Annotated in this window: 52 protein-coding genes (2 of these 52 running past the window's edge); 28 read left to right on the top strand and 24 right to left on the bottom strand. The window is 37.3% G+C overall.

Annotated features, from left to right (window positions below; all coding sequences use genetic code 11):
* Nucleotides 1-128, top strand: partial view of a hypothetical protein gene (locus tag B0G92_RS08965; protein ID WP_056070923.1) — the 3' portion only. Its footprint begins 283 nt before the window's first position; 128 of the gene's 411 nt are visible here — the last part of the coding sequence; its start codon lies beyond the left edge, outside the window; the stop codon is at nt 126-128.
* A 2-nt stretch (nt 129-130) separates the two neighbouring features.
* A complete protein-coding gene (locus B0G92_RS08960; RefSeq protein WP_245867744.1) occupies nt 131-562 on the top strand; it encodes a sensor of ECF-type sigma factor in 432 nt (143 codons plus the stop codon).
* A 4-nt stretch (nt 563-566) separates the two neighbouring features.
* Here the strand turns inward: B0G92_RS08960 and B0G92_RS08955 are convergent, their stop codons facing one another.
* On the bottom strand, nt 567-1,622 hold the full coding sequence (locus B0G92_RS08955; protein WP_101471855.1) for a WD40/YVTN/BNR-like repeat-containing protein: 1,056 nt from the start codon (nt 1,620-1,622) through the stop codon (nt 567-569).
* Between the two features lie 364 nt (nt 1,623-1,986).
* Here B0G92_RS08955 and B0G92_RS08950 point away from each other — a divergent pair, with 364 nt between their 5' ends.
* The 3 genes from B0G92_RS08950 to B0G92_RS08940 are packed head-to-tail and all read left to right on the top strand — an operon-like array spanning nt 1,987 to nt 6,684.
* Nucleotides 1,987-4,407 (top strand): TonB-dependent receptor, encoded by a 2,421-nt coding sequence (locus B0G92_RS08950; protein WP_101471854.1) that lies wholly within the window; start codon nt 1,987-1,989, stop codon nt 4,405-4,407.
* Nucleotides 4,408-5,508 (top strand): PepSY-associated TM helix domain-containing protein, encoded by a 1,101-nt coding sequence (locus B0G92_RS08945; protein WP_101471853.1) that lies wholly within the window; start codon nt 4,408-4,410, stop codon nt 5,506-5,508.
* Nucleotides 5,509-5,511: 3 nt separating this feature from the next.
* Complete coding sequence (locus B0G92_RS08940; RefSeq protein ID WP_101471852.1) at nt 5,512-6,684, top strand: PepSY-associated TM helix domain-containing protein; 1,173 nt, start codon at nt 5,512-5,514, stop codon at nt 6,682-6,684.
* Between the two features lie 224 nt (nt 6,685-6,908).
* Here B0G92_RS08940 and B0G92_RS08935 read toward each other — a convergent pair whose 3' ends face one another.
* Nucleotides 6,909-7,268 (bottom strand): DUF983 domain-containing protein, encoded by a 360-nt coding sequence (locus tag B0G92_RS08935; protein WP_101471851.1) that lies wholly within the window; start codon nt 7,266-7,268, stop codon nt 6,909-6,911.
* A gap of 118 nt (nt 7,269-7,386) precedes the next feature.
* Here B0G92_RS08935 and B0G92_RS08930 point away from each other — a divergent pair, with 118 nt between their 5' ends.
* The 8 genes from B0G92_RS08930 (at nt 7,387) to B0G92_RS08895 (ending at nt 15,845) form a co-directional block, all read left to right on the top strand.
* Nucleotides 7,387-8,259 (top strand): helix-turn-helix domain-containing protein, encoded by an 873-nt coding sequence (locus tag B0G92_RS08930; RefSeq protein ID WP_101471850.1) that lies wholly within the window; start codon nt 7,387-7,389, stop codon nt 8,257-8,259.
* Between the two features lie 88 nt (nt 8,260-8,347).
* Complete coding sequence (locus B0G92_RS08925; protein ID WP_101471849.1) at nt 8,348-9,571, top strand: hypothetical protein; 1,224 nt, start codon at nt 8,348-8,350, stop codon at nt 9,569-9,571.
* 115 nt (nt 9,572-9,686) lie between these two features.
* A complete protein-coding gene (locus B0G92_RS08920) occupies nt 9,687-10,910 on the top strand; it encodes an RsmB/NOP family class I SAM-dependent RNA methyltransferase (RefSeq protein ID WP_056070901.1) in 1,224 nt (407 codons plus the stop codon).
* A gap of 4 nt (nt 10,911-10,914) precedes the next feature.
* Nucleotides 10,915-12,003 carry an endonuclease gene (locus tag B0G92_RS08915; protein WP_101472058.1) on the top strand — a complete coding sequence of 363 codons (1,089 nt, stop codon included), beginning with the start codon at nt 10,915-10,917 and terminating at the stop codon, nt 12,001-12,003.
* 136 nt (nt 12,004-12,139) lie between these two features.
* Entirely contained in the window at nt 12,140-13,231 is a 1,092-nt protein-coding gene (locus B0G92_RS08910) for an endonuclease (RefSeq protein WP_056070898.1), read from the top strand.
* Nucleotides 13,232-13,433: 202 nt separating this feature from the next.
* On the top strand, nt 13,434-14,021 hold the full coding sequence (locus B0G92_RS08905) for a Crp/Fnr family transcriptional regulator (protein WP_101471848.1): 588 nt from the start codon (nt 13,434-13,436) through the stop codon (nt 14,019-14,021).
* A gap of 82 nt (nt 14,022-14,103) precedes the next feature.
* The gene (locus tag B0G92_RS08900; protein ID WP_101471847.1) at nt 14,104-14,874 is read left to right on the top strand and encodes an alpha/beta hydrolase; all 771 of its coding nucleotides are present in this window, start codon (nt 14,104-14,106) and stop codon (nt 14,872-14,874) included.
* A gap of 176 nt (nt 14,875-15,050) precedes the next feature.
* Nucleotides 15,051-15,845, top strand: coding sequence for a class I SAM-dependent methyltransferase (locus B0G92_RS08895; RefSeq protein WP_101471846.1), 795 nt, complete (start codon nt 15,051-15,053; stop codon nt 15,843-15,845).
* 59 nt (nt 15,846-15,904) lie between these two features.
* On the opposite strand, the gene rho is transcribed toward B0G92_RS08895, so the two are convergent.
* The gene (rho, locus tag B0G92_RS08890; RefSeq protein ID WP_101471845.1) at nt 15,905-17,731 is read right to left on the bottom strand and encodes a transcription termination factor Rho; all 1,827 of its coding nucleotides are present in this window, start codon (nt 17,729-17,731) and stop codon (nt 15,905-15,907) included.
* A 186-nt stretch (nt 17,732-17,917) separates the two neighbouring features.
* On the opposite strand from rho, the gene B0G92_RS08885 reads away from it, so the two are divergent.
* From B0G92_RS08885 to B0G92_RS08865, 5 genes are all read left to right on the top strand, one after another.
* The gene (locus B0G92_RS08885; protein ID WP_101471844.1) at nt 17,918-18,328 is read left to right on the top strand and encodes a DUF4293 domain-containing protein; all 411 of its coding nucleotides are present in this window, start codon (nt 17,918-17,920) and stop codon (nt 18,326-18,328) included.
* Between the two features lie 291 nt (nt 18,329-18,619).
* Nucleotides 18,620-18,931: a hypothetical protein gene (locus B0G92_RS08880; protein ID WP_101471843.1), complete on the top strand. Its 312-nt coding sequence runs from the start codon at nt 18,620-18,622 to the stop codon at nt 18,929-18,931.
* Nucleotides 18,932-19,272: 341 nt separating this feature from the next.
* The gene (locus B0G92_RS08875; protein WP_101471842.1) at nt 19,273-19,932 is read left to right on the top strand and encodes a response regulator; all 660 of its coding nucleotides are present in this window, start codon (nt 19,273-19,275) and stop codon (nt 19,930-19,932) included.
* 17 nt (nt 19,933-19,949) lie between these two features.
* Nucleotides 19,950-20,264, top strand: a complete 315-nt coding sequence (locus B0G92_RS08870; protein WP_056070883.1) for a hypothetical protein — start codon at nt 19,950-19,952, stop codon at nt 20,262-20,264.
* Complete coding sequence (locus B0G92_RS08865; protein ID WP_101471841.1) at nt 20,245-22,023, top strand: tetratricopeptide repeat-containing sensor histidine kinase; 1,779 nt, start codon at nt 20,245-20,247, stop codon at nt 22,021-22,023. The genes B0G92_RS08870 and B0G92_RS08865 overlap by 20 nt, the downstream gene beginning before the upstream one ends.
* A 5-nt stretch (nt 22,024-22,028) precedes the next feature.
* On the opposite strand, the gene B0G92_RS08860 is transcribed toward B0G92_RS08865, so the two are convergent.
* Nucleotides 22,029-22,526 carry a metallophosphoesterase family protein gene (locus B0G92_RS08860; protein ID WP_101471840.1) on the bottom strand — a complete coding sequence of 166 codons (498 nt, stop codon included), beginning with the start codon at nt 22,524-22,526 and terminating at the stop codon, nt 22,029-22,031.
* Nucleotides 22,527-22,694: 168 nt separating this feature from the next.
* Here B0G92_RS08860 and truA point away from each other — a divergent pair, with 168 nt between their 5' ends.
* The 4 genes from truA (at nt 22,695) to lpdA (ending at nt 27,005) form a co-directional block, all read left to right on the top strand.
* A complete protein-coding gene (truA, locus tag B0G92_RS08855) occupies nt 22,695-23,456 on the top strand; it encodes a tRNA pseudouridine(38-40) synthase TruA (RefSeq protein ID WP_056070875.1) in 762 nt (253 codons plus the stop codon).
* Between the two features lie 14 nt (nt 23,457-23,470).
* Complete coding sequence (locus B0G92_RS08850; RefSeq protein ID WP_101471839.1) at nt 23,471-25,219, top strand: ABC transporter ATP-binding protein; 1,749 nt, start codon at nt 23,471-23,473, stop codon at nt 25,217-25,219.
* A 10-nt stretch (nt 25,220-25,229) separates the two neighbouring features.
* A complete protein-coding gene (locus B0G92_RS08845) occupies nt 25,230-25,514 on the top strand; it encodes a hypothetical protein (protein WP_101471838.1) in 285 nt (94 codons plus the stop codon).
* A gap of 102 nt (nt 25,515-25,616) precedes the next feature.
* Nucleotides 25,617-27,005: a dihydrolipoyl dehydrogenase gene (lpdA, locus tag B0G92_RS08840; protein ID WP_101471837.1), complete on the top strand. Its 1,389-nt coding sequence runs from the start codon at nt 25,617-25,619 to the stop codon at nt 27,003-27,005.
* A gap of 126 nt (nt 27,006-27,131) precedes the next feature.
* Here lpdA and B0G92_RS08835 read toward each other — a convergent pair whose 3' ends face one another.
* The 12 genes from B0G92_RS08835 to B0G92_RS08780 all read right to left on the bottom strand — a co-directional run bounded on the left by B0G92_RS08835 (nt 27,132) and on the right by B0G92_RS08780 (nt 47,960).
* Nucleotides 27,132-27,767 carry a porin family protein gene (locus B0G92_RS08835; protein WP_101471836.1) on the bottom strand — a complete coding sequence of 212 codons (636 nt, stop codon included), beginning with the start codon at nt 27,765-27,767 and terminating at the stop codon, nt 27,132-27,134.
* A gap of 170 nt (nt 27,768-27,937) precedes the next feature.
* Nucleotides 27,938-29,062: a cysteine desulfurase family protein gene (locus B0G92_RS08830; protein ID WP_101471835.1), complete on the bottom strand. Its 1,125-nt coding sequence runs from the start codon at nt 29,060-29,062 to the stop codon at nt 27,938-27,940.
* 27 nt (nt 29,063-29,089) lie between these two features.
* Complete coding sequence (locus B0G92_RS08825) at nt 29,090-30,001, bottom strand: EamA family transporter (protein ID WP_101471834.1); 912 nt, start codon at nt 29,999-30,001, stop codon at nt 29,090-29,092.
* 77 nt (nt 30,002-30,078) lie between these two features.
* Entirely contained in the window at nt 30,079-31,914 is a 1,836-nt protein-coding gene (locus tag B0G92_RS08820; RefSeq protein ID WP_101471833.1) for an MFS transporter, read from the bottom strand.
* Nucleotides 31,915-32,107: 193 nt separating this feature from the next.
* A complete protein-coding gene (locus B0G92_RS08815) occupies nt 32,108-33,898 on the bottom strand; it encodes a discoidin domain-containing protein (protein ID WP_101471832.1) in 1,791 nt (596 codons plus the stop codon).
* A gap of 9 nt (nt 33,899-33,907) precedes the next feature.
* Entirely contained in the window at nt 33,908-35,995 is a 2,088-nt protein-coding gene (locus tag B0G92_RS08810) for a glycoside hydrolase family 97 protein (protein ID WP_101471831.1), read from the bottom strand.
* 91 nt (nt 35,996-36,086) lie between these two features.
* Complete coding sequence (gene bglX, locus B0G92_RS08805) at nt 36,087-38,330, bottom strand: beta-glucosidase BglX (RefSeq protein ID WP_056070843.1); 2,244 nt, start codon at nt 38,328-38,330, stop codon at nt 36,087-36,089.
* A 26-nt stretch (nt 38,331-38,356) separates the two neighbouring features.
* Nucleotides 38,357-39,055 (bottom strand): carboxylesterase family protein, encoded by a 699-nt coding sequence (locus B0G92_RS08800; protein ID WP_101471830.1) that lies wholly within the window; start codon nt 39,053-39,055, stop codon nt 38,357-38,359.
* A 1-nt stretch (nt 39,056) separates the two neighbouring features.
* Entirely contained in the window at nt 39,057-40,427 is a 1,371-nt protein-coding gene (locus B0G92_RS08795; protein ID WP_101471829.1) for a glucoamylase family protein, read from the bottom strand.
* Between the two features lie 12 nt (nt 40,428-40,439).
* Nucleotides 40,440-41,864 carry a RagB/SusD family nutrient uptake outer membrane protein gene (locus tag B0G92_RS08790; RefSeq protein ID WP_101471828.1) on the bottom strand — a complete coding sequence of 475 codons (1,425 nt, stop codon included), beginning with the start codon at nt 41,862-41,864 and terminating at the stop codon, nt 40,440-40,442.
* Between the two features lie 11 nt (nt 41,865-41,875).
* Nucleotides 41,876-44,953 carry a SusC/RagA family TonB-linked outer membrane protein gene (locus tag B0G92_RS08785; protein ID WP_101471827.1) on the bottom strand — a complete coding sequence of 1,026 codons (3,078 nt, stop codon included), beginning with the start codon at nt 44,951-44,953 and terminating at the stop codon, nt 41,876-41,878.
* A gap of 253 nt (nt 44,954-45,206) precedes the next feature.
* On the bottom strand, nt 45,207-47,960 hold the full coding sequence (locus tag B0G92_RS08780; RefSeq protein WP_101471826.1) for a LuxR C-terminal-related transcriptional regulator: 2,754 nt from the start codon (nt 47,958-47,960) through the stop codon (nt 45,207-45,209).
* Nucleotides 47,961-48,088: 128 nt separating this feature from the next.
* Between B0G92_RS08780 and B0G92_RS08775 the strand changes: the two genes are divergently transcribed.
* Nucleotides 48,089-49,078, top strand: coding sequence for a hypothetical protein (locus B0G92_RS08775; RefSeq protein ID WP_143395010.1), 990 nt, complete (start codon nt 48,089-48,091; stop codon nt 49,076-49,078).
* Nucleotides 49,079-49,132: 54 nt separating this feature from the next.
* Here B0G92_RS08775 and B0G92_RS08770 read toward each other — a convergent pair whose 3' ends face one another.
* Nucleotides 49,133-49,687 carry a Smr/MutS family protein gene (locus B0G92_RS08770; protein WP_101471824.1) on the bottom strand — a complete coding sequence of 185 codons (555 nt, stop codon included), beginning with the start codon at nt 49,685-49,687 and terminating at the stop codon, nt 49,133-49,135.
* Nucleotides 49,677-49,862 (bottom strand): hypothetical protein, encoded by a 186-nt coding sequence (locus B0G92_RS08765; RefSeq protein ID WP_101471823.1) that lies wholly within the window; start codon nt 49,860-49,862, stop codon nt 49,677-49,679. Before B0G92_RS08765 ends, B0G92_RS08770 begins: the two co-directional genes overlap by 11 nt.
* A gap of 111 nt (nt 49,863-49,973) precedes the next feature.
* Between B0G92_RS08765 and B0G92_RS08760 the strand changes: the two genes are divergently transcribed.
* Nucleotides 49,974-50,249, top strand: coding sequence for a DUF2752 domain-containing protein (locus B0G92_RS08760; RefSeq protein ID WP_101471822.1), 276 nt, complete (start codon nt 49,974-49,976; stop codon nt 50,247-50,249).
* 20 nt (nt 50,250-50,269) lie between these two features.
* A complete protein-coding gene (locus B0G92_RS08755; protein WP_056070811.1) occupies nt 50,270-50,602 on the top strand; it encodes a CCC motif membrane protein in 333 nt (110 codons plus the stop codon).
* 50 nt (nt 50,603-50,652) lie between these two features.
* Here the strand turns inward: B0G92_RS08755 and rocD are convergent, their stop codons facing one another.
* The 3 genes from rocD to B0G92_RS08740 all read right to left on the bottom strand — a co-directional run bounded on the left by rocD (nt 50,653) and on the right by B0G92_RS08740 (nt 53,147).
* A complete protein-coding gene (rocD, locus tag B0G92_RS08750; RefSeq protein ID WP_101471821.1) occupies nt 50,653-51,897 on the bottom strand; it encodes an ornithine--oxo-acid transaminase in 1,245 nt (414 codons plus the stop codon).
* Nucleotides 51,898-52,090: 193 nt separating this feature from the next.
* Nucleotides 52,091-52,507: an OsmC family protein gene (locus B0G92_RS08745; protein ID WP_056070805.1), complete on the bottom strand. Its 417-nt coding sequence runs from the start codon at nt 52,505-52,507 to the stop codon at nt 52,091-52,093.
* Between the two features lie 82 nt (nt 52,508-52,589).
* Nucleotides 52,590-53,147, bottom strand: a complete 558-nt coding sequence (locus B0G92_RS08740; protein WP_101471820.1) for a DUF1697 domain-containing protein — start codon at nt 53,145-53,147, stop codon at nt 52,590-52,592.
* A 158-nt stretch (nt 53,148-53,305) separates the two neighbouring features.
* Between B0G92_RS08740 and rlmD the strand changes: the two genes are divergently transcribed.
* The 3 genes from rlmD to B0G92_RS08725 are packed head-to-tail and all read left to right on the top strand — an operon-like array spanning nt 53,306 to nt 55,980.
* Nucleotides 53,306-54,718, top strand: a complete 1,413-nt coding sequence (rlmD, locus tag B0G92_RS08735) for a 23S rRNA (uracil(1939)-C(5))-methyltransferase RlmD (RefSeq protein WP_101471819.1) — start codon at nt 53,306-53,308, stop codon at nt 54,716-54,718.
* Nucleotides 54,719-54,722: 4 nt separating this feature from the next.
* Nucleotides 54,723-55,268 (top strand): DUF6452 family protein, encoded by a 546-nt coding sequence (locus tag B0G92_RS08730; RefSeq protein WP_056070797.1) that lies wholly within the window; start codon nt 54,723-54,725, stop codon nt 55,266-55,268.
* On the top strand, nt 55,240-55,980 hold the full coding sequence (locus B0G92_RS08725) for a DUF6048 family protein (RefSeq protein WP_101471818.1): 741 nt from the start codon (nt 55,240-55,242) through the stop codon (nt 55,978-55,980). Before B0G92_RS08730 ends, B0G92_RS08725 begins: the two co-directional genes overlap by 29 nt.
* 1 nt (nt 55,981) lies before the next feature.
* On the opposite strand, the gene B0G92_RS08720 is transcribed toward B0G92_RS08725, so the two are convergent.
* The 3 genes from B0G92_RS08720 to B0G92_RS08710 all read right to left on the bottom strand — a co-directional run.
* Nucleotides 55,982-56,215: a hypothetical protein gene (locus B0G92_RS08720; RefSeq protein WP_056070790.1), complete on the bottom strand. Its 234-nt coding sequence runs from the start codon at nt 56,213-56,215 to the stop codon at nt 55,982-55,984.
* Nucleotides 56,216-56,264: 49 nt separating this feature from the next.
* Nucleotides 56,265-57,527, bottom strand: coding sequence for a TraB/GumN family protein (locus B0G92_RS08715; RefSeq protein ID WP_101471817.1), 1,263 nt, complete (start codon nt 57,525-57,527; stop codon nt 56,265-56,267).
* A gap of 64 nt (nt 57,528-57,591) precedes the next feature.
* A protein-coding gene (locus B0G92_RS08710) for a helix-turn-helix domain-containing protein (protein WP_101471816.1) crosses the window boundary here: on the bottom strand, nt 57,592-57,671 show its end. It continues 757 nt past the right edge of the window; the window shows 80 of its 837 coding nt (coding positions 758-837); the start codon falls outside the window, past its right edge; its stop codon occupies nt 57,592-57,594.

The raw sequence follows: 57,671 nt of genomic DNA, 5'->3' as shown, positions 1-57,671 counted from the left end.
ACGACCTGATTAATCTTCTGGACAAGGAAGATATCGAAGCATTGGAATCTGACCTCAAAATTGATGATGCCGTTGTAGAAAGTGCCCTGTCTGACAATACTAATTTAGAGAACTACTTAACAGAATAATTATGAAAAATCTATTTCTTATTTTGCTCGTTTTTGGACTAACCGCTTCTGCCCAGGACGATAAAAGAGAACAAATCAAGTCCTTAAAAACGGCTTTTATTACTACTGAACTTTCGCTAACTTCTGATGAAGCTGCAAAATTCTGGCCTGTCTATAATGCATTTGATGAGAAACAATTCGAATTAAAACATCAGAAAATGCGTGCCTTAGGAAAAAAACTGGATGCGATGGATGCGATGACAGACAAGGAAGCTTTGGCTCTTATCAACCAGATGGAAGATTATGAAAACGAATTGTTTCAAAACAGAAGAAAATTGGTTAGCAGCCTGAAAACAATACTCTCGCCTGTAAAAATCTTAAAACTGAAAAAGGCGGAAGATGATTTCAACCGAAAATTATTACGTCAGTACAAAGAAAAAGGTCCTAGAAAATAGGACCTTATTTTTTGAATTTTATCCTGACAATCTTATTCTTTCCGGCAGCGATTGCCATGTTATTGTCTATAAAACGAATCGTATATAAATCTTTATCTTTAGAAAATTGCTTCCAGGTAGCACCATTATCTGAAGAATATTGCAATCCGGAAAAACCAACCGTCACCAACTGCTTCCCTCCCGACTCGGGAACAAACTGCACACAGGAAGCATAACCAAACCCTGTATTATCTCCTATCAATGTCCAGGTTTTACCTCCATTTATGGTCAACGCTTTATTTTTTGAGTTCAGTTCGGGCTTTTCATAATTCCCACCCACAATAAATCCGATATTTTCATCATAGAAATCGGCTGAAAAAATGCCTGTCATTGCTTCACCCTGAACAATCGGGGTAGTTGAAACTTCCCATGAATTTCCTTTATCTGAAGTATAAAAAATTCTGGCTCGCTTTCCTCCTGAAACAATCCATGCCGCATTATTCCTCACAATAAGGTTTGTATTGCTGGCTGCGAAAGCAGCTTCCCCTTCGGCTATTTTCGGTAGTTTCTCACAAGGTATTTTCTGCCATGTATTTCCGGAATCTCTAGTAATAATCACAGAAAAGCAGTCACCAATAGGGTCGCCCACGGCTATACCTTCTTTATCATTCCAAAATTGCATCGAATCATAAAAGGCTTTTTCGTTGTCGTCTTTATAAACCAGCTTCGTTTCGGAGCCATCTTTCGCTATTTTGTAAAGCAATCCGGGAGTGCCAACGCTCATCACAAAAATAGCACTGCTGTTTTTTGCAATACTTCTAAACTCAGGATTGACCGTATCTTTTGAAATCGTTTTTTGAAATTTCTCTTTAGAAGTTAAATCATAGTAGCCATATTTTCCCTTATCGGCAGCATACCATAGCTTATCATTTTCTATCAGAATTGCCCTGATATTAAAATTATCCTGCCAAAGCGTATCAATAATAACATCTGAAAAATAATGGTTTTTTTCAGGTTTTATTTCATGCTTGCATTGGGTAAATGCAACGGATAGTAAAAAAATACACAGTACTTTTTTCATGGTTGTTTTTGGTTATAGGCTGCAAAGAAACGAAAGAACTCATAACAAACTCAAAATCATCACTTACAATCAGCAAAAAGCAAAAAAATTCGTTGAAATGCATTTATAACACAAAACGAAAGAATGCTATAAAATTTTAGAATAAAAAACAGTAAAAATCAATTATTCACGAAAGAAAAACAATTGTTGAAAAAATCGCATCATATAAAGAATAAAAAAAATAGTAACACAATTATACTCTTTATATTTTAGATAAACTATAAAACTTCAAATTTATTTTTAATTGTTCTAAATAAATCTTGTTTGCTTGTTTTTTGAGAATTACTTTTGTACCAAATTTTAAACTTAAACAAATCTCACTACAATGAATAAGCTTATAATAACGCTCACCATTGTTTTATTTAGCGCCATAACCTTTGCGCAAAACGGAACATTAAATGGACGGGTTGTTTCTACAGACAATACCCCACTTGAATCTGTAACAGTTACTGTAAATGGCACAAGATTCGGAACCCAGACCGGTACTGATGGTAAGTTCGAAATACAGAACATAAAGCCAGGCGATTACACCTTAAAAATTGCCTTTGTTGGATATACCTCTAAAGAAGTAGCTTTCACTATCACAGAAAATGCAATTACAACTTTAGAAAACATTTCACTGAACAGCAAGAATGAAACATTGGCAGAAGTGGTAATTACCGGCAACATTAACAGATATACCAAAGCAGAAAGCAATTATGTCTCCAAAATGCCAATCAAAAACCTGGAAAACGCACAGGTGTATAGTGTGGTTACCAAAGAGCTGATGAAAGACCAGCTGGTGGTTAATCAGGATGAAGCTTTAAAAAATATTCCGGGATTATACCAATTATGGGCTTCAACCGGCCGTGTTGGCGATGGAGGTTCTTACTTTTCATCCCGCGGATTCATTACCCAAAGTTTATTAAGAAATGGTATTGCCGGAAAAATCACAAATAACGTCGATGCTTCAAACCTGGAAAGATTAGAAAGTATCAAGGGGCCGTCTGCCACTCTTTTTGGTAGTTTACTTACTTCTTACGGAGGTTTGATTAACCGTGTCACTAAAAAACCTTATGACAACTTTGGCGGTGAGATTTCATACCAGGCAGGAAGTTTTGGATTAAACCGAATCACTGCTGATATTAATACTCCTATCAATGATGACAATACTGCTTTGCTAAGAGTAAATGCGGCTTATAATAATGCCAATACTTTTCAGGATTATGGCCATACAAGAAGCTACTTTTTTGCGCCATCATTCTCTTATCAGGTCAATGAAAAACTTTCCATCTCTATTGATGCAGAATTATCGAATGTTGATGCTTCATCAATGCCTTTAATTTACATTCCATTTGACAAAACTCCAAACAGTTTAGGTCTTCACAGTGCCACTGATATTAAAATGAACTGGAAACGTTCATTTGTAGGCGATGAATTTATGATGAATACCAAAACAGCCAATATTTTTGCTGAGGCTAACTACCAAATGTCTGACAACTGGAAATCACAGTCTGTATTCAGCACCAGCTCCAATCAGTCTGTAGGACCACAAACCTGGTTCTACCTGTTGGGTAATAATGAAATGTCAAGAAACGTATGGAATATTGATGGTAGAGACAACATCATCGAATTCCAGCAAAACTTCAACGGAGAATTTGACCTTTTTGGAATGAAACACAGATTCCTGCTTGGTGGCGACATCTACCGTATGGAAAGCAAAGTAGGTTATGGATACCTTCCTACCTTCTTTTACTTTGACACGGTAAATTATGCAGGACCTAACGACAATTATTACAACTTCACACCACAAGCCACAGAAGCTTTGTTTGCGCAGGGAACGCATTACAAGACCCATAACTCACTAACAACATACAGTGCCTATATTTCTGATGTAATTAATGTTACCGACAGATTGATTCTTTCAGCAGCCTTACGTTTTGACCATTATAACAACGATGGAAATTTTGACCCGGCTGCCAATACAACATCCGGTGCTTTCTCCCAAAATGCACTGTCTCCAAAATTTGGTGCCGTATATCAAATCGTAAAAGATCAGGTTTCTGTTTTCGGAAATTACCAGAACAGTTTTAAAAACATTGGTTACCAATTGGCTGATGTAAACGGAACTCCGCAACTAAAAGCTTTTGACCCGGAACAGGCCAACCAGTTTGAAGCCGGAGTAAAAATCAATACGTTCCAAAATAAGCTAAGTGCTTCTTTCAGCTATTATAATATTGAAGTTAAAGACATTCTTAGAGCCGGACAATTAGCCAATACCAGCGTTCAGGACGGTAACCAGACCAGCAAAGGTTTTGAAGCAGAAATTACTGCCAACCCAATTCCGGGATTGAACTTTATCATTGGTTATGCGTTCAACAACAGCAAAATCAACAATGCTGCTCCTAATGTAAACGGCCTTAGACCAGAAACAGCAGGTCCGGAAAACATGATTAACTATTGGATTAGCTACAGTTTGCAGACAACCAAAATGAAAGGTCTGGGCTTTGGTTTTGGAGGTAATTATGCGGATAAGATGTTTATTTATAACAGAAATCCTACGGGTTCAGGAAATAGTGCCGACGTACAGACATTCTCTTTGCCATCCTACGCGGTTATTAATGCGGCATTGTATTATGACCAGCCAAAATACAGGCTTTCCCTAAAAATAAACAACCTGACAGATGAATTGTATTTTAACGGTTATACTACAATTAACGTACAGGCTCCAAGAACCTTCATGGGAAGCGTTTCGTATAAATTCTAAATGGGTTTTAAAAAAAATATAAGATTCTTACACAAATGGCTCGGACTCACCTCCGGGCTTATTGTGTTTATAGTGAGTATCACTGGTTCTATTTTCTGTTTTCACGATGAAATCAAAGATCTGACAAGAGATTACAGAAAAGTAAACATCGAGGACAAATCTTATATTTTAGCTTCAGAATTACAGTCGAAAGCCAAAACAATGTTTCCGGAAGCCACTGCCGACATGGTTGTTTTTTACGGAAAAGACAGACCCGCCATTGTTTATTCATCTATTGGCAACAAACCTTATAATTTATATTTTAATCCTTATTCCGGTGCTTTTTTAAAACAGGAAAGCATAGAAGATGATTTTTTTGCCATTATAGAAGACCTCCATATGCATCTCTGGCTACCACCGGAAATTGGAAAGCATGTTGTTGGAATAGCAACAATTGTTTTTATCATCATGCTTATTTCAGGAATTATTTTATGGTGGCCCAAAAAACGTAAGGACTTAAAAAACAGAATCCGGATTAAATGGAAAGCCAAATGGCGACGCGTGAATTATGACTGGCATAATGTAACCGGATTCTACATCTCGCTATTCGTATTGGTAATTGCGCTGACAGGACTGACATTTTCTTATGAGTGGATGCATAAAACGATGTACTTTGTTGGAAACCTTGGACAGGAATATCCAAATGATGACTTTTCACCGGCAATCGATTCTACATTGGTACCAAATACAAAAGCCAATCCAATGGATATTGCCCTTTCACAAGCTTATAAAGCCAAACCAAACGACGAAATGTTTTTTGTATGGTATCAGGGTGAAAAATCAGCAATCATAACAGGCTCTTATCCGGATGCTCTGGATTTTGACCATCAGTCCAATCTGTATTTTCATCCAAAAACCGGAGAACTCCTGAATACGGATTTATACGAAAATAAAAGTCCCGGAACACAGTTACAGGAAATGAATTACGGATTGCATACCGGACAATACTTTGGCCTGACCGGAAAAATAATTGCTTTTATACTCAGCTTGCTTGCGGCTGCCCTGCCAGTTACTGGATTTATAATTTTCTGGGGAAGAAGAAACAAAAAGGCAAAAAAATAATCTGTGGCAAAGAAGAAAAACAAATACAGCTTTAAGCATTGGATTGGGAAAATACATCTTTGGCTTGGAATGGCTTCAGGCTCGGTTGTACTGTTGCTTTCCGTTACCGGCTGTATTTATGTTTTTAGCGTCGAGATTACGGAAGCACTACGCAAAGACGTTATGTATGTTTCCAAAACGGAATCCGCGCCCATTCCCATTTCAAAGCTTTGGGACGATACACAGAAAAAAATCGGAAACAATCTTAAAATTTCCAGAGTAAAGGTTTCTAACAATCCTGAAAAAACATGGGTTTTTGGCTGCTATAAGAAAAATGAAAATGCAATTACCTATTTTGGAGCAATTGACTATTATAAGTCGGTTTATGTAAATCCCTATTCCGGAGAAATTCTGGCGGTTTACGATGAAGAAATGGACTTTTTCAATATTGTGAAATTTATCCATTGGAGTCTTTTGCTGGAGGTAGGTCTTGGACAACAGATTGTGGGCTGGTCCACATTCATTTTTGTCATCATGCTCATTACCGGAATTATTTTATGGTGGCCCAAAAACAAAGCCGCACGCAAGCAGCGTTTTAAATTCCAATGGAAAGAAACCACAAATTGGAGAAGAAAAAATTATGACATCCACAATATTTTCGGTTTCTATATCGCTACAATCGCATTAATTATAGCCTTTACCGGAATGGTATGGGCATTTTCATGGTTCCAGGCTGCCGTTTATGTAGCCGGTTCCGGCACAACTGAACGGCCGGAAGTCGTAACAAAAGAAGCGGATAAAAATCTTCCGAAAATTTCCAATGCAATGGAGGCCGTTCTCGAAAAAGCAAAACTGGCTTATCCCGATGCCGATGCTTTCAGCTTAAGAAAACCTGCCGATTCTTTAGCAACTATGGATGTTTATGTCCAGCAAAACGAAAACACTTATTATGTTTCACATGAAATGCGTTTTGACCAAAAATCCGGAGAGATTCTATTGAACAGAAACCATTCCCAAAAAAATTTCGGAGAAAAATTAATTACGGCTAACTATGACCTGCATGTTGGGGCAATTCTTGGAATTCCCGGAAAAATAATCGCTTTCATTGCAAGCTTTATCTGCGGCATGTTACCTGTAACAGGATTTTTAATCTGGTATGGCAGAAAATTCAAGAAAAAAACCAAGAGGGCTAATTAGTGTGATTTCTAAAATCTGTTGGTATTCAATGCCACAGATTACACAGATTAGGATGATTCTAAAAATTATGAGAAACTTTGCATCAAAAAGATTCTAGTAAACCATAGTGTTTTGCGACTTTGCGGCTTTGCGAGCAACTATTCTCTCGCAAAGCCGCTAATCCAATCTGTGAAAATTATTTTAATCTGTGGCGAAAACCCCTTACAAATTACTGCTATCCTACACTAATTGACCTTAGCCTTGCTGTCAAACATATAAATCCATAACAGCCTTGAATATCTGAAATTAATCGTGCATAACAGAAATGCTGTCGCAACGATAAACAAAAGGCTGTGTACTAAACTTGTAACAAACAATCTGGAAATAAAAAAAGTAGCTACCATTTCTCCAACAGCCAGCGCATAGCTCACATACATTGCCCCAAAGAAAAAACCGGGTTCTTTTACAAACTTATGTCCGCATTCTGAACATTCCGGGTGCATTTCGGGCATCTGGAATAAAAATGGATTGCCGTTTGTTTTAAATACTTTTCCTTTTCCACAGTGAGGACACTTATTCTGAATTACATTTTTTAAGAATGACATAACTCTATTGTTTTATTAGGACAAAGTTCCGAAACAAAACACCCTCCAACAATAGGCTAATTACGCTAAAATTTGTATTATTAGGACATTTTAAAATTTTTTCTCCTACCTTTATGCTATGGAAATGATTAGCGTTTTAGACATCAGTCAGTTAAAATTAGGCGAAGGCCAAAAGGATTTTTATGTCAACAGGATTCCTCCACATATAGCGGAGAATCACAGCAAAATAACCCGTCCTCACAAACACAATTCCTATCTGACAATTCTATTTACGAAAGGTTCCGGAAGGCATGAAATTGATTTTAATTCTTATGAAATCAAACCCGGAAGCCTATTTGTTCTTGCTCCCGGAAAAACGCACCACTGGGAACTTTCTGAAGATATTGACGGTTATATTTTTTCACACACGGCTAATTTTTACGATTTGCATTATTCCCACAACAGACTGCATCAGTTTCCTTTTTTCTATTCCATCCAGAATACGCCTTTTCTGGCTTTAGACAGTGAAAACAGCAAAAAAACAGAACACTTATTCCGGAAACTTTTGGATGAATACGAAAGTGCCAAAAATTTTCAGCAACAGCTTATTATAAGCTATATCGACATTATTTATATTGAACTGTCGCGGTTATATCTGATAGAAAATGCTCCAAAAATCATAAAATCTGGTGCCTATTCTGAGAAATTCCAGCAATTTGAAGACCTGATTGAAAAAAATTACATCACAGAAAAATCACCTTCACAATATGCAGACTGGATGAACATCAGTCCCAAACACCTAAATCGGATTACAAAAACTATAATTGGAAAAACAGCATCTGAAGTTATCACGGACAGGATTATACTGGAAGCAAAAAGACGATTTTTACATACCAAAAATAATTTTTCGGCTATAGCCGAATCTTTAGGTTATGATGACTATGCTTACTTTTCGAAATTATTTAAGAAGAGTTCAGGCCTCACTCCTACTGGGTTTCTTAAACTCTACTAAGCGTAGTGTAAAATCTTGGCACGGATATTGGATAATAGCTTGTAAAGAAAAAATTATCAGTCAAGAACACTTAAAATAAGTAGAAATCATGAAAGCAAAATTTATAACATCTGCCCTATTCGCATTTTTATTTGCGACACAAATCCAGGCACAAGACAGGACGACCGTCACAGCCAACAGCAGTGATATCAGTGACAACCTCGACCTTAGAGCCGTAGCTTCCATCTTTGGAGACTCACAGGATTTGGCAGACTTTGAAAGAAGGTTAAACGACCCTAAAACGCAGATTTCGAATCTTGACCTGAATGGTGATAATAAAGTAGACTATCTACGGGTTATCGAAACTGTAGAAAACAATACCCACCTGATTATCATCCAATCTGTTTTGGAACGTGATATCTATCAGGACGTTGCAACAATTGAAGTGGAGCGAGACAGCAATAACAACGTGCAGGTTCAGGTAGTAGGTGATGTTTATATGTATGGTACCAACTACATCTATGAACCCGTATATGTAACAAGACCTGTAATATTCAATGTTTTCTGGACTAACTATTACAGACCTTATTACTCTCCATGGTACTGGAGTTACTATCCATCTTACTACTATACCTGGAATCCGTATCCTATTTACAGATACCACAGACATGTCCACAATCATATCAATGTGCATAACAACTACTATTATGTAAATACGAGAAGAAGCTCAAGAGCTGTGGCAATGTATAACACAAGACGTTCAAACGGATACGAAAGACAACATCCTGACAGGTCATTTGCACAAAGAAACAACAACGTCAGCAATCGATATGAATTGGTTCAAACAAGAGGCGGTTCAACAAGAAATCAATCTGCTACAACAGGTTCCAGAAATTCAAATGTAACCCGAAGCACAACTACAGGAACACGAAATTCAGTAACGGCAAATAGAAGTTCTGACCCTACAATAACTGAAACCAGAACAACCGGAACCAGAACTCCTGACCGTGGCTTTACTTCTTCCACAAGAAACACAACACGTTCTGAAGGAACAACGGTTAGGGCAAATTCTACAAGAACTACAAGCAGCCGTATTGAGACTCCTACCAGAGTAGAAAATACACGAAATACGCCAACAAGAAGTTATGAAACACCTAACAGAGCCAGTACTCCAAGAGTTGAATCATCTACAAGAAGCAGTGCTCCTTCCAACGCAAACATCAGCAGAGGGAATTCCGCTCCAAGACAAAGTGCTCCACAACAGTCAAGAGGTAATGACGGTGGCGGTTCAAGAGGCAATTCAGGCTCAAGAGGCGGCGGTTCCAGAGGCTAAAACAAAATATAATTTTTAAGAAAGGCGGTCATTTTCAGACCGCCTTTTTCATTGTAGTCATGTCTGTTGGCAAACAAGCAAAAAATATGATACCTTTGCCCCTCAATTACATAAAATGAGATTACACAGAAATTTAGTTTATACGACCATTGATTCGCTCCATGCTATTTTTAATGAAGGAGAATATGCCGATAAGGTTGTAGCAAGAGCTTTAAAGAAAGATAAGCGTTGGGGAAGCAATGACAGAAAATTTGTAGCAGAAACTATTTACGACATTGTTCGTTGGAAAAGACTCTACATGGAAATTGCAGAAGTAAGAGAACCTTTTGACAGAGATAATCTTTGGAGAATTTTTGCTGTTTGGGCTGTTTTAAGAGGCTACCCTATTCCGGACTGGAGACAATTGGAAGGAACGCCAGAAAGAAAAATAAAAGGCCGTTTTGCCGAGCTTTCAAAAATCAGAAAATATAAGGAATCCATACCGGATTGGATGGACGAATTAGGTATAGAAGAATTGGGTGAGGAACTTTGGTCAAAAGAAATCATTGCCCAAAACCAACCGGCTAAAGTTATTTTAAGAGTCAATACCCTGAAGATTACCAAAGAAAAACTTCGTGCCATTTTGATGGACCAGGATATCGAAACCGAATTTTTAAAAGACCAACCGGATGCTTTGGTGCTTAAAGAAAGAGCCAACGTATTTTTAACGGACGCTTTTAAAGAAGGTTTTTTCGAAGTTCAGGACGCCAGTTCACAATTAGTCGCTCCGTTCCTGGATGTAAAACCTGGAATGAGAGTGGTTGATACCTGTGCCGGTGCCGGTGGAAAAACACTTCATCTGGCATCTTTGATGGAAAACAAAGGACAGCTGATTGCAATGGATTTGTATGAAAGCAAATTAAAGCAATTAAAGCTGAGAGCCAAGAGAAATGGCGCTTTCAATATCGAATACCGAATTATCGATACCACTAAAGTTATTAAAAAATTACATGAAAAGGCTGACAGGGTATTAATTGATGCCCCATGTAGTGGTTTGGGTGTACTCAAAAGAAATCCAGATGCCAAATGGAAGCTGCAACCAGAATTCATCGACAATATCCGAAAAGTACAGGCTGAAGTTTTGGAGAACTATTCCAAAATAGTAAAGCCGGGAGGAAAATTGGTATATGCTACCTGCTCTATCTTACCCTCTGAAAATCAGGAGCAAGTTAAACGTTTCTTAACAACAGAGACTGGAAAAAACTTTACCTTTGTAAAAGATGTTAAAATCCTGGCTTCAGAATCAGGATTTGATGGATTTTATATGGCGTTATTTGAACGAAAAGACAAAAAAGAATAATCAAATGAAAAAAAACTACTCTTTCCTATTATTGCTTATTGCGACAATAGGATATGCCCAGGCCCCTGCGGGTTATTATAATTCTGCTACTGGTACGGGATATACTTTAAAAACCCAGCTTTATAATATTATCAGAAATCATAATGACCGAAGTTATGCAGGTCTTTATACTACTTACCAGACATCTGATAAAAAAGCCAATGGAAAAGTTTGGGATATGTACTCCAATTGCGATTTTACTTTTGGTACAGTGGCAGAAGGTGGTAATCAGGATAACGGAACCAATGCAGCAACAGAATGTGTTTTCTTTAACCGTGAACACACTGTTCCGCAAAGTTATTTTGGCAACGGAGCCACACCAATGTATTCTGATGCGCACTTCGTATTGCCTACAGACAAAGTAGTTAATGCCAGAAGAGACGATTATCCTTTTGGCGTGGTGCAAAATGCTACATGGACTTCGCAAAACGGTTCTAAATTAGGAAACAATCTTAACTCAGGATATTCTGCAGGATACTCTTCTACTGTTTTTGAACCTATCGATGAATATAAAGGTGACTTTGCAAGGCTTCTTTTTTACTTTGCTACACGTTATGAAAATCTGCTTGCCGGTTTTTACACTTCGTCTTCATCGACTTCTAAAGCTATGTTTGATGGTTCGAGCGACAGAGCGTTCTCTCCTACTTTCTTAAACATTCTGCTTACCTGGAACCAACAAGACCCTGTAAGTGCCAAAGAAATAGCACGAAACAATGCTATTTATGCCCGTCAAAATAACAGAAACCCATACATTGACAATAATGCTTATGTAACTATGGTTTGGGGTACACCGCTTGCTATTCCGGTATATGAATCGCTTGCCGCTGTTAATGTATATCCAAACCCATCCACCAACCACAAAATCAATATCGATACAGAGTTGCAGTTGGATGAAATACAGCTGATTAACATCAACGGGCAAATCATGCAACAAATCAAGAATCCGGCATCACAAGGCAAGACTTATACTCTGGAAAATCTACCATCCGGTTTCTATTTCTTAAAACTGACTTCTGACAGCCAGTCAGCCACCAAAAAAGTAATAGTGAATTAACGTTACATTTACATATAATTCTTACAAAAAATGCCTGATTTTTAAAAATCAGGCATTTTTTCATCATTTAATACGTTAAATTTTAAAATCCTATTGGTAAAACCAATTACATTTGCCATCCCTTAATTATAATTTAATGAAGAAATTTTACACTCTGGCAATGGTGTTTAGTGCATCTTTTGCCTTTGCTCAAGCTGGTGCGCCCGCTCCTTATTACAACGGATTTGACTTCAGCCAAACAGGAATGGCTTTAAAAACAGCCCTTGCGCAAAAAATTACATCAACGCATACCCGAAATTTAAGTTATGATGGTGCAGAAGAAGCCATCAAAATTATCGATCTTGACCCGGCTGATGCTACAAACACGAATGTCCTGCTTTTGTATGGCTTCAGCAATTCAATCTGTCCGTCATCTCAGGCAGACGATAACGACCACAGACGCAGAAACAAAAACAGCGATGGTGGAGGTGCTACCTGCCAATGGAACAGAGAACATACCTATGCAAAATCTTTGGGAACTCCAGACTTAGGAACTTCAGGACCTGGTGCTGATGCTCATCACTTAAGAGCTGCCGATGTTCAGCGAAATGGTGACAGAGGAAGTGAAAAATTTACTGCCGGTTCCGGAAATTCACGTGACATTACTTCATCAACCTGGTATCCTGGTGATGAGTGGAAAGGCGATGTTGCCCGAATGATGATGTATATGTACCTTAGATATGGTAACAGATGCCTTCCAAAAAATGTTGGGGTTGGTACAGCAGTAGCGTCAGATACTAACATGATTGATTTATTCCTTCAGTGGAATGCTGAAGATCCGGTGTCACAATATGAAGATAACAGAAACACCTATTTAGGTAATGCAAACAATGCTTACGGGCAAGGAAACAGAAATCCTTTTATTGACAACCCATACCTGGCCACTTTGATTTGGGGAGGTCCGGCTGCCGAAAACCGTTGGCCGTCGCTTTCAACACAAGAATTCAATCCGCTTTCTGCTGTTTCAGTATATCCGAACCCGGCAAGCAATGGTAAAATCAATATTGCGTCTGATATCGTTTTGGATGAAATCCAATTGATTAATATCAACGGACAAATCGTTCAGGAAATTAAAAATCCTGCTTCACAAAACAATACTTATACTTTGGAGAATCTTCCTTCAGGATTTTATTTCCTGAAATTGGGTTCACAAAACCAAACGGCTACTAAAAAAGTAATCGTGAACTAATTTTATTGATAAAAGTCAGCGAAAGCCTTTCTGAAATCAGAAAGGCTTTTTTGTATTTATCGCTTTCTAACAAACTGGTAATCTTAGAAGTAGAATTTTAAAAAAGTATAGGCGGCACTATAAAATCATCTCTTTTAAATAGTAAAGCTTTCTGTAAATTATCTATATTTACTTTGAAAAATCGGAACTTTTAAGATAAATCATGGATAAACTCAAACACCTATCGTTTGCATTAAAAGAATTTGCCGGATTAACAGACAAAGATTTTGAGCTGTCAGAACCATTATGGCAGGAAATGAGCTATAAAAAATGGGATTTTTTTAATGAATACAAAAATGTTTGCAAGTATCTCGGCTTTGTAACGGAAGGCGTTTTCAGGTCGTATATCGTTGATTCTAAAACAGGCGATGAAAAAAATGTATTCTTGTATTCCGGCAACCAGTTTGTAGTTTCTTTTAAAAGCTTTATCAATCAGAGTCCTTGTGATTACCACACCCAATCCATGACCGATTCGCAGGTTTTATGCATCCATATCAATGATTTGCAAGGATTGTACCGACAGTCACACGCCTGGGAACGGTTTGGCAGATTACTGGCTCAGGAAGCTTTCAATATAACCATTGCCCGTACTGAAAGTTTTCTTTTCCAAACTCCGGAGGAACGTTATTTGGACTTAATCAAACACCATCCCGATATTTTTAATACCGTTCCATTGTACCAGATTTCTTCTTATCTCGGCATTCAGGGACCTTCTCTCAGCCGTATCCGAAAAAGAATTTCTGGCAAATAATTACGATTTTAACCCGGGTTAAAGTTTTTGGCATAGCAATGATGGAACTTTGCTTCATCATTAACAACTAAATAATCAAATTATGAATAAGTCAAAAACAATCGTGCTCATACACGGAAATTTCGTAAACAACCAGACCTGGACAGCCTGGAAAAACTATTATGAACAAAAAGGTTACACAGTCCATACTCCTGTTAATCCTGGACATGAAGGCAATCCTGCTGAATTGAGAAAAACGGAACACCCTGATTTGGTAAAAACCAATTTCAAGGCAGTGGTAGATAATATTGTCAAACTGATTGATTCATTACCTGAAAAACCGTTGGTAATTGGACATTCTATGGCAGGAATGGCTGTACTAAAATTAACGGACCTAAATAAAGTAGCGGCAGCCGTTAGCATTGATGGTGCTCCTCCTAAAAACGTATTTCCTCCATTCCAAACATTAAAAACCGCTTTGCCTGCTTTTGGATTTTTTTCAGGAAAGAAAAATTTTATGGGCTCCCGCAAATGGTATGATTATGCCTTTTTCAATACTTTGCCAGAGAAAGAAAAAGAAAAAATGTTTGACCTATATGCTGTTCCTGAAAGTTATGCAGTAAGCAGACAGTTGGTTTTGGACTCCTATTCTAATATCAATTTCAAAAAAGCCCATACGCCACTTTTATTTATTGGTGGCGGAAACGACCATATTTTTCCCGCCTCTTTGACCACAACCATTGCCGGAAAATACAAAGACAAAAACAGTAGAGTCGATTTGAAAATCTATGATGGTAAAAGTCATTTTATAGCCGGCGAACCGGGCTGGGAAAAAGTGGCAGACGATATTTTGGATTGGTATGAAAAATTATAATCCGTAAAAAATCAGTAGCAGTAGTGTTTGTTCCATAAACATATAGCAATTCAATCTCAGTATACCAATTTCATAATTGTATGATTTTTATCTGTAGTTTTACACAACGTTGCAAAATGAGAGGAATATAATCCATACGGGTAACGTCACTAAATTTATTGCTAACATATAAAACAATGGAAGATAATTACTTAGAAATAAACCGGGAAACCTGGAACAAAAAGACGGAAGTCCATGTAGATTCTGAATTTTATGACCAGAAAGGTTTTTTGGAAGGAAACAATACGCTAAAACCAATTGAATTGGATTTGCTTGGTGACATCAGTGGCAAAAAAATACTTCACCTGCAATGTCATTTCGGGCAGGATACGATGTCGTTGTCCCGACTGGGGGCAAAAACTACCGGAGTCGACCTGTCTGATAAAGCAATCGATAAGGCACGTGAAACGGCACAGCAATTAAACCTTGATACCCATTTTATTAATTGTGATGTATATAGCCTGCCGGAACATCTTAACGAAGAATTTGATATTGTATTTACCAGTTACGGAACAATTGGCTGGTTGCCTGATTTGGATAAATGGGCAAAGGTTATCCAACGATTTTTAAAACCCGGCGGTAAATTTATCATGGCAGATTTTCATCCGGTTGTCTGGATGTTCGATGATAACTTTGAAGGAATCGGTTATAATTATTTCAAGGATGCTCCTATTATTGAGACCGGAAACGGCACCTACGCAGATAAAGAGGCACCCGTTTCTTTAAAAACAGTAAGCTGGAATCACGCTACCAGCGAAATCCTTAACAGCCTTATCATAAATGGTCTGGAATTGAATTCTTTTAATGAATATGACTATTCGCCCTATGATTGCTTTAATAAAACCGAAGAATTCGAACCTGGGAAGTACCGTATAATGCATCTGGGTAATAAAATTCCGATGGTCTATTCTATTGTTGCAACAAAAAAATAAGGCATAAAAAAACTCCAATTTCAGTAATAGTAATTGGAGTTTTTTTTATTTCTGTTTGATTAGTCGTTCATAGAAATCAGGAATTCCTCATTATTTCTGGTCTTCTTGAAACGGTCATTAATAAAGTCCATGGCTTCAACCGGATTCATATCAGACAGGTATTTTCTCATAATCCACATTCTTTGTATCGTTCCTTCGTCTAAAAGTAAGTCGTCTCTTCGGGTACTTGATGAAGTAAGGTCGATAGCCGGGAAAATACGCTTGTTGGCAATCTTTCTGTCCAACTGCAATTCCATGTTTCCGGTTCCTTTAAATTCTTCAAAAATAACCTCATCCATTTTAGAACCTGTTTCTGTCAGGGCAGTTGCGATAATACTCAAAGAACCGCCATTTTCAATATTTCTTGCCGCTCCAAAGAAACGTTTTGGTTTTTGCAAGGCATTCGCATCCACACCACCACTCAATACTTTTCCTGATGCGGGCTGAACTGTATTGTAAGCTCTTGCCAAACGGGTAATTGAATCCAGAAGGATAACCACGTCGTGACCGCATTCTACCAATCTTTTTGCTTTTTCCAAAACAATGTTGGCTACTTTTACGTGTCTGTCTGCAGGTTCATCAAAAGTTGAGGCAATTACTTCTCCCCTAACGCTTCGCTGCATGTCTGTTACCTCTTCAGGTCTTTCATCAATAAGCAAAACAATAAGATATACTTCCGGATGGTTTGCTGCTATGGTATTGGCGATATCTTTTAAAAGCATCGTTTTACCTGTTTTTGGCTGTGCCACAATCATTCCTCTTTGTCCTTTTCCTATTGGAGAGAACAAGTCGATAATTCTTGTAGAAATAGAGCTTTGTTTTCCGGCCAGATTAAATTTTTCATCTGGAAAAAGTGGCGTCAGGTGTTCAAAAGAAACACGGTCTCTCACAACCTGCGGGTCATGTCCGTTAATTTTTAATACTCTTACCAAAGGAAAATATTTCTCCCCTTCTTTTGGCGGACGTACAACTCCTTTTACAGTGTCACCGGTCTTTAATCCGAATAGTCGTATTTGAGATGTAGAAAGATAAATATCGTCAGGAGATGCTAAATAGTTATAATCAGAAGAACGCAAGAATCCATAACCGTCAGGCATCATTTCTAAAACACCCTCACTTTCAATTATACCGTCAAATTCAAAATCAGCATCTCTGAAATTGGCCTTTTTATTGTTCTTGAAATTCGGGGTTGCGTTGGGATTATTGTTTTGGTTTTGGTTTTGATTCGGATTTTGGTTTCCGTTACCGTTTTGATTTTGATTCTGTTTTTGGTTTGGGTTCTGCTTCTGATTTTGCTGTGGCTGCTGTTGTTTAGCCGTTTTTTCTAACCCTTTTTGAGAAGAAACCGATTCTACTTCAACCGGTTGTGGAGCCACTACCTCATTTGTATTTTTTTCTGCTGTTTCTTCTTTGGCAGCCTGAGGTTTCTCGAAATTATTTTTATTGAATCGTTGCTTTTTATCTTTTTGTGTTGGTGCTGCAACTGCATCCGGGCTTTTGGTTTCTGCCGTTTTAGCAGGATTTACGGGTTGTTTTGCAGCGGGTTTCTTTTTTTCCTGGATTGGCTGTTCGCTTACAGCTGTTGGTTCCGGTTCAGAAAAAAGGGTATTTGTATTTTCTACAGCAACTTTAGGTTTTTTCTCCGGGATTATCCTTGCCCTTTTAGGTTTGGCTTCAGTTTCAGCGGCCGGAGCAGGAATAACTTCAGGATTTGCTGCCTGATAATCCAAAATTTGATAAATCAGGGCTTCTTTTTTTACTCCGTTAATCTTTATTTTTTTAGTTGCTTTAGCAATATCCTGAAGCTCAGACAGCTTCATTTCTTTTAATACAGAAATATCAAACATGAATGTTTTTGAATTAATTGTTGGAATCTTTGAAAGAGTAGATGTGATTCTATTTTTTTTGAAAATGGATAATCCGCTAAATGAAGTGCTTACGGATTTCTTATGCAATAATACGAATAAATTTTAATCATGCAATAGTATTTATGAAAAAGAAAATATATTTTTGTGGGACAAATCAACAAATAAATGATTCAGAGAATCCAGACCATCTATCTACTGATTGCCTTTATTATTATGGGTATACTACCTTTTGTTTTTCCGTTGGAAACTTCTTCAACCGGTATAAAAACTTTTGCGGCAGACCATCTTGTGGATATGATTTTGTTTGGATTAAGTGCTGCTCTTTCACTGATTGCCATTTTTTTGTTTAAGAATAGACAATTGCAATTTGTCCTTGGCAGATTGAATATCATATTAAATTTAATTTTATTAGGATTATTTGTATATCATTCACTAAGCGTATCCGGAGAGGTGGCGACCTCTGAGAAGGGTATTGGGATGTTTCTACCTATTTTTTCTATCGTTTTTCTAGTGCTTGCAAACAAAGCCATAAAAAAGGATGAAGATCTCGTAAAATCTGTGGACCGATTGAGATAAACCTATAAACTTAGTTTTATTTAGTGCGTGAGAAAGCCCGAACTTTGTTCGGGCTTTTTTTGTAGTTCATCGATTTTTATCGCATTTCGCAAGGTTAAATTAATTTGTTGTGGTATTACTTCAAAAAATTTAAATTTGATAGACCTATTTTGCCATAAAATGGATACAGAAGAACTAATATATTCACGATTATGAAATTTTCATTAACAAAAAAACTGAATATCAATCTAAAAAGATCAGGTAATATTTTCCTTTAAACATACTTAATTAATAACCTATAAATCAGAAATTATGTCTCTATTTTTAAAAAATTATGGTATTAAAGAAGAAACCACGAATTTCAAAGTAACTTTTAAAATTCCAGACAATTGCGAGTATAGTACTTTTGTAGATCCTTATGAAACTAATGTCATTAATATCCAGCTAAAACCCTATGAAAAAGACCCGTCTTCTAATTTTGTAGAATATGTAGAATATTTCAGTACAATTAATGATTTCATCACAGTTGATTTTGAAATACCTGATCTGGAAGCTAAAAATTCTGGTCCAGTCCCAAAATGGCGTAGGAAGCCAAGACTTAGAATAGATGACATTAAATATTAAAGTATTCTAAAAAAATTAAGTTCTATCCAAAAAGATAATATTATGTCAGTCTTTTTGAGGCTGACATATATTTTATACGTAGATAAAAACCAAAATTATTTAAAGTTATTCAAACTTATTCTTAACTAACAATTAAGATATTATATCCCAAAAAATAACCTGATCTAAAATTACGGCCTCCCTAAAAAGCCAATAACGTCTGGAACTTTGCATACGTTGAACAATTTGAATTATTTTTTTGTAGTTCATCGATTTTTATCGCATTTCGCAAGGTTAAATTAATTTGTTGTGTTATTACTTCAAAAAAAAAGTTAAATTTGGTTAAGCCAATTACCCCATAAATGGACACAAAAATTAGAATATATCTCGCTGACGATCACCAGGTTCTCATTGACGGCATGCTTTCAATGCTGAAGACCAACCCTAAGTTTGAAGTCGCCGGATACTCGCTAAACGGCGAAAATCTGGTCGAAGATGTCGAAAAAAGTAAATCCGATGTCCTTGTCATGGATATTAATATGCCCATAAAAGACGGTATTGAGGTGCTTCGTGAATTCGCCACAAAAGGTTTTAGTTGTAAGGTTATCATACTTTCCAGCTATGATGATGTAAAAATCATAAAAGAAGTACTAAAACTAGGTGCTAACGGATATCTTAGCAAGCAAAGCGCCGGTGAAAATATTATTGAGGCCATCAATGTAGTCGCAAATGGAGAAGAATATTTTTCACAATCCATACGCGACCGGATTTTTGAATCATTTTCCAAAATACCACAACAGAGTTACATTAATGAAGCCATGCCGCTTTCCTCAATTACGGAAAGAGAACTGGAAGTACTCAAACTCATCACAATGGAATACAGCGGAACGCAAATTAGCGAAGAGCTGAATATCAGTACCAATACTGTAGAAACCCACCGCAAGAACCTAATCAAAAAACTTAATGTAAAAACAACCATCGGATTGGTCAAATACGCCTTAAAACATAACTTAATTAATTAATCTATAAATCAGAAACTATGTCATTATTCTTAAAAAACTACAGTATCGGAAAAGAAGATGATACTTTTAGAGTAGCTTTTCAAATCCCCATCAATTGCGAGTACACCACCTTTGTAGACCCTTATGACGTTAATATTATTGCCGTTACTTTAAAACCGTACGAGAAAGACCCATCGACTGAGTTTGTAGAATACTACGAATACTTTTCTTGTATAGAGAATGTTATCAATGTAGATTTTGAACTTCCTGATGGAAATAGTGGTGGAATTGGTGATGGAGACCCTGTAACAAAAAAACCAAGATTGAGAATAGATGACCTTAAAATGGACTAATTTCAAATTGCCATTTTGGACAATACTATTACTATTCATTTTATTTTCCCGATTTGCTACGGCTCAAAATAAAACTACAGACTCTTTATCCTATTATATTGAGAATAAAGACTACCTGAACGGTTTGAAATATTCAAGACAAAAGTCAAAGCTCTATCTGGAAAACAAAGATTATAAAAGGTATTGTGATGTCAGCCTCAAAAAGGCTGACATCTATTTTATGCTTAATGATAATCAAAAATCCTTCGAAACCTTATTCAAGGCCCTTAAAATTGCAGAAGACCATAATATTGTAGAGTCCCGAATAAAAATAATGGAAGATATAGGCCATCGTTATGCTTCTATTAGGGACTATAAAAAAGCAAAAAAATATTATGAAATATCTTTAAATTTAAGAAAAAGAAATAATCTTTTGAGTGATGATTTATTCGTCTATCAAAGACTTTATAAAGCTCTTTTTTATTTAGATTCAGATAGTGTTACATTTTACATGAATAAAATAATGAGAAGCGCGAAAAAGTCGGGAGATTTTTCAAGACTTTCATCAAGTTATAATAATTATTACACTTACTATTCCAATAAACAAAATTATGTGTTGGCAAAAAAGTATCTTGATAGTTGTGCTTTTTATGCCGAAAAAAGCAAAAGTACAGAACGTATTGTAACGAGCTTAAGTAATCTTGGCTACCATTCTCTTACTGTTGAAAAAAATTATAAAAAAGGTATCGAACAATATTTGAAAATATTGGAAATCAACCCTAGCGATACTATTTCACAAAATGTTAGTGATACATATCTAAACCTGTCATATGGTTATGAAATGATGGGCGACTATAAAAATGCTATCGACTACATGAATAAATATTTTCATGTTAACGAAACAATTTATGAAGATAATATCAAACGAGCCATTTCGGATGTAGAGACAAAATACAAGATTGAAAAAATCGAAAACGAGAATAAAGAAAAGCAACGACTGCTGGAAGAAAAGCAAAAAAACAACCAAAAAATAATCCTGATTTTTATCGCGCTTTTTGCTTTCAGTACTATCCTGTTCTATTTCTTCTACCAGAACTTAAAGTTGAAACAAAAAAACAGATTTATAGAACTGGACAGGCAGATTAAGCAAAATATCATCAATGCAACCATCGACGGACAGGAAATTGAACGAAAAAATATTGCCACCATACTTCACGATAGTATTAGTGCATTATTGTCTTCTGCCGGACTCCATCTTTCAGCCTATGCTGCTAAAAATCCCACAGAAAATTCTGAAGAAATCCAAAAGACCCGGGCTATTCTTAAGGAAGCACACGATAATGTCAGGGATTTATCGCATGAACTGATTCCGCCATTATTGGCCAAATTTGGACTGTTTCATGCTTTGCAGGACCTTTGTGAAAAAAACTCAAACTCCATACTTCAATTTGAATATTCGAGTTATGTTCCACAAGGAAGACGTTACAACGAAGAGTTTGAAATGCGGGTGTATTTTATTACTGCAGAACTTTTCAACAATATCATAAAGCACAGTAAAGCTTCTAAAGCCTATATTACGCTGGAAGAGAATAACAAACAGCTTCTGCTTACTATTGAAGACGATGGTAAAGGCTTTGACACCAGCAAGGAATTATTGAGTGACGGTTTTGGGCTTACACAAATCAAATCCAGAATCAAGCACTTAAAAGGCACTATTTCCATCAATTCAAAAATTAATGCCGGAACCTTGATTTACATCAAACTCCAAATTCCGAAATAAATCCTCTATGGCCTCTTCCCTATTTCAATTACTTCCAAATCTTTAATTTTATCTCCATCAATAACAAAACGAAGCATAGTTCTCACCTGATGGAAACCGGAAATACCACAGGCTCCAGGATTCATATGGAGCAGGTTTAATTTTTTATCAAACATTACTTTTAGAATGTGCGAGTGTCCTGTGATGAAAAGTTTTGGTGGATTTAAAGCAATTTCACTTTTAACAGCCGGACTATATTTTCCGGGATAGCCACCAATATGCGTAATCCAGACATCTACCTCTTCACACATGAACCGGTTGTTCAACGGGAATTCCATTCTTGCCTTATCACCGTCAATATTTCCAAAAACTGCACGTAGCGGTTTGTGTTTTTTTAAAGTATCTGTTACAATCAGGTCGCCAATATCTCCCGCATGCCACACTTCATCTGCCTGGTCGACATATTTTAAAATCGTGTCATCTATATGCCCATGAGTATCGGAAAGTAAAAGAATTTTTTTCATATGTCTTAAAAATTAGGCCGGATAAAATTACAAAGTTTCCGGAGTCCTGAATCTAAAAAACAAAACTCTTTTAGTTCATAACTTTAAGAAAAATTTGAAACCCTGCATTCTTACTCCTATAAAACTTATGACTATCTTTGTTTTTCAAAACTTTGGATTTACTTCACCTTGAGATATTTCATCGAATTTGCCTATAACGGCAAAAATTACCACGGCTGGCAACAACAACCTAACGCTCCTTCTGTGCAGGAAACGCTGGGCAAGGCTATTGCTGTCCTGCTTCGGAGCGATATTGAAATTACTGGTGCGGGAAGAACAGATACCGGCGTTCATGCCAAACAAATGTTTGCCCATTTTGATACGGAAATTTCTTTTGAGGCAACAATTTTAAAGAACAGGCTCAATTCATATCTACCCAAAGATATTGCCATTCTTAAAATCCATACTGTTGCGGATGATGCCCATGCCCGGTTTGATGCGGTGAAAAGAACTTACGAATATCATGTTACAACCGTAAAGGATGTCTTTGAAGAACCTTTAAGCTGGTACTGCCATCAGGCTCTTGATATGGAAAAAATGAACCAGGCCGCAAAAATTCTTTTCGAATTCAGCGATTTTCAGTGTTTTTCAAAAGTGAATACCGATGTAAAAACTTTCCAATGCAAAATCATGGAAGCCTATTGGAAGCAAGACGGGCATAAACTGGTCTTTACAATTGCTGCCGACCGTTTCCTACGAAATATGGTACGTGCCATTGTAGGAACATTAGTAGCTGTTGGCATGGGCAAGACAAGCCTGGAAGATTTCAGAAAAATAATCGAAAGTAAAAACCGAAATGAAGCCGGAGCTTCTGCCCCAGCCCAGGGTCTGTTTCTAACCAAAGTGGAATATCCTTATATTTGTGGCACTCAGCCGATTGACAAAAATTAGCCTCGAAAAAAGAAATGAAAGCATCTGATACCAAAATATTTAAACGAATAATGGAGTATACCAAACCGTACAAAACCCGGTATTACTGGGTTATTTTCTTTGCGGTTACTTTGTCGGTTTTTGCCGCGCTCCGTCCTTTTTTATTAAAACGTACCGTTGACAGTTACATACAACCGGAAGACGCTACCGGACTATTATACTTTATCTTATTAATGGCAGGGGCCTTGATTATTGAGGTCGTTTCGCAATTTTATTTCGTTTTCCTTGCCAATTGGCTCGGACAAGATATCATCAGAGATATCCGTGTAAAACTCTTCGGCCATATGATGAGTTTCAAAATGAAATATTTTGACAATGAGCCGGTCGGGAAACTGGTAACGCGTTCCGTTTTTGATATTGAATCCATTTCAAAAATCTTTAGTCAGGGGTTGTTTATGATTATAAGTGACCTGCTGAAAATGGTAGTCGTATTGCTTTTTATGTTCTACATGAACTGGAAACTTACTATTATTGTGATGTGCGCCATGCCGGTACTGGTTTATGCTACACGCGTTTTCCAGAAAAAAATGCAGGTGGCTTTTGAAGAAGTGAGAACGCAGATTGCTAACCTCAACACTTTTGTACAGGAACGTGTTACCGGAATGAAAATCGTACAGCTATTTTCGAGAGAAGATATCGAATATGAAAAATTCAAAGTAATCAACGACAAGCATAAAAAAGCCTGGATTAAAAACGTTTGGTACAACTCTATATTTTTCCCGATTGCAGATATTGTTTCGTCTATTTCTCTTGGCCTGGTTGTTTGGTATGGTGGAATGAACATCGTAGCAGCAAACGGAACGACGACCTTTGGAGATTTATTCTCTTATACTATGTTTATCGGGATGCTTTACAATCCTTTACGCCAGATTGCGGATAAATTCAATGAAATGCAGATGGGTATGATTGCTGCGAACCGTGTTTTTGAAGTTTTGGATATGGAAGGACATATTCAGGATAAAGGAAAAGTTACGGCTCCTACTTTTAAAGGCAATATCGATTTTAAAAATGTACATTTCAGCTATACCGGTAAAGAAGAAGTTCTGAAAGGCATCAATATTCATGTCAAAGAAGGAGAAACTATTGCTATCGTTGGAGCTACCGGAGCAGGAAAATCGACAATTATAAACCTGCTGAACCGTTTTTATGAAATTAACGGAGGTGAAATACTGATTGACGGTACCAATATAAAAGATTTTACTTTAAAAAGCCTTAGAAACCAGATTGCCGTGGTGCTTCAGGATGTATTTCTTTTTGCCGATACGATTCACAACAATATTACCCTTGAGCATCCGGATATTTCAAGAGAAGATGTCATCCGTGCTGCAAAAGAAATTGGCGTGCATGATTTTATAATGACATTGCCGCATGGTTATGATTATAATGTAAAAGAACGTGGTGTAATGCTTTCTTCCGGACAGCGACAGCTTATTGCTTTCTTAAGGGCTTTTGTAAGCAATCCGAGTATACTGATTCTTGATGAGGCTACTTCGTCTATTGATTCCTATTCTGAAGAATTGATTCAAAAGGCTACGGAAACCATTACGAAAGGCAGAACTTCAATTGTGATTGCCCACCGATTGGCAACTATTGTGAATGCCGATAAGATTATTGTCATGGAAAAAGGAAAAGTAGTAGAACAGGGAACACATTACGAGCTGATTAACAAGGCAGAAGGTTATTACAAAAACCTATACTACTCACAGTTTGCAGTAGAGAGCTAATACCCAACTCATGAAATTATTCTTCAAACTTCTTTTTATTGTCATTATTCTTGAAATAGTTATTGGTATTTCCTGTACTTATATCATTCAGGAGTCTTCAAGCAGGTTCTTAGTCAATCTCTCCAATCTGATTATTATTTTTCTCAGTTTTCCGATTTATCTGATTGACAAAACCTATCCGTTTTATGCTGTTGGCTCCGAGGGTTTCGGGTTTATGCTCGTGTTCATAAATGTTACGCTACAAACTCTGGCTTTGTATGCTTTTATAAGAATTGTGACAAAAAAGAAAAATTGATACTAACAGCAGTTGTGGAAACTTTGCAAGAGCGAAACTTTTCCATAACCAAATAATTAATTATTTTCGTACTCTTAAATAACAAGAAAAAATTATACTCTAATGAAATACGATATCATTGTTTTAGGAAGCGGTCCCGGAGGTTATGTAACAGCCATCAGAGCAGCGCAATTAGGCTTTAAAGTCGCCATTATCGAAAAAGAAAACCTTGGCGGTATCTGCTTGAACTGGGGATGTATTCCAACTAAGGCATTATTAAAATCAGCACAGGTTTTTGATTACCTAAAACATGCTTCTGACTACGGTTTGACTGTTGAAAAATTTGACAAGGATTTTAATGCTGTCATTTCACGTTCGCGTGGTGTTGCTGACGGAATGAGCAAAGGCATCCAGTTCCTGATGAAGAAAAACAAGATTGATGTTATTGAAGGTACCGGAAAAGTAAAACCTGGAAAAAAGATTGATGTTGTTGGAAAAGACGGAAAAACGACAGAATATTCTGCAGACCATATTATCATTGCTACCGGAGCACGTTCCCGCGAATTGCCAAACCTTCCTCAAGATGGTAAAAAAGTAATTGGCTACCGTCAGGCTATGTCATTGTCTGAGCAACCAAAATCAATGATTGTTGTTGGTTCAGGAGCTATTGGAGTTGAGTTTGCACATTTCTACAATGCTATGGGAACTGAAGTTACCATTGTTGAGTTTATGCCAAACATTGTTCCGGTTGAGGACGAAGATATCTCAAAACAATTTGAGCGTTCTTTGAAAAAAGCCGGTATCAAGATTATGACAAATGCTTCTGTTGAAAAAGTAGATACTTCCGGAAATGGCGTAAAAGCTACCGTAAAAACTTCAAAAGGAGAAGAAATCCTTGAGGCTGATATTGTGCTTTCTGCTGTTGGAATTAAATCAAACATTGAAAACATAGGACTTGAAGAAGTTGGAATCGCAACAGACAGAGATAAAATTGTAGTGAACCCTTACTACCAAACCAACATTCCTGGCTATTATGCTATTGGTGATGTAGTTCCTGGTCAGGCATTGGCACACGTAGCTTCAGCTGAAGGAATTCTTTGTGTTGAAAAAATTGCCGGCCTTCACGTAGAGCCAATCGATTATGGAAATGTTCCTGGTTGTACGTATGCTACACCTGAAATCGCTTCTGTTGGTTTAACAGAAAAACAGGCACGTGAAAAAGGTTACGAATTGAAAATTGGTAAGTTTCCTTTCTCTGCTTCAGGTAAGGCAAAAGCTGCCGGAACTCCTGATGGTTTCGTAAAAGTTATTTTTGATGCTAAATATGGAGAATGGTTAGGATGCCACATGATTGGTTCCGGTGTAACTGATATGATTGCTGAAGCAGTTGTTGCCAGAAAATTAGAAACTACAGGCCATGAAATCATCAAGTCTATCCACCCTCACCCAACTATGAGCGAGGCAATTATGGAAGCTGCAGCTGATGCTTATGGTGAAGTGATACATTTGTAGGATTTTTGATTTGAGATTTTAGATTTAGATAATAAAAAAACCGTTTTGGATTTCAAAACGGTTTTTTTTATGAATTTGTTTTCTGATTTCTGAGTACTGCCTACTGCTTACTGCCTACTGCTTCACTTAATAAAGCAAAAAGTTTATACCCACATTAAGGGAGCTTCTGGCGTTCATAATAGTATCATCATAATCATTATATTTAAATAGCTCTGCCATACCACCCTGTCCTTCATATTCGATAAAAACTTTAAACTTGTCTGATACCGGAATTTTTACACCAAGTCCAAAGGCAAGTCCGCCATCTACCTTATTAAAACTTTCCTTGATGTCAGAATCAAACCTTGTTTCTTTGGCATTCATTAAAAAGCCTATGTAAGGGCCAAAGTTCAGGTACCAGTTCTTTCTGTTACCAAAATGCCAGCTGGCCATTAAAGGAACCGTAAGATAATCTAAATTAATATCTGTACTCGCATAACGAACTACAGGGTCAAATTGGTCAGAAACCTGAATAAGGTCATTATCCCATCCTTTTCTGTCGTATATTAATTTTGCTTTAAGACTCCAGCTATTAGAAAAGTAATAATCGGCTGAAGCTCCAAAATTAAAACCTATGCTTGGGTCAGCAGAATCATATCCTGTACTCGCATTAGATGAATTTAAGCCAGCGTTAAGCCCGATTTCTATTTTTCCTTTATTTTGTGCGGAGGAAGTAACGATAAAGCCCAAAATGGCCATCGAAGTAATTATTACTCGTTTCATAAAGTTTGTTTTTACACAAACTTAGAGAAATAATTAGAATCTGGTGTTAAAGATTTGAGATTTTGGATTTTAGATTTCAGATTGAAGATTTTGGACTTCGTAAATAAAAAATTTTATAATCCTGTAATCTGTGGTAAAAAATAAGATTTCAGATTTGGTTTTTAACAATATTAAACTGTTTTTAAGGCTTCAATCAGCAAGTCTATGTCTTCCTGCGTATTAAAATGACTAAATGAAATTCTTAGGCTAGGTTTTTTCAAATCTTCTTCAGAAAGCATTTCTTTTAATACATGTGATGGTTTGATACTTCCCGATTGACAGGCACTACCTCTGGAAACAGCTATCCCTTTCATATCAAGATTAAAAAGAATCATAGCGGTCTTTTCATCAGAAAATGGCAATAAAACATTGATGATGTTATAGAAACCTTCCGGGTTTCCATTTATTTTAAAATCCGGAAAATTAGTTTGCAGCTTCTCTACAAAATAATCTTTTAGGTCTTGGATTTGCCTTCTTTCTGCCTCTAAATTTACATAGGAAATCTCCAGTGCTTTTGCCATACCGGCAATATTATGTACGCCTTCTGTTCCGGCGCGAAGTCCTTTTTCCTGTTCGCCTCCAAAAATCATTGGGTTTATGCCCGGATTTTTTCTTATAAAAGCAAAACCTATACCTTTTGGCCCATGAAATTTATGGGCGCTGGCAACAATAAAATCAACTTCTGCTTTTTGAAGGTCAATTTCTGTCTTGCCAACAGACTGTACCGTATCTGAATGAAAAAGTGCATTGTATTGCTTACACAACCGGGCTACTTTTTCTATATCTAAAACAGTTCCTGTTTCATTGTTTACATGCATCAAGGTAACCAACGTGGGCTTATCCTGAGAAAGCAATTCTACCAAATTATTGATGTCTGCCTCTCCTTTTGAATTCAGATTGACAAAGTCTACTTCAACGCCATATTCTGTCTGTAAGGCCAAAACCGTATTAAGTACTGCATGATGCTCAATCTTGCTCGTGATAATTCTTTTTACTTTTAAATCTTTTATTGCCGAACGGAGAATCCAGTTATTTGCTTCTGTACCTCCGGAAGTAAAAATTATTTCCTGTGCTGATGCGTTCAATTGCTTTGCAATCAATTTTCTTGACGATTCCAATATGTTTTTAGCCGACCTGCCAAAACTGTGTGTTGAAGACGGATTTCCATATTCTTCCTGCAGGACATGCGTTATTTCCTGAATAACTTCAGGTCGTAGCGCTGTTGTAGAAGCATTATCAAGATAAACTTTTTTCATGATGCAAAAATCGGGATATAAAATGAATTATACATCTTTAGGCTGTAGTTCTTTTGTTTTCGGTTTAAAGATGTGCTTGCTGTTAAAAATAATAATCGACAGTAGTATTAAGGAATAGGCAATAATCTGGAACGTCGTAATTTCTTCCTTGTAATAAAAAATGGCAAGGAAAAAATTAATCAGCGGATTGATATAAAGCAATATTCCGACTGTTGACGAATTGACTCCTTTCAGTGCGTATAAATTCAGGAATAGCGGAATAATAGTAAACAAAACCACTATGATAACCAGATAAAAGTAAAAATTAAAGGCCGTTGGTACTTCTGAACTATAAAACGGATAGAAAGGCAATAGGATAATTGCTGTGGTTGTCAGTTGTAATGTAAGCAGTAAAAATTTGTCAATTGCTGTATTTTTTCTTTGTGAAACCAGATACAAAGCATAGGTAGCAGCTACTATCAGGCTGTAAAAAATATCCATAAAATGATTAAACGACAACAGAACACAGCTAAAAATACTCAAGCCTACCGCTGTCCATTGCCATTTGTTTAGTTTTTCCTTCAGTATAAAATAGGCAAAAACGGTGGTGAGTATCGGACAAACCAGATAGGCAAAAGATGCAGCCTTGACACTCACGTGGTTCATGACATAGATAAAGAAAAACCAGTTGGCAGACAACAGCAAAGAACCTCCCAAAGTCAGGAGTACGACATTTCTCTTTTGGGTTGCCGACATCAGCCTGAAATTTTCCTTTGTTTCCTTTAAAGTCTTTTTTCTAAAAAGGAGATTGATTCCCATCATGAGAACGACACATAGGAATACCCTGTAAAATAGAATGTCCAGTGATGGATATAGGTGTAACGGCTTTAAAGCCAAACTAAAGAATCCCCAGATTACAAAAGCTGTAATGGCTGCCAGATAATATTTTGAAAGTCTCATGAGAAGTAAAAATCCGAAGCAAATGTAGGAAATACAATCTGCTTCGGATTCGTTATTATGAATTCATTAAGAATAAATTAATGGGCTCCTTCGGCTTCAATGGCGTCGACGTCAATATTCTGCCTCTTCAGTATTCCTTTTACGGCTATCGCAAAGAATGTAAGGTAGGAGAAACAGATTACCGGTATTACATACGAAGCGTGTATTCCGATAATATCTGATAATTTTCCTTGAATTGGCGGGATAATTCCTCCTCCTAAAATCATCATTACCAGGAAAGCCGACCCTTGAGCTGTGTATTTTCCAAGACCCGTAATTGATAATGTAAAGATAGACGGCCACATAATACTACAAGCCAAACCTCCTGCAAGGAAAGCGTAGATTGCAACGGTTCCCGTAGAGAACAATCCAATCAGCATGGCAGTAACACCCATTAGTCCAAATAAGATTAATGTTCTGGCCGGTTTGTTCTTGCTTAGGAAGAAAACCAAAACCTGCAATAACACACAGATTACATAATAGTATAGTGAGGTCATATCTTGCTGCGCCAATGTATTTACGCCAATAATAACCGAAAAGGCTATCAATGGAACAATAATAAGGGCTAGTTTTCTTTTGCTTGCAGACAGGTTAAAAACACTGATAGCTCCTGCCCAACGGCCAATCATCAAACTTCCCCAGTACATTGAGATATAAGGTGCGATTTCCGATGATTGGAAACTTCCAAATTCAGGCAGTTTCAATAGTTCTCCCAGGTTACTTCCTACAGCAACCTCAACTCCTACATAGGTGAAAATAGCCAGCATTCCTAAAACCAACTGCGGGTATTTCATGGCACCCCAGCCTTCGTTTTTCTTTTGTGCGCTTCGGTTTGCGAATAAAAGCCCGCCCACGATTACCAATAAAGCGCCAGACAGCCAATACATTCTGTATTTTTCAAGCGGGTGTCTGATTTCCTGAATTTCTTTATGCTGTGGTTCAACACTCAATTCCAATACTTTGATTTCGCTTTTGATTGATTCGGAAGCTGTATTTTTTTCTTCTTCAGTAAGCACTTTATCTTTTTTAATCTTTACCAGATTATCGCTTAATTTTTTGATGTCTTTCGTTATAGGTTCGATTGACTTTTCAATTTCAACTATCTTTTTTGCTTCCGGTGAATTATAGCTGTTGAAAACGGGCGCAAACATTATGGCCAAAAGACCCGTCATGACAATTAAAGTAGTCATCGCTTTATTTGCTTTTTCCATTGGCTCGTCCGAAATTCCGGATGGAAGTTTTTTCGAGAAGAAGAAAACGCTTGCTGCTATCAAGAATAAGATTCCCACTCCTACATATAACAGGATTACTTTATCCAAACCTAATCCTTTAATCTGTTCATCACTTACTGCTGCTGCCGTTCCAAACAAAGCAAAACCAACAACAATTGGCCCGATTGTCGTTCCGAAAGAGTTAATACCACCTGCAAGGTTTTGACGGCTGGTACCCGTTTTCGGGTCACCCAATAAAACAGCAAATGGGTTTGCTGCTGTTTGCTGCAATGAGAATCCTAAGGCAACTATAAACAAACCTACCAACATTCCTGCATATACATTCGCTTCTACCGCAACAATCATGGCTCCGGCTCCTAAGGCAGAAAATAGCAATCCGTAAACAATACTTCTTTTATATCCCCATTTGCCAACCAGGTCTTTTCCGTTCACGGCTCCGAAAATAAAAAGCAGCAACGCTCCCAGATAATATGCAGTATAGAAAGCAAAATCAATCAGCTGTGATTGAAACTGGTCTAACGAAAAATAGTTTTTACAGAAAGGAATAAAAATGCTGTTTCCGGCAGCAATAAATCCCCAGAAGAAAAATACTGTAATCAGCGTATACAGCGCAGGATAATTTGTTTTAGTTTCTGAACTCATTTATTAAGATAGTTTAGTTAAAGCAATAAAAAATAGGATTCTATTTAATAAAAACAATTAATTTTTGATAAATATACATTTATATGAAAACACCTTGCAACAGATTACGATTTAGTTATTAACGAAAACGATTTCTTAAGTCGTTTTTTAATCAAAATACAACGTTTGCGTAATCTTTTTCACAAAGTTTTTTTTATTCTGATTTTTTTATTTCGGATTTAGGACCTATCCCGTTACTGTTGAAAGCTTCAATCTGAAAATAATAGGCATCAGAACGGTCTAATCCGCTGAAATAGTATTCATTTTTGCCATATACCATTATTGAACCGTACAGTTTTTCAGGCGATTTTCCGAAATAAATGACATATCCATCTGCATTAGGCTCCTGTTGCCATTTGAACCAGACACTTCTTCGCTCTCCTTTTTTTCTGGCTTCGGCACGTAACGGAGCAAAGTTTTGTACTGCATCTGGCTTCTGCCCTGCTCCTTTTCCAAATATCCTGAAACCGCTGATGGCAAATTTCCCTGTTGGCATTTGGATGTTTTCTACTTTTAAATACCGTGCAGTAATTGGCTTTTCCAATTCCATATAATCATGGGGCACGTCTTTAGTATTTTTGCTTTTATCGACAGCTATTTTCCAGTTTTTACCATCATTTGAAGAATAGATAATGTACTTATGCCCTGTTGTAGTTTCCGGTTTGCCCATCAGTTCCACATCCTGGTCTGCAAAGTTGATTTGTATGGCATGAATTGTCGATTTTTCTCCCAAATCAGAAATCAGGTATTCGCCTTTAGCACCCGTTTTAGCAGACCAATACGTCTTGATGTCTTCGTCATTACTAAAATTAGGCTGAAAACCTCCCAGGGTAGAAGAAACCTGAACCGGTTTATTGTAATTTAAAAGCATCCATCCTGAAAAGCTTTCCTGTAAATGGTTCTTTTTCTGTGAAGGAAGAAAAGTCGGATAATCGCCATAAGCCGTATTGGAATATAATATTCCATCTTCATCAAAACCGGCGGGCCAGATTCCTATTCGTCTTTCAAAATTATTCTTTGTTGAAATTACAATTGTAGATACGTGCCAATAGTCATTATTGATGTCCTGATAGGTAGCTCCGTGCCCTGCTCCTCTTGCAAATCCTCCGGGTTTATAGGAAAACGGATTATGGGATTGGTATTCAAAAGGTCCTAACGGATTTGACCCTACATAAACGCCATCTGCATAACCGCTAAATTCGGTTCCGGGTGCTCCGTATTGCAGATAGTACCTGTTTTTGTATTTGGTCATAAAAGCACCTTCAGTAAAAGGCTGTAAGAAAGTATTGTCGTTGTGTTCGCCAAACCGTTCCCAGCCATGTTCGTCGTCATTGAGTGCCAAAACCGGAATACGTTCGCCTTCGGGTTGAAAGGTTTTACGGTTTAACTTCACACCATACAGCGGATACAGATTACTGGAACCGTAATACATATAGACTTCATCTTTTTCTTTGTCCCAGAAGATTTGCGGGTCCCATGCAGCTGCTTCCGATTTATGAACGAGTTCTTTCCAATCGTCTGTTTTTGGATTTTTGCTCATCCATAGCGGAAAATCCTTAGTATGCGTCGAACCGATTACTAATAGCGTATCATTTACAAATGATAGCGATGGCGCACAGAGTTCGTCATAAACCTTATGTTCCGGGCGGAGGAATTTTCTGGATATGAATTTCCAGTTGAGCATATCGGAACTATGCCAATAGCCCCATTGATTGGTCGAAAACAGATAATATTCGCCTTTAAAGTTGGTGATTACCGGGTCTGCTGTTGCGCGATGTTTTCCTTGTGTTACAAAATTTGGAATCGGGCAATATCCGTAATCAATATTAATTGGATTGCAATAGGTTTTTTGTTGCGAGAAACCTTGCCCCGAAAGGAGCAAGATTCCTGCAAGACTTACTATTTTTGTTACTTTCTTTAAATTTTGTCTTTTAAAAAAAATCATTGTTATTGTTTACTTTACCGGAAAAATACTGATAGCTATTCCGCCACCAGCAGCCAGATTTAGCTTTAACTTACTTTTTGAAGTCACTTCAATTGTCTTGATTTCATAATTGATTGGGTTTTTCTCCCAGTGTGCTGTCTTTCCGTCCTGATAAATAATGGCTTTATATTTTTTTCCCGGAGTTAAAAAATCGAGTGGAATTGTGGTATTTCTAGGGTTTTCGTCTGTAATTGCACCCACAAACCAGTTTTCACTTCCTTTGGCTTTTCTGGCAACCGTTAAATAATCGCCCGGTTCTGCTTCCAGATATTTGCTTTCATCCCAATCTGCTGCAACATCCTTGATGAATTGGAAAGCGTCAGCATATCTTTCATAATTCTCAGGCAGGTCACAAGCCATTTGCAATGGAGAATACATCGTAACATAGAGGGCCAGTTGTTTGGCAAGTGTAGTATGTACCTGTTCTGTCTTACTTGCATCGTAATGGCTCATCTTGATTTCGAAAACACCCGGCGTATAATCCATCGGTCCTCCTAAAAGTCGTGTAAAAGGAAGAATGGTTTCATGTGTTGGCGGATTTCCGTTACTCCATCCGTTGAATTCGTTTCCTCTTGCCGCTTCGGCAGCAATATAGTTTGGCCATGTTCTGCTTACACCTGTTGGACGTGATGATTCGTGAGAATTGACCATAATTTTATATTCTGCCGCTCTTTGCGGAACATAATTGAAATGGTTGACCATACTCTGACCGTCGTGAAATTCTCCTCTTGGAATAATTTTCCCGACATAACCTGTTTTAACTGCCGGATAACCGTATTTTTTCATTACGTTCAATGCTCTGTCCAAACGTCTTTCATAATTGGCAACAGAACCTGAAGTTTCGTGATGCATAATCATCTTTACATTTTTCGACTTTGCATAGTCACTGATTTGCTGTATGTCGAAATCCGGATAGGGGGTCACAAAGTCAAAAACTTCTTCTTTCCAGTTTCCAAACCAGTCTTCCCAACCTACATTCCAGCCTTCAACCAATACGCCATCAAAACCGTGTTTTGCAGCAAAATCAATATAGCGTTTTGTGTTTTCTGTGGTTGCTCCGTGCGGCTTTTTGCCTACGCTTTTTTGAGATGCATCTTGTGTACCGCTCAAATCCCAGGTTGAAACACCAACGTGCATTTCCCACCAAACCCCTACATATTTCATAGGTTTAATCCATGAGGTGTCTTCTATTCTGGATGGTTCGTTCAGGTTTAGAATCATTTTAGAGCCTACAATATCTCTGGCATCATCGCTTACTATAATCGTGCGCCATGGAGAAACAGCCGGAGCCTGGAGATATGCTTTATCACCTATTGCGTTAGGTACTAAATGTGATTTTATTTTAAAGTTTGAAGTATTGACATCCAGGTGCATTACCGGATAATTCACTACAGCAGCTTCAAAAATATTAAGATAAAGACCCTCTGCCGATTTCATCATCAATGGCGACTGTACGACATAACGGCCACCAATAGATTTTACGGCAATACCATTGTTCAGGTTTAATTTGTCGTTATCAATTTCTGATAATTTTGTCTCATTGTATACGTATTCCTGGCTGTCATAATCGCCCGGAATCCAGAATGTCTTATGGTTTCCTGCCAGATTAAATTCTGTTTTTTCATCAGAAATGATAAAATAATTCAGCTTGTCCTGTTTTGGAAATTCATACCTGAAAGCAACACCTTCGTCGTATACTTTGAAAACGATATCCAGCTTTCTTCCCGTAGCTTTCTGTACGAGTGAAAAAACAGCCTGATTGTATATATTGCGGATAACAGATTGTTCTCCTAATACCGGTTTCCAACTTTCATCAACGCTTTTGTTTTGTGTATTTGTTATTTCAAATCCTGTTTCCAATGCTTCTGTCTCTTTTAAAGCAATCCCTAACAAACTTTCTTTTATGACAGGTTTGTTTTTATAGTTTACGGAATAGGACGGGCGACCTTCGGCAGTTAGTTTAAAGGTTACTGCAATTTCTTTGGATGGAGACTGGACTGTCTGAGCGTTTAAAAATCCCGTCAATACGAGAAGGCACAGGGTAAAGATGTTTTTCATATTATATAAATTTCGCTAAAGGTAGCTAATCGGATTTAGAAAAAAGCCCTTTAGAGAAACCTAAAGGGCCTTTTAAAACTCACAAAAAAAATTATTTAACTAACTCAAACTCCAATTTCATGTCTGTCGCTGATGTACCGCCAACAAAGATTTCAAAATCTCCCGGCTCTGCGGCAAACTGCATATCTATTCCGTAGAACTTCAAATCTTCGGAAGAAATTTCGAATTCAACAGTCTTCTTCTCTCCTTTTTTCAAGAGAATTTTCTGGAAACCTTTTAGTTCTTTTACCGGTCTGGTTACAGACCCGACTTTATCCCGGATATAGAGCTGAACTACTTCTTCTCCATCATAATTTCCTGTATTGGCAACTTCAACTGTAGCTTTTAATTTTTGATTGAAGTTGATTTTGGTAGCAGATAGCTTAAAATTAGAATAGGTAAATTTTGTATAGCTTAGTCCATAACCAAATTCATACAAAGGTGAATTGTCAACATCAATATAGCGTGATTTATATTTTTGCTCATTGTCTGCTTTTCCTAAATAAGGGCGTCCGGTGTTTTTATGATTGTAATACAATGGAATCTGCCCTACATTTCTAGGAAAAGTCATTGGCAATTTTCCGCTTGGGTTATTGATTCCGTAAAGCGTCTGTGCAATAGCATCGCCTCCTCTTGTTCCAGGCCACCAGGCTTCAAGAATTGCATCCATGTTTTGGTCTTCCCATTCTAATGTTAGCGGTCTTCCATTCAGCAATACTAAAACGATAGGTTTGCCCAGTTTTTTCAATTCTGCCAAAAATTCTTTCTGTATTCCAGGCAGGTCTATATTGGTACGTGAAGCGGCTTCTCCTGTCATGTTTTCGAATTCGCCCATTACTGCAACGATAACATCTGCTTTTTTAGCATTGTCAATGGCAGCCTGCATCATGTCTCTTTTCTTATCCAGAATTTCCACTCCTTTTGCAAAACTGATTTTGCTTTTGTCTGTGATAATTTTATTTACTCCTTCTTCAACACTAACAGCAAATCCGTGTCTGTCGCCTGATGCTGCCCAGGAACCAATAATATTATATTCATCGCTGATTAGCGGCCCAACAAAGGCTACTTTCTGTTCTTTTTTCAGCGGTAGCGTATGATTGCTGTTTTTGAGCAGTACCAATGATTTGTTAGCCACATCTAAAGCGGCCTCCAGATATTCTTTTTTATAGGTGACTTCTTTCTCTCTTTTGGCATCATTATATCGGTAAGGGTCTTCAAACAGGCCTAAATCGTATTTTGCTTCTAAAATTCTTCGGCAGGCATCATTTATCTGCGCCTCGGTAACTTTTCCTTCAGACAATGATTTTTTAAGGTTCTTCATGTAGATTCCTCCAACCATATCCATGTCAACACCCGCGTTTAATGCCAATTCGCCCGCATGTTTTTCATCTTTTGCATAGCCGTGAGGTATCATTTCGTTCATTCCGGTATAATCGGTTACAACAAAACCGTCAAATTTCCATTCGTCTTTCAATATTCCGTTAACCAGAAATTTATTTCCGGTGGCCGGAACTCCAGAAATTTCATTAAAAGAGGTCATAAAAGTTCTTACTCCTGCATCAACCGTAGCCTTAAATGGCGGCAGATAAACTTCTCTTAGCATTCTTTCTGACATATCAACCGTATTGTAATCACGTCCTGCCTCTGCAGCTCCATAAGCCGCAAAGTGTTTTGTACATGCCAAAATAGTGTTGATGGCTGAAAGGTCATTCCCCTGATAACCTCTTACACGAGCCATCGCTAATTTAGAACCCAGATAGGTATCTTCTCCGGCACCTTCTGATACCCTACCCCAACGTGGGTCACGGGAAATATCTACCATTGGTGAAAAAGTCCAGTGAACGCCTCCTGCGGCAGCTTCTGCAGCAGAAATTTTGGCTGCCAATTCCACAGCATTCAAATCCCAAGTAGCTGATTCACCAAGAGTAATTGGGAAAATAGTTTTATAGCCATGGATAACATCATATCCAAAAAGTAACGGAATTTTCAATCTTGAATTATCGAGATTCATCTTTTGAAGTTCGGCTGTATATTTTACGGTAGTCGCATTCAATATAGAACCTACATTCCCTTTTTTGATTTGTTCGATAAAATTATCTCCGGCGGCTGGTCCGGTTATGGTTCCATCTGCCGTAAACTGTACAAGCTGGCCAATTTTTTCATCAATTGTCATTTTAGCCATCAGCTCTGAAACAAATTCTTTTTTGGGCTTAATTGCGCTCTTCTTTTTGTCCTTTTGGGCATTAGCTGTAAGCGAACCTGCTAATAATAATAGTACTACTGTTTTAAATTTCATTATGATATTTATTTAGGGAAATTTGTTTATTGCTTCTGCTGTTCCAGCATCCAGTCATAAATTTCTTTGTTGTCATATACTCTGCTCCAACTGTCGTGATTGGCATCATCGAAAATGGTCAGATGAATGTCTTTGCTACATGTTTTTAGTTTTTTGTAGATGGCTATCGAATAATTCACATCTACAACATCATCTACCAGTCCATGGAAAATACGTGTTGGAATATCCTTAATCTTGCAATTTTCCATCATAGGCACCCTGTCAACAAATCCTGCAATGGGCACCAGTGCGGCAAACATTTCGGGATGAGCAAAGGCCAGATTCCAGGCTCCCCAGGCTCCCATACTCAAACCTGTAAGATAAATTCTGTTGGAATCTATATTGTTTTCTTTTTGGATTTTTTGTATCAATTTATATAAGACTTCTGCGTTCCAATATTCATTGTCAGGACATTGTGGCGCGAGAACGTAACTATCCAATTCATTATTTTTCAGGTATTTGAAAGGGCCGTGCATTTTAACCTTTTCAATATCTGAACCTCGTTCTCCTGAACCGTGGAGAAAGACCATGAGCGGTTTCTTTCCTTTTGTATTTTTGGGGATATGCAGGGCATAATTTAATTCGCTTTTTTGGGTAATTTCGACAGAAATTGCTCCGGTAATGTCTTTTTGAGCAAAAGAAATACCGGACACCAATAACCCCAATAAAGCCAGTTTTATTTTCATTTTAAAATCCGTGTTGTCCGGAATGGAATCCAAGATTTACCAAACCTTGTCGCACTTCCGGTGCATTCATAAATAAACTCCAAAGCAATCCTGAACGGTAGTTCTCCAGCATAACCACCATTGGCCCCTGGTCAATTGCCAGATATCTGTTAGCTGTCCATCCGTAATGCTTGCTGTGGGCATCGTAAAAACCTGCCGGACCCCATAACTGTCCGCTGTAGTTTTCATAAAAATTGCGCATCGCTGCTAATGATTCTGTTGGAGTATACACTATAGAACTTATAGCTGCCGTAGGCGATACGATTCCTAAATCGTTGCTTGGCATATGTGCGTTATAGCCAATACTTCCATCGGGATTTCTGGAATAGGAAGCTGTTAATCCCCAATAATTCGGGCCATATCCTGCAAAATTCCCAGGATTTTCAACACAATATTTATAATTGATTTTTGAATGATTGACATTGACATCCCAATAATTAGCATATTGGTCTGTTAGCTGTCTCGGGTCTAAGCCCAAATAAGAATAGTGTGCCCAGAACAAAGGTCCTCCGGCCTGTTCAGCACCATTATGCTTTAGTAATAAAGGAATTCCATATTTTGTTGCAGACGAAACGATTCCTCCGTTTCTTGCCCATCCTTTATGATAAGCCTCCGGAGTTATGCCATGTGTTGGCGACGCACTTGCAAGAACATAAGTAATCAGGCATTCATTATAACCTTCCAAAGGAAAGTTCATTTCCCATGCATAATCAGGCGACCAGTGCCAATACAAAACATTCTGGTTGTTTCTGTACCAATTCCAATCAACACCTTTCCATAAATTGTCGAATTTCTGTGCCAGGGCTTTTTCTTCGGCGGTACCATCTTTGAAAAATTCGCGTACGCAAATCATTCCCTGACATAAAAAAGCTGTTTCTACCAAATCACCACCATTGTCTTTTTGTCCAAAAGGCTTTACTCTGCCCGTAGTTCCATCCATCCAATGAGGCCATGCTCCGTAAAAACGGTCGGCACTGGCAAGAAAATCTGCAATTGTATTCAATCGGGATACGGCTTCACTTCTGGAAACATAGTTTCTGGAAGTTGCTGCAATTATTGACATCAGTCCAAAACCGGAACCTCCTGTGGTAACAATATTGGAATCATTTTCCGGATAATTACCATCCGGATGGTATCTTTCCCTTGCCAATTTTGAGTTTGGCTCGGCAAAATCCCAGAAATATTTAAATGTCTGTTTTTCAACCGCATCTACTAATTGTTCATCAGTCAACGGTGTTGGGGTTGCAGGTGTGGACGAATCGTCTCCTTTTGGAGACGATTCGTTTGAACCACAACTTGCAAATATTAGAAATATAAAAAATAGGTATTTCATCAATAGAGTTTATTACCAGTTCGGGTTTTGGCCCAAACCTGGTGTTTGTATTAATTGACCATTCGGGATTGGGAAAAGCTCGTGTTTGCCTACTTCAAAAGGTTTTCCATTGGCTTGCATGGCTTGTGCTGCCTGTCCGGTTCTAACCAGGTCAAACCACCTGTCGTGTTCAAAAGCCAGTTCCAGCCTTCTTTCTTTCCAAATCAGGTTTCTTAATAAAGTCTGGTCTGTTGTAGTTATTTCTCCAAGGTTTACTCTGTCACGAACTTCTTTCAACGAAGACAATGCTACGCTTGAGTTCCCCAGTTCATTTGCAGCTTCTGCACGAATTAAATAAATTTCTGCAAGTCGCAATACCCTGATGTTTTTATCACCATCTCCTGCACCTGCATTGGCACTGGAATAAGCTTTTTCATTATACATTGGGTTTTCTACGGCAGTGCTTACTACACGCCCGTCATACATTGTTTCACCTCTGAAGATGATAGTCGCGTCTCTTCTGATAACATCGCCTTCAGCATTATAGGCATCTAAAAGATTCTGTGATGGCGTATTGAATCCCCATCCCCAACCGCTTGGTCCTCTCGCACCTTGCGTTTCTGAATATTGCTGTACACCGTGAGCAATAGATTCTCCTCGGGCCTGAACTTCAAATATAGATTCCACGCCATTTTCTGTATTGACTCTCCATATCTGAGCATAATCCGGCTCAAGACCGTATTGTCCGGAAGTGATTACATCATCTGCATAATCATAAGCATTCTGCCAATCTTTTTGATACAGATAAACCTTTGCTAACAACGCTTGTGCAGCACCTTTGGTAGCCCTTCCCAAATCAGCAGATGCATATTGGCTCTTTTCCGGCAATACCTGAATGGCATCCAGCAAATCCTGCTCAATAAAATCATAAACTTGTTCTTTAGGAACTCTTACAGTTAGGTCAACATGTTGTAAAGGCACATCGCCAAAAGCCCTAACTAAGAAAAAGTAGTGATAGGCTCTAAGAAATTTGGCTTCTCCAATTAATCTGTTTTTGTAAGCCTCGTCTGTAAGTCCGTAATTTTCTGTATAACCTATAGAATAAGTAGCGCGTCCAATGGCTTTGTACCAGTTAGTCCACATGGCTTCAACAGAACCTGCTGTAGCTGTGAATGTCAATCCATCAAGTAATCCTTTATCACCTCCCGGATCACCAGGCGAACTTCCTTTGTCTGCATTATCAGAAATAATTTCAGTAATTCCAAGATAGGAGAAAGCATAATCCCACTCCGTCATCATTCCATAGATTCCATTCACAAAAGCAATCGGTTCTAAATTTTCCCCACTGTCTTCTTCTGTAATCTTTTCTCTTGAATCAACATCAAGGAAATCGTCGCATCCAACTAATACGCCGAGAGCGAATGAAAGACAAACAATTTTTTTATAATTTATTTTCATACTATTTTTTTTTAAAATTCAAGGTTTACACCAAAAATGAAAGTTTTGATATTCGGATAAGCCGCTAATTCAATACCGGCAGTCTCGTTTGGTGCTCCACTATTATTCAACTCCGGAGTGAATCCTGAATATTTAGTGAACAGGAAAGGGTTTTGAGCCGTTCCGTAAATTCTAAGTCTGGAAATATTAAACATATCTTTAAAAGTATATCCTAAAGTAATGTTGTTAATTCTGAAGTAGTCACCATCTTCTAAATAATAACTTGAAGACAGGGCATCTCTGTTTGCACCAGGATTTGTATTTGAAGTTCCAGGTCCTGTCCAACGGTTATTGAATGTTTCTGCAGCAATATTTTCACCTGCATCTACACGGGTTCCTTTAAGTCCGTTATACACTTTGTTGCCACCTGCTCCGAATCCGTCAACAGATAAATCGAAATTTTTGTAAGCCAGATTTACATTGATTCCATAAGAGAATTTTGGTATATAAGAACCATAGAATTTCTTGTCTCTGTCATCAATTACACCATCTCCATTCTGGTCTTTATAACGCAACTGACCAGGCTGAGGCGTTCCGATGTGCGGATTCGCATCAATCTCTGCCTGAGTTTGCCAAACACCGTCAGCTTCTAACAGCCACCATGAATATATTGGCTGACCTTCCTGTAATCTTTTTGTAATTTGACCGTCACCAAGACTACCACCTGTCATTCCATCGTAGGCAGGTTTTACATTCTCCAGGGTGTTTTTATTGTGGGCATAATTAACACCTATGCTATAGGAGAAATCTTCAGTAATATTATCTTTCCAGTTTAAAGCAATTTCATATCCCTGGTTTCTTACCTCTCCTCCATGGTCAAAGTAATTTTGAGACGCAGGTGAATTTAGAATTGGCTTTACATTTAATATTGCATTGGTATTTATTCTGTTATAGTAATCGAAACTACCTGACAATCTTCTGTCCAGTAATTCAAAATCAACACCAGCATTAATTTCCTTAGTAACTTCCCAAGTCAAGTTTGTGGCTGGTGACCCTACTGCACCTCCAAATACTAAATCCTGATTTGGTCCAAAAACGTAATTCGTATTCGCACTACCCGGGTTTGTAATAATAGAAGTTGCATTAAAAGGCACGTTTGCGTTACCTACTTCACCATAGCCTGCTCTTAGCTTAAGGAAATCGAGATTGTTAACTTCGCTTAAGAAGCTTTCGTTGGTCAATACCCAACCTACGCTAACGGAAGGGAATGTACCCCAGTACTCTGCATTCTTTTTAAAATTACTGTTCCCGTCTCTTCTGATAGTTCCGGAAATATAGTATTTCTCGTCGAAATTATACTGAAGCCTTCCAAAATAAGAAAGAACATTGGTAGGAGTTTGAAAAAATTGCTTCACTACTTTAGTATAGTTTAATGATGCCATATCCAGGTTCCAGTAATTTTCCTGTTCCGGAACACCATAACCTTCTATGAAAGATTCATATACATCATTTCTTCTTTCTTTTGTAACACCTACTGTAGCATTAAAATTATGCTTATCAAAGGATTTGCTTGCTGTTAAATAGGTATCCCAGTTGTATCTGAAACTTTCAACATCTTTATAGGATAGGGAGTTGTTAGCAAATTCTGTAGAAGTAGGCGCTCCATTTTGAGCATTTTGAAAATCCGTAAGCGTTCTGAGCGGGTCTGCTGCCAAATAGCGACCACGGATATCATTATAAATTCTGGTCTTTGAATATGATTTTGTCGCTCCAAAACGGGTTGTAGCCGTCAGCCAATCTGTAACAGTATAATCTGCCTGAAGCAACCCCTGAAGTTCCATCATCTTATTCTTTTCATTCTGGAAGTTTACGTTGGCAACCGGGTTTCCAATAGAATTCAATCGGCCTCCCTGTTGTCCGGCTCCAATGATGTAATCAGGCAATCCTGTAGTCTTGTTCCAATAAGACATACCATATCTTCCGTCAGGATAGTAAACCGGAATTATAGGAGCCTGTTTGTAAGCTTCAGTAAATGAGCTGTATGGTTTTGGTGTAGACTTAGTGAAAGCAACACTGGCATTTTGAGTAATTTTTAATTTCCCGTCAAATGCCTTAAATGTATTATTAGACCTTAAAACATTTCTTGCTACTTCATGACCTTCTAAAAGTCCGTCTTCTTTGTAGTTGTTGAAGCTAAAATAATAAGTTACGCTTTCTGAACCTCCGGAAAAGGAAACATCATTTCCTTGTGAGAAGCTTGTTCCTGCCAATGCATCATACCAATCCGTGTTATACGGTTGATTAAGTGCTAATCTGTCCGGATTTCCAATAGCTGCACGGCTTTCATTAAAGTAAGTCACGAACTGGCTTGAATTGGCCATCTCTACCGGATTCAGTATTGATTTTGCACCATAAAAAGAGTTTATCTTAATGCTAGTTTTTCCAAGCTTTCCTTTTTTTGTTGTAATAAACACAACTCCATTAGCAGCATTAGAACCATAGATGGCAGCCGAAGCCGCATCTTTCATGACATCAAAAGATTCGATGTCGTTTGGGTTCAGGTTAGCAATACTTCCGGTAATAACACCATCTACCACAAACATAGGTGACCTTCCCGATTCTGCAGTTCCCAAACCTCTGATAATAATTGTAGGTGTTGCACCCGGCGCATCATTGGCAATAATGTTTACACCTGCCGCCTTACCTTGTAAGGATTGAAGGGCATTAAATGCCGGCTGTTTAGTAATCTGGTCTGATTTGATTGTTGAAATAGCACTCGTAAGGTCTGTCCTTTTTTGAGTACCATACCCTACGACTACAACTTCCGTAAGGTCTGTGCTTGACATTTTCATGGTCACGCTCATGTTTTCTGCAGCATTTATCGTGAGAGTGACATACCCCAGAAATGTAAACGTAATAGGCTCGTCTACTTTTGCATTAATTGAAAAATTTCCATCAAAATCTGATACTGAGCTTGATGTGGAACTCAAAATGTTGACTCCAGGGAGTGGGAGCCCATTTTCATCCAGTACCTTACCTTTTATATCCTGAGCGTAGAGATGCCCATGGAAAAAAAGGAGTACAAATACTCCGAAAATAAAGTTTTTCATTTGTTTATATTTTGTTAAAAGTTAGTGTTACCAAATTACGAATTACAACGTTGTAGTAAACTTTCTGAACTCACTACACAAACACATCATTTTAAAATAAATACAAAATAAAAACTTGATTTTAAATAACTTATAAAAACAACTACTACATTTAGAACACCCTCTAAATTAGCCGATGATGTAGTGTTGATGTATTGTTATTTGATAAAAATGTTATGAAAATATTTAATTATTATTAAAAAAGAATCCGAATTTATATATTAATCATAAACTTGGAAAGATTATCATCTGAAGTCAGGCCTAATTTTTTTCTCAAACGATAACGATGTAGCTCTACCCCACGGAATGAAATATTCATCAACGGGGCAATTTCTTTGGATGATAAATTCATTTTAAGGTAGATGCATAGCTTGATATCTTTTGAAGTAAGCATTGGAAATTTATTCGACAGCTTATGTACAAATTCTTCATGGCTCTGCATGAGGTTATGTTCAAAGCTCTCCCATTCATTTTTGTTAAGCGCATTAATTTTTATTGATTTTCTAATCTTGCTCTTAATCTGGTTGATATCTTTTTCTGTTTCAAGAATTTCCTGAATACTGTCAATCATTTCACTTTGTTTGGCTATTGAAAGTGATTTTCCGGCAACTTCATAAGCCTTATTCTGGACTTCTATTTCAAGAATGTGCTTTTCATATTCCTGCAGTTTCAGTTTGTTTTCCGCATTAAGTTCCAATTCAAGAATTTCTTTCTGGTGTTTGAGCTCTTCTTCTTTCAATTTGATTTTTTCAATATACCGGATTTTGTTCCAACGGTAATACAGGAAAAAACTACTCGAAATAACCAAAATATAGAACACTATCATCCAGAACGAAAAATACCATGGCTTGCTGACAGTAAATGTATAGGTGGCCACTTTGGTGTATTTGGTTCCGTCATTATAATAAAATTCCAGTTCCTGAAGACCGCTGCTTAGGTTATTCAAAATCAGCTTTCCTTTTTTTATGGGTACAAAGTCATTGGAATCATTCAGCTTATAAAACAGGTCCGGACGGTTGTAGCCAAAATATTCTGTTATTACATTCACTTCAACCGACTGGTTATACTTCACCCGGGTATCTTTATCGATCAATTTATCCTGATAGAAAGCTTCGGCATAGACACCTCGTATTTTGAGTTTCTTATTATTGATTTTGAAAGCAATAAATCCGTCGTCCAGATTCATCAGGTAATGGTCTCCATCCTGATAAACCTTAATGTTTTCCATAATGATTCTTCCTTCATAATACTTTTCAGGGATAAGTTCCCAAATAAACCGGTCTTTAACCTGAGACACTACATAGAGTAATCCGTTTTTTAATACTATAAAATTTTCATCATTAATAGGTATGATGTCTGAAGTGTTTTTAAAAGAAGCATTAAAAATCTTATCCTTTTCTAATTTCCCCGAAATGGAATTATAGACATACCAATTATTATCGATCAGGAACAGGATTTCATTTTTATAGCTAAAAAGCTTCACGCCATAATCATTCTTTATACCGTTTTGCAGTGAAACATTTTCAATTTTTTTGACATTGAAATTTTTATCATATAAAATCCTGTAAAGACTTCTGTAATTGTCTGCCGCCCATAATTCTCCACGTTTGTTCTGGGCCAGATTCTTGATAGGTTTTTTCAGTCCGGCTAAAAGTTTGTACTTCGAGAGATCATTGATATCTTCATAGACTACAATACCTGCATAATTTCCCTGAAAATATACATTTTCAAATTCTCCTTTTAAGAATTTCCATCCGCCATTTATCGGGCTGACTTTTTGCAATCGTGCTGTTCTTCCATCATACAAAAATGTTCCGTCATTATGGCCTATAATAAATTCGTTACCTCTTTTGTATATGTCCCAAACCTGTCCCTGTGAATTGGGGAGTACCTCCAGTATTTTATTTTTACTCGTAAAAATTCCGTGATTGGTTACAAAAAGGTAGCCGTTGTCTATAGTAGAAAGCGAATAGACCGAACCCAAAATACCGGAACTGTCTGAAAAAACCTGAACAGGAGAATTGATTTCAACATGGCAAATTCCGTTGTCGAGACCCAACCACAAATCTTTTTCCTTGTCTACACCAATAGACAGGATGGCATTGTTTTTAAGTGCATTCTGCCTGTTAAGATTCTGGTAGCTTCCGTTTTTAAGATTAATAATATACAATCCCTGTAATCCGCTACCAATAACCAGCGTATTATCGTCAACAAACTTGGCCGTTACAAGAACTTCTTTTTTAATGACTTCATTCAACGGATGGCTCCAGGGCACAAGATTACCATCTATTACTACAAAAACCCCGTTATTTTTTGTAAAAATATAAACCTTGCTCTGGTATTTTTCAATATGATGAATGACATTTTCTTCTAAAATCTTCCAATTCTTTCTCTTAACAAATTTTTCCCCTTTCATCATATAAATTCCTTCGCGGACAGTCGCCACATAAATCTCATTGTCAATGAGGTAGCAATATGAAATTTGGGAAGGGAATTCTATTTTTTTTATTGCTTTTCCATCATAAATAAAAACTTCGTTAAAAGTCTGAAAGTACAGCCTGTCCTTATATTTAAAAATTTTCCAGATTTCTTCGTTATCAGACCCGCCTTGAAAAATATTCTTACCTCTGGTAAGCGAAAAATATTCCATCTTGCCATTCATTCTTTTCCAATAACCAAATTCTTTATAGGAACCGGAATAAATCTTGTCATCATCAATAAATATGGAACGGATAACCGTTTTGTTAGGAAGGGCATATTTTTCCCATATCACACCATTGTATCTAAGGAAATAATGATTATTTGCAAAATACATGGCATTATCACCTCCCTGGGTTACATTCCACACCTGATTATCTCCATTGTAATCCGATTTGGTAAAATTCTCTACAAAAGGCAGTAATTCCTGCGCCTGGACACACAATGAAAAAGAATAAAAGAATAGAAATTGAAAAAATCTTAGTTTCACAATTTAAGGGGTTTTATTTCCAAATATAAGAAACATATTATGTTTGAATTGACAGGAAACTTAAATAAAAATTAATGCTGCTGCTCCAAATAATAAAAAAAACTATTTTTGCTCTAAATTCTATTGAAATGAAAAAATACTTAGGAATAATGTCTTGTCTCTTTTTGTTAAGCGCCTGCGATGACGGCGACCTGACTTTTGATTCATTTGACTTTAGCAATGTTACTGCGGCAGACTGTTCTAACAATCCAGAAGTCTTAAACTCTGTTTTTAAGCTAAACAACAATGAAGCCCTGGTTATCAAATTTCCAACAAACGTTTTTCCTTTCAGAAATATAGAAGGAACAAGCACCTTATCAATTTCTGCAGAAAATAAAATTATCTATCGGGTTTTTAACGGGCAGGTTACCCCAACTTATTTCTGCTCTGTAATTCCTCCTGTCACTCCTGTTGTTATTGACGAGTGGAGTACGGCCGACCAATCCAGTGGTTCTATTGAAATTAAAACTACTCCTGTAAACAATACCACAAAAATGCAGGATGCAAAATATGACCACACTATCGTTTTTAAAGGAATTACCCTATCCAATTCAACTGGTGGAACTGTAACCTATACGGAATATATTTTCGGAAAATACCAAACCAAATCGAATATTACGTTCGCTTTCGGCTCGGTGCCTATCCAAAAATGTTCGGAAAGCAAACTGATCAAGATATTTGATTCCAATGTTGGAAATGTTGAGAACAGGCAGAATCTCAATGAAGTTATAATTCTTGATTTGCCTCCTTCTGTTTTTCAACAAGCGGCCGGTTCTGAAACTTATTATGTAGACGACTCCCATCAGATTACTTACAGACTATATGGTGGTGATGTTATTGCTACTGCACTTTGCTCAGAAACAGGATTGCCGGCGCTCTATGAAGAATGGCAAGCTGAAGACGGGGTTTCAAATGGTGCGGATTCTACAGGAGTCATCAAAATTGATACTGCTATAAATGGAACCACCCGTACACATACTATTACATTGACAAAGGTACAGTATAGAAAAACAGGACCTACCAATAATACGTTTGTACAGGAAATCCAAACTTTTGGGGACTATATAACGACCAACTAATAGAGTCTATAATTATAAAAAAGGCCCGATTGTTTAATCGGGCTTTTTTTATAATTATCTGTTAGGATTTTGTTTGATATAAACTTCTGTAGCTCCCAGACCATACTTTTGATAGTCGGCATCCTGAAAAATTATTTCATCATAACGACCCAATAAAAAATCAAGCTCGGCTTTCAATACACCTTCGCCAACTCCATGTATAAAAACAATTTTAGGAATCCTGTTTTTGATGGCAAATTCAACATGCCTTTTTGCCGTTTCGGTCTGGAGTGTGAGTATGTCATAATTTGACATGCCTCTTTTATTCGGAACCAATTTTTCGATGTGCAAATCAAATTCCGGAACGCCTCTTTCGTCTCTTGTCTTCTTTTCTTTAACGAAACTCCTTGGTTTTGGTATTTCTTTCTCTTTTAAAACCTGACTTAAATTATGACTTCCAATTCCAAAGTTTAAATCACTGGATTTATGAATTTTAATTAATTCATTGACAAAATATGTCAACTGAAAACCATCATCAGTTTCGATGGTAATTTCACTATTTTTGACCGACAAAACAACACCATTAACCGCTTCATCAATCACCGTTACCCTATCTCCTTTAACTAACATCATCTTCAGAATTATCCTGGTTTTTACTTGGTACTTTTGCCATCAGCCTCATCATTCCATACATAAAAATGACAATGGCAACTATCATAATATACAGATTTGGCTTCTCTTTACTTTGTTCATATAATGCAAAAACACCTGCGAGTGCCATTATGGGTATGTATATTTTTTTCATTGTAGATTCAAATTTGCTATCTGCCAAAAGTAATAACTTTAAAAATAATTTCCGGACACACCTCAAACTTTATGCTTTTTTCGTAAAATTGTAGTAACAAATTTATACGCTATGGAAGAATACATGATTCCCTGCATGAATAAAAAAATTTTTGGAGTGGACTGTCTGGGCTGCGGAACACAGAGAGCCCTGGCTTTAATCTTTAAAGGAGAATTTGTGGACGCTTTCCACATGTTTCCGGCCATTTACACTACCATCTTGTTTTTCATGGTGTTAGGATTAAACTTCATCGACAAAGCACGAAATTACCATAAAGCAATAATTTCTTTGGCAATAATCAATGCGGTAATAATGGTAATTTCTTACATTTACAAAATCACCAACTAAACAATTAAATCTTTTTATCTATGGAAAAACAAAAATTACCTAATGCTTTAGCCGTTCTTATTCTGGGGATTCTATCTATCCTAACCTGCTGCTGTTATGGTATAATCGGATTAATTCTTGCTGTTGTAGCACTTATACTGGCTGCAAAGGACAAGAAACTTTATGTTGAAAATCCAGAATTATATTCGAATTACTCTAACCTGACAACCGGAAAGATTTTAGCCATAATTGGAATTGTTCTTAACGTACTTATGATTCTTCTTTATGTATGGCTATATGCAAAGCTTGGACTTGAAGGTATGCAAGACCAACAACAAGTAGAAGCTCTGATGAGAGATGTTATGGGAGGCTAAGCCCTATCCAATATCATAAAAAAAAGCCGCTATAGCGGCTTTTTTAGTTTTTATTTTTCAAACTCTTTCAAGGTTTTGATAATAATGGAAACACAATCCAGCAATTGCTCTTCATTCATGACCAATGGCGGTGCAAAACGAATAATATTACCATGTGTTGGTTTTGCCAGAAGTCCGTTATCGCGTAACGACAGGCAGATATTCCATGCCGTATCGCTTTCTTCCGTATCATTAATTACTATGGCATTCAATAGCCCTTTTCCTCTTACTAAAGTTGCGATATTACTGGTCTTGATATATTCCCCAAGTTTTTCACGGAAAATAGTCCCCAGATAGTCTGCATTTTCTGCAAGCTTTTCATCTTTCACAACTTCCAAAGCAGCAATGGCAACAGCCGCCGCAATAGGATTTCCACCAAAAGTAGAACCGTGTTGTCCCGGCTTGATAACATTCATAATCTCATCGTTTGCCAATACCGCCGAAACAGGATAAGCACCACCTGATAATGCCTTTCCAAGTATCAGTATGTCCGGTTGTACACTTTCATGGTGTACCGCCAGCAGTTTACCCGTTCTTGCTATTCCGGTCTGTACTTCGTCTGCAATAAACAAAACGTTATGCTTTTCGCACAAGGTTTTGGCTTTTACCAGATATCCTTCAGAAGGCACATATACACCTGCTTCTCCCTGAATAGGCTCAACTAAGAAACCGGCTATATTCTTTTGGGTTGCCAAAACATTTTCCAGAGCTTCAATATCATCATAGTTGATGTTAATGAATCCGCCTGTGTAAGGCCCGAAATTTTTGCGTGCATTCTCATCATTAGAGAAAGAAATGATTGTTGTAGTTCTGCCGTGGAAATTCCCATCACAGACAATAATCTTTGCTTCATTTTCCGGAATTCCGTTTTTCTCGTAGGCCCATTTTCTACAAATTTTGATGGCCGTTTCAACTGCTTCTGCACCAGTGTTCATTGGCAATACTTTGTCAAACCCAAAATATCGGGTAACAAACTCTTCGTATTTGCCCAGCTTGTCATTATAAAAAGCCCTGGAAGTCAATGTCAGGGTCTGTGCCTGATTAACCAAAGCAGTAATGATTTTTGGATGGCAGTGGCCTTGATTTACGGCAGAATAGGCCGAAAGGAAGTCATAGTATCTTTTCCCTTCCGTATCCCAGACATACACACCTTCACCTCTGCTTAAAACTACAGGAAGCGGATGGTAATTGTGCGCACCGAATTTATCTTCTAAAGAAATAGCTTCAGAGGCATTGTTTTTTTCTAAAACTGACATTGTGAAAGTATTTTAATTCTTCAAAAATCAATTCCTTCTTGTGGAGAGAAATCATCCATATGACATTACAAAATTAATGAATCTAAATGGATTTTCAATCGTTGTAGTTGAACGAAAACAAATGGAAATCCCATTTCTCCAACTGACTTTTCAGATGCAAAAATGGGATTCATGTATCTATAAAAAATTAAAATTACGGAAGTACTAACGTAGCATTCGAAGTAATTTTAGTATTTAGCAATCTGGAAATCGGACAGGTTGTTTCTGCCTTTTTTACCAATTCCTGGAACTGGTCTGTTGAAATCGCATCGACTCTTCCTATAACTGACAAATGTGAGCCTACAACGCTTCCATCCTGAAAATCAACATCGCATTTGGTTTCGATAGATGCTACCCTAAAACCTGCCTCATTCAAATAGGCTGTGAGTTGCATGGTAAAACAGCCGGCATGGGCTGCCGCAATTAACTCTTCAGGATTTGTCCCGTTTCCATGTTCAAAACGGGTTTTGAAAGAATATTGAACATTACTTAAAACGGTACTCTGGGTAGAAATTTTTCCGTTCCCTTCTTTGAGTGAACCTTCCCAAACTGCTGTGGCATTTCTTTTCATAAGTGTTGTAGATTTGTTTCTCCTAAAATTACGAAAATCAAAAACGGGAAGAAATTAAATTTTATAAACTTTAACAAAAGTATCAGGATACTACCCTTTCTTCAAACAACGCCAACAGCTTTATTGTGGTATTCCAGTTTCGGGCTGTTGCGGTCACTTTCAGCTTATTTTCAATCAGCTTGTTGTTAAGTTTTGAATTACCGGCCGGATTATTATATTTCATAAAGATGATTCTTTCTTTTATAATAATTTCATCAGGTTCAAAATTTGCATTTAGTAAGGCCTGAATGTTTTCTTTTGAAGGTTCAGAACCCAGAAAAGTGATATAGAGTTTTTTCAAATCAATCTCTTTTTCTTTCAGGTAAGGATTATTTACCGAAATCCATTGCAGCATTTCCCTGTCTGTTACCACAACCGAAACATCAAAACCAAAATGGGCTTCAATCAGGTCGTGAATCTGCTTTTCCAACGTTTCCGGAGTCATGTTTCCTGTAGTATCAAAGAGAATATTTCCACTTTGTATATAGGTTTTAACATTTTGAAAACCAAAATCTTCCATTACTTTTCTTAAAGTTTCCATTTTAATCAATTTTTGACCGCTAACATTAATTCCCCTAAGAAGAGCTACATACGATTTCATGATTTTCTTTTTAAAAATTTCTTTCCAAATTTATAAAATAAGACCTCCAAAACAATTTCATACTGTTTAAAAATTAGCTTACAGCATTCCGAAAACCGGCACGGAAAAATTTTCTTAATTTCAATTCAAAAAACAGAACAATCACTTATTTTTGCCGTATGGGAAGAAAGAAGACAGACAAGATCGTTTTTGAAAATATTAAGGTACTGGATGCAGGTGCCAAAGGAGTTTCAGTTGCAAAAGCGCCGGATGGAAAAGTAATTTTTATTCCAAACGTCGTGCCTGGTGATGTAGTAGATATTCAGACATTTAAAAAGAGAAAGGCCTATTACGAAGGTAAAGCCGTTGCCTTTCATGAATTTTCCGAAGATAGAGTCGAGCCGGTTTGCCAACATTTTGGAGCCTGTGGAGGCTGTAAATGGCAAAATATGGCTTATGAAAAACAGCTGTTTTACAAAAACAACGAAGTTTTCAATCACCTGAAACGCATTGGTAAAATCGAACTGCCTGAATTTGAACCTATCCTTGGTTCTGAAAAACAGTTTTTCTATAGAAATAAAATGGAGTTTTCTTTTTCGAACGCCCGTTGGCTGACCGAAAAGGAAATTGAAAGCGATGAGGACCTGGGGAACAGAAATGCCCTTGGTTTCCATATTCCTAAAATGTGGGATAAAATTTTAGACATTACCCAATGCCATCTTCAGGAAGACCCATCCAATGCCATCCGAAATTCAATCCGCGATTATGCAAACGAGCATGGCCTGGCATTTTTTAATCCAAGAAACCATGAAGGCTTTTTGCGTACGCTAATGATTCGTACGGCTTCAACTGGTGAAATCATGGTATTGATTCAGTTTTTTGAAGAAAATAAAGAACAAAGAGAAGCATTGCTAAACTTCCTGTTGGAAAAATTCCCGAATATAAAATCGCTGCAATATGTAATCAACAGCAAACCTAATGACACTATTTATGACCAAAACGTAATCCTTTACAAAGGAAGAGATTATATTCTGGAAGAAATGGAAGGCCTTAAATTTAGCATTAATGCCAAATCATTCTACCAGACCAATTCTGACCAGGCCTATGAATTGTATAAAATTACACGTGATTTTGCAGGGCTGACCGGCAATGAGCTGGTGTATGATTTGTATACAGGGACAGGAACTATTGCACAATTTGTCTCCAAAAAAGCAGGGAAAGTAATTGGAGTTGAAGCCGTACCAGAAGCTATTGCAGATGCCAAAGAAAACGCAAAACGTAACGAGATTATCAATTGTGAGTTTTTTGTTGGCGACATGAAAGTAGTCTTCAATGAAGCATTTATTGCACAGCACGGCAAACCGGACGTGATTATTACTGACCCGCCAAGAGACGGTATGCACAAAGACGTTATCGAACAGATTTTAAAAATTGCGCCAAAAAGAATCGTTTATGTAAGCTGTAATTCTGCAACACAGGCGCGCGACCTGGCTCTAATGGATGAGTTTTATAAAGTAACCAAAGTGCGTCCGGTAGATATGTTTCCGCAAACGCATCACGTTGAAAATGTTGTACTTTTGGAAAAAAGATAAATTGATGAATAAGATTCTAAATATAATAACGGCACTTTTTATAGCTATCTGCTTTTTTGGCTGTGAAAAGGACGATATCTGCTCCGGAGGCACCCCTACTACTCCAAGACTTATGATTGAGTTTCGCGAAAAGGACAATCCTTCCATTCTAAAACCTGTTACCAATCTTACAGCAGTAGCAACAGGAATGACAACAGGAGTAGTTTTTAATGAAGGACTGTCATCTACCGACCCTAATCGTTATCTGACCAGCGCAAATAAAATCGGGCTGCCTTTAAAAATTACCGGAGAAACAACAGAATATACGCTTACCCAAAATTCGACAAGCACAAATCCTGCAATTCGCAACGAGGATAAGATTGTCTTCAATTATACTACAAAAGAAATCTACGTTTCCAGAGCCTGCGGCTACAAGACCAATTTTGACCTTACCGGAAGCCCTGTACAAGAACCTAACACCGTTGACAGCAACCGTTGGATTAGCAATATTGTTGTTGAAACACCTAACATCGTAACCGAAAATGAAATACACATTAAAATCTATTTTTAATCTGGCTTTAGTGCTGATTTCATTATCCGCTTTTGCACAAGACAAAAAAAAAGACACAGTCGCTCCCAGGACAGAGCGTTATGGATTGCGTCTTGGTACCGATTTATATAAAATTGCACGGTCTATCTACGACAACGATTATAAAGGTTTTGAGATTACCGGCGATTACCGCCTGACAGAAAAAATCTATATTGCCGGAGAAGTAGGTAACGAAAACAAAACTACTGACGAGCCTCAATTGAATTTTACAACAAAAGGAACCTATTTCAAAGCCGGATTTGATTACAATATCTACAAAAACTGGCTGGATATGGAAAACATGATTACGCTGGGAATGCGCTACGGCGTAAGTTCTTTTACACAAGAATTAAACAGCTATTCCATCTATAATCCGCATCCTTATTTTGACGAATCGGGTGTGATTACCGTATCGAGAAAATACTCCGGACTTTCGGCGCATTGGGTAGAATTTGTAGCCGGTGTAAAAGCAGAAGTCTTTGACAATTTTTTCATGGGTTTTACACTACGTCTGAATCGATTGGTTTCCAACAAAAAACCTAGTGATTTTGACAACCTTTACATTCCGGGATATAATCGTACGTATGACGGTGACTTTGGTGTAGGCTTCAATTACACCGTGAGTTATTTTATTCCTATCTACAAAAAGAAAAATCTTCCTAAAGCGGAAACTGAAGGTAAAAAGAAGGAATAAGCTATTTGATTTGCCTGATTCCCTTCATGAAAATCCATTTCATAAAAAGCTTTTCTCCGTCATTTGTTTTCACGGCCTGAAATTGAGGCGAAAGAAGTGTTGCAATCATAAAAGCCGTCAATGGAATCCAGAATCCGTGCAAATTGGTATAAGCCGCTACCAGAAAGCGGAATAGGATAAACAAAACAGCAAAAGATAATAATTGGTAAAGGAAAGCTTTCGTTTTTAGAGTCATTGTAAAAATTCGTTAGATTAATTCCAGTCCTGCAAATCTAACCATAAAATTATTCTTCCGAAAGTTTATAAAGAGAAGTATTGGCTTTTGAATGACTTAATAAAACAGCATAATCAATAAAATCTGCCGTACTTTTTTTGCTGCTGTAGTCTATAATATGCTTTGGCTTAGGCTTTGTTACTACCTCTATCAAATCAGAGCAACCCTTTTGACGGTAGGGACTATGGGGTTGGTTTAATCTAAAAAGGCTAAGGTCAGAAACCTGCTGCTTTTTAAGCCCGTCTATTCCTTTAAAATACTCCTTGCTATAGTCTCCAATACCAAAACCGCCTTTTGTGGTTGATTTTTTATAATTGCCCTGTTTATCAAAAACATCGTCCCAAAGCACTCTCGATTTGGTCAGGTAGCCCAAAACCGAAACTATCTCTTCTTTTTTATAAACCCCGTTTTCAATCAATTGGGTAAAGAAGGAAGCAAAATGTTCCTCTTCTCTTATTTTCATCAAATGGGCAAATCCATACCTGAAAAACTTTACTCCTTCATCATAGTTATAGATTTTTGAAAGAGCTATGTAGTTATTATAAATACTTTCTTCTCTTGAATACTCCCCAAAACTTGTTTTTATAGTCGCTATCAGATAGTCAAACTGCTTTTGGTTTTTGATAAATCTTCTGTAGTTTTGGGTATTGGCTTCATAATCGGCTACAAATTCCCTCAACATTTTTTTAGAATAACTTTCTTTATAAGGCGAATAATTTGCCGTATCTTTTTCAACCATTCCTTTTAATTCGGATAGCTTTTTCCATTGGTTTGGTTCCGCATCAGCCAATAACAGCAAATGCCTGCATGTGTATTTATAGGTCACAATAGGGTCAGCCCCAAGAACTTTTATTTTTTTATTGGGAGGCAAATTATCGTTTATGCCTTTAAGCTTTTTCCATTTCATAAAGGCTTCTACAGAACGTTCCTGCGGCACTCTCGTACCATACGTCTGAACCAAATCTTTCAGTAGTTTTTCATCCCCTTTTTGCAGATATTCATTAAAATAATAAGCAATGCTATAATCTGTTTCCGGAAAATAAAACCGAACATCGTTGTTTTTTAAAACAGCCTGCAACAGTAAAAGTTCGGCTTCTTCTGTTTTGGCACTCCCGTGATAGGCCCCAAAACCTATAATCTTCATTTCCGACTGTGGAAACTCAGGCAGTTTATTCAGGTCGAATTTATTTACTGAAAGATACTCCTGCTTTTCCTGTGAGAATGAAAATTGCAGATAGAATAAACACATGATAAATACGACTCTGGATACCATAAAATTTATTTAAGTCAGACAAATTAAAGCCTGATTTCTCGTAATTAATTGTATGATTGGGACATTACTCCAATTTCCAATAGGTTTCTTCGTTGCCCAGTTTTGAAATGGATGGGATAACTTTTTTGGGGGATTCTTTTGTAA

It is taken from the genome of Flavobacterium lindanitolerans (assembly GCF_002846575.1).
In the GTDB taxonomy this organism is placed as follows: domain Bacteria; phylum Bacteroidota; class Bacteroidia; order Flavobacteriales; family Flavobacteriaceae; genus Flavobacterium; species Flavobacterium lindanitolerans.
This window is presented reverse-complemented; position numbering and strand designations above follow the sequence as displayed.

Excerpts from the sequence above, each read along its gene's own strand:
- B0G92_RS08950 (WP_101471854.1), top strand. The coding sequence starts at position 1,987 with ATGAATAAGCTTATAATAACGCTCACCATTGTTTTATTTAGCGCCATA.
- B0G92_RS08960 (WP_245867744.1), top strand. The coding sequence starts at position 131 with ATGAAAAATCTATTTCTTATTTTGCTCGTTTTTGGACTAACCGCTTCT.
- B0G92_RS08785 (WP_101471827.1), bottom strand. The coding sequence starts at position 44,953 with ATGAAAAACTTTATTTTCGGAGTATTTGTACTCCTTTTTTTCCATGGG.
- B0G92_RS08745 (WP_056070805.1), bottom strand. The coding sequence starts at position 52,507 with ATGAAAAGAAATGCCACAGCAGTTTGGGAAGGTTCACTCAAAGAAGGG.
- B0G92_RS08765 (WP_101471823.1), bottom strand. The coding sequence starts at position 49,862 with ATGAAAAAAATATACATACCCATAATGGCACTCGCAGGTGTTTTTGCA.
- B0G92_RS08720 (WP_056070790.1), bottom strand. The coding sequence starts at position 56,215 with ATGACTCTAAAAACGAAAGCTTTCCTTTACCAATTATTATCTTTTGCT.
- B0G92_RS08930 (WP_101471850.1), top strand. The coding sequence starts at position 7,387 with ATGGAAATGATTAGCGTTTTAGACATCAGTCAGTTAAAATTAGGCGAA.
- B0G92_RS08740 (WP_101471820.1), bottom strand. The coding sequence starts at position 53,147 with ATGAAATCGTATGTAGCTCTTCTTAGGGGAATTAATGTTAGCGGTCAA.
- B0G92_RS08925 (WP_101471849.1), top strand. The coding sequence starts at position 8,348 with ATGAAAGCAAAATTTATAACATCTGCCCTATTCGCATTTTTATTTGCG.
- B0G92_RS08800 (WP_101471830.1), bottom strand. The coding sequence starts at position 39,055 with ATGAAAATAAAACTGGCTTTATTGGGGTTATTGGTGTCCGGTATTTCT.
- B0G92_RS08830 (WP_101471835.1), bottom strand. The coding sequence starts at position 29,062 with ATGAAAAAAGTTTATCTTGATAATGCTTCTACAACAGCGCTACGACCT.
- B0G92_RS08820 (WP_101471833.1), bottom strand. The coding sequence starts at position 31,914 with ATGAGTTCAGAAACTAAAACAAATTATCCTGCGCTGTATACGCTGATT.
- B0G92_RS08795 (WP_101471829.1), bottom strand. The coding sequence starts at position 40,427 with ATGAAATACCTATTTTTTATATTTCTAATATTTGCAAGTTGTGGTTCA.
- B0G92_RS08810 (WP_101471831.1), bottom strand. The coding sequence starts at position 35,995 with ATGAAAAACATCTTTACCCTGTGCCTTCTCGTATTGACGGGATTTTTA.
- B0G92_RS08905 (WP_101471848.1), top strand. The coding sequence starts at position 13,434 with ATGGATAAACTCAAACACCTATCGTTTGCATTAAAAGAATTTGCCGGA.
- B0G92_RS08870 (WP_056070883.1), top strand. The coding sequence starts at position 19,950 with ATGTCATTATTCTTAAAAAACTACAGTATCGGAAAAGAAGATGATACT.
- B0G92_RS08910 (WP_056070898.1), top strand. The coding sequence starts at position 12,140 with ATGAAGAAATTTTACACTCTGGCAATGGTGTTTAGTGCATCTTTTGCC.
- B0G92_RS08760 (WP_101471822.1), top strand. The coding sequence starts at position 49,974 with ATGGAAGAATACATGATTCCCTGCATGAATAAAAAAATTTTTGGAGTG.
- B0G92_RS08825 (WP_101471834.1), bottom strand. The coding sequence starts at position 30,001 with ATGAGACTTTCAAAATATTATCTGGCAGCCATTACAGCTTTTGTAATC.
- B0G92_RS08790 (WP_101471828.1), bottom strand. The coding sequence starts at position 41,864 with ATGAAAATAAATTATAAAAAAATTGTTTGTCTTTCATTCGCTCTCGGC.
- rocD (WP_101471821.1), bottom strand. The coding sequence starts at position 51,897 with ATGTCAGTTTTAGAAAAAAACAATGCCTCTGAAGCTATTTCTTTAGAA.
- B0G92_RS08770 (WP_101471824.1), bottom strand. The coding sequence starts at position 49,687 with ATGTTAGTTAAAGGAGATAGGGTAACGGTGATTGATGAAGCGGTTAAT.
- B0G92_RS08915 (WP_101472058.1), top strand. The coding sequence starts at position 10,915 with ATGAAAAAAAACTACTCTTTCCTATTATTGCTTATTGCGACAATAGGA.
- B0G92_RS08935 (WP_101471851.1), bottom strand. The coding sequence starts at position 7,268 with ATGTCATTCTTAAAAAATGTAATTCAGAATAAGTGTCCTCACTGTGGA.
- B0G92_RS08880 (WP_101471843.1), top strand. The coding sequence starts at position 18,620 with ATGTCTCTATTTTTAAAAAATTATGGTATTAAAGAAGAAACCACGAAT.
- B0G92_RS08955 (WP_101471855.1), bottom strand. The coding sequence starts at position 1,622 with ATGAAAAAAGTACTGTGTATTTTTTTACTATCCGTTGCATTTACCCAA.
- B0G92_RS08865 (WP_101471841.1), top strand. The coding sequence starts at position 20,245 with ATGACCTTAAAATGGACTAATTTCAAATTGCCATTTTGGACAATACTA.
- B0G92_RS08715 (WP_101471817.1), bottom strand. The coding sequence starts at position 57,527 with ATGGTATCCAGAGTCGTATTTATCATGTGTTTATTCTATCTGCAATTT.
- B0G92_RS08730 (WP_056070797.1), top strand. The coding sequence starts at position 54,723 with ATGAATAAGATTCTAAATATAATAACGGCACTTTTTATAGCTATCTGC.
- B0G92_RS08885 (WP_101471844.1), top strand. The coding sequence starts at position 17,918 with ATGATTCAGAGAATCCAGACCATCTATCTACTGATTGCCTTTATTATT.
- B0G92_RS08850 (WP_101471839.1), top strand. The coding sequence starts at position 23,471 with ATGAAAGCATCTGATACCAAAATATTTAAACGAATAATGGAGTATACC.
- B0G92_RS08875 (WP_101471842.1), top strand. The coding sequence starts at position 19,273 with ATGGACACAAAAATTAGAATATATCTCGCTGACGATCACCAGGTTCTC.
- B0G92_RS08860 (WP_101471840.1), bottom strand. The coding sequence starts at position 22,526 with ATGAAAAAAATTCTTTTACTTTCCGATACTCATGGGCATATAGATGAC.
- B0G92_RS08845 (WP_101471838.1), top strand. The coding sequence starts at position 25,230 with ATGAAATTATTCTTCAAACTTCTTTTTATTGTCATTATTCTTGAAATA.
- lpdA (WP_101471837.1), top strand. The coding sequence starts at position 25,617 with ATGAAATACGATATCATTGTTTTAGGAAGCGGTCCCGGAGGTTATGTA.
- B0G92_RS08895 (WP_101471846.1), top strand. The coding sequence starts at position 15,051 with ATGGAAGATAATTACTTAGAAATAAACCGGGAAACCTGGAACAAAAAG.
- B0G92_RS08920 (WP_056070901.1), top strand. The coding sequence starts at position 9,687 with ATGAGATTACACAGAAATTTAGTTTATACGACCATTGATTCGCTCCAT.
- B0G92_RS08755 (WP_056070811.1), top strand. The coding sequence starts at position 50,270 with ATGGAAAAACAAAAATTACCTAATGCTTTAGCCGTTCTTATTCTGGGG.
- bglX (WP_056070843.1), bottom strand. The coding sequence starts at position 38,330 with ATGAAATTTAAAACAGTAGTACTATTATTATTAGCAGGTTCGCTTACA.
- rlmD (WP_101471819.1), top strand. The coding sequence starts at position 53,306 with ATGGGAAGAAAGAAGACAGACAAGATCGTTTTTGAAAATATTAAGGTA.
- rho (WP_101471845.1), bottom strand. The coding sequence starts at position 17,731 with ATGTTTGATATTTCTGTATTAAAAGAAATGAAGCTGTCTGAGCTTCAG.
- B0G92_RS08945 (WP_101471853.1), top strand. The coding sequence starts at position 4,408 with ATGGGTTTTAAAAAAAATATAAGATTCTTACACAAATGGCTCGGACTC.
- B0G92_RS08815 (WP_101471832.1), bottom strand. The coding sequence starts at position 33,898 with ATGATTTTTTTTAAAAGACAAAATTTAAAGAAAGTAACAAAAATAGTA.
- B0G92_RS08725 (WP_101471818.1), top strand. The coding sequence starts at position 55,240 with ATGAAATACACATTAAAATCTATTTTTAATCTGGCTTTAGTGCTGATT.
- B0G92_RS08835 (WP_101471836.1), bottom strand. The coding sequence starts at position 27,767 with ATGAAACGAGTAATAATTACTTCGATGGCCATTTTGGGCTTTATCGTT.
- B0G92_RS08775 (WP_143395010.1), top strand. The coding sequence starts at position 48,089 with ATGAAAAAATACTTAGGAATAATGTCTTGTCTCTTTTTGTTAAGCGCC.
- B0G92_RS08900 (WP_101471847.1), top strand. The coding sequence starts at position 14,104 with ATGAATAAGTCAAAAACAATCGTGCTCATACACGGAAATTTCGTAAAC.